The following is a 57,671-nucleotide window of genomic DNA, read 5'->3' as shown; positions in this document are numbered from 1 at the left end:
CACCGGGTCGCGGCCGCCGGGGTCGAGGTCGAAGGTCCAGCTGCGGGCGTCGTGGGTCGGGCCGCACAGCCCCATGGAGATCGCCGACTCCAGGCCGAGCAGCCGCCGCACGATGATCGTGCGGTTTGCCCACGGGCAGGCGCGGGCGGCGATCAGCCGGTAGCGGCCCGCCTCGACCGGCCAGCCGTCCCGCCCGTCGGCCGTGATCCGGTCGGAGATGTACTTGTCGTCCCGCGTGAACTCCGGCTCGACGTACCCGGATCCACTCCTGCTCGTGTCGCTCACCCCGCCAGCCTGCCCGGTCGCGGCCCCGCTCACACCCCCGCCACCGGTGACGCCCCGTACGTCCCGGGTGTGGGGGTGGTGTGGCGGTCGTGTGGGTGTCCCGGTCCACGGCCCGCCGACAGGCTCGACGGCATGACGCAGACCTCGAACCCGACCCTGACCGACGTCCACGACATGGTGGTCGTCCACCGCGTCTTCCGCCGCGAGCTGCGGCTCATCCCGCAGCTCGTCCGGGAGGTCGCCCCCGGCGACACCGCCCGCGCCCGCGTCCTGGCCGGGCACGCCCGGCTGGTGCTGCGCGGACTGGAAGGCCACCACACCAGCGAGGACGAGCTGCTCTGGCCCAAGCTGCTGGAGCGCTGTACCCCCGACGCCGAGCTGGTCCATCGCATGGAGGCACAGCACGAGCGGGTGCACGACGCGCTCGAGGACCTCGGTCCGGCGCTGGACCGCTGGGAGGCCGGGGCGCGGCCGGCGGTCTCGGAAGAGGTCGCCGCCGGCTTCGACGCCCTGCGGACGGCCCTGCTCGAGCACCTCGACGACGAGGAGCGGGAGATCCTGCCGCTCGCCGCCCGCCACATCGACCAGGCCGAGTGGAACGAGCTCGGCGAGCACGGGGCGAAGAAGACGACGTTCTCCGAGATGCCCATCCTGTTCGGCGCCGTGGCGGAGGAGGCGACGCCCGAGGAGATGGTGCACATCCTCAGCACCGTCCCCGCGCCGGTCCGGTTCCTGCTGCGCACGGTGTTCGCGAAGCAGTACGCGAGGTACATCAGCCGGGTGCGGACCGGTCGCTGATCAGCTCGGCGACCCTGGGGACGTCGGAGGGGCGCAGGCCCCGCCCGCGTTCCCAGGCCGCGGTGAAGTCCCGTTCTCCCAGCTCCGCGCGGACGGTGTGCAGCCACTGAGCGGCGACGGCGAGGTCCGGCGGGAACGTGACCGCCACCGAGTCCGCCTCGGCCGTGGCCGACCCGGCGGCGAACAGCTCGGCGGCGAGCTCCGGCAGGCCCCGTCGGGCGGCGACGATGGCCAGGCCGGGCAGCGTGTAGGCCAGCGTCCAGCTGGTGCCGACCTCGGCGGCCAGCGCGCCCGCCTCGGCCCAGCAGTCGAGCGCCGTGGCGTCGTCGTCGGCGGCGAGGGCCACGCTGGCCTGCACGTTGAGCGCCGTCGCCAGGCTGAACGGGCTGGCCAGCTCCCGGGCGAGCCGCTCGGCCTCGGCGAGCGCCGCGGTTCCGCCGGCGAGGTCTCCGGCCACGAACGCCAGCTGACCGTGGGTCATCGCCGAGTGGGCGTCGACCCACCGCCGTCCGGGGGAGCGGGGCAGGGCGTCGACCTCGGCCAGCCGGTTCCGCGCCGTGTCGAACGCGCCGGTGAACACCGCGGCCATGCCCGCGAACAGCAGCGCCTCGGCGAGGACGTCCTGGTCGCCGGCGGCCCGGGCGCCTGCCACGGCCGCCTCCGCGGCGCGGGCCGTGCCGGGCAGGTCGCCGGCAGCCAGGCCGAGGGCGGCGCCGGCCAGGTGCAGGGCCGCGCCCGTGCCGCCGGCGGCGGCGACGACGCGCACCCAGCCGAGGCCCTCGACGGTGTGACCGCGCAGCGCCCAGTACAGCCACGTGTCGGCGAGCAGGGTCGCCGCCGTGCGCGGGTCGCCGCGGTCGAGGAGCCGGCGCAGCGCGGCGCCGAGGTTGTCGTGGTCCCGCGAGAGCGCGTCGAGCCAGCCGGCCTGCTCCGCGGTGCGCAGGCCGGTGCGTGCCCGGGCGGCCAGACCGGCGAAGAAGTCGGCGGCCCGGTCGGCCACCGCGTCGGCCTCCCCGGCCTGCTGCAGGCGTGCGGCGGCGTACTGGCGGATCGGCTCGAGCACCCGGTAGCGGGGCGCGGCGTCCGGCTCCGGCAGCACCAGCGACTGCTCGACCAGACCCGCGAGCACCGGCAGCACGTCGTCGTCGGCGACCTGCTGGGCGGCCTCGAGGGAGAACCCGCCGGCGAACACCGACAGCCGGCGGAGCAGCCGCTGCTCCGCCGCCGTCAGCAGGTCGTGGCTCCAGTCGAGCGTCGCGCGCATCGTCCGCTGGCGCGGCGGCAGGTCGCGGGCGGACGGCGAGGCCAGGGAGGCGTCGAGGCGGTCGAGCAGCGCAGCCGGGGAGAGGTAGCGGGCGTGGGCGGCGGCGAGCTCGAGGGCCAGCGGGAGCCCGTCGAGCCGACGGCAGATGGCCGCGACGGCGGCGGCCGTGGCGTCGTCCAGGGGGAGCGGCCGGCCCACGGCGGCGGCCCGGTCGAGGAAGACCTGGGCCGCCGGTGATGCGGCGACGGCGGCGGCGCCCGGGCCGGCGGGCACCGCCAGCGGGGTCAGCGGTCGCTCCCGCTCGGCCCGGACCCGCAGTGCCGCCCGGCTCGTGGCCAGGACGACCAGACGGGGGCAGCGGGCGATCAGCTCGGCGACGTCGCCGGCGCAGGCGAGCACGTGCTCGACGTTGTCCAGGACGACGAGCTGCCTCCGGTTGCCCAGGTAGGCGGCCAGCGCGTCGACCAGCGGAGCAGGGAGCGCCTGGGCGCCGACGGCGCGGGCCACCGTGGGCAGCACGAGCGCCGGCTCCCCGACCGGTGCCAGCGCGGCGACGGCCACGCCGTCGGGGAAGTCGGGGGCGAGCGTGCGGGCGACGTCGAGCGCGAGGCTGGTCTTGCCCACGCCGCCGGGGCCGGTCAGCGTCAGCAGCCGGGTGGTCCCCGAGCGCAGCAGGGCGACGATCTCCTCGCGTTCGGCGTCGCGGCCCAGCAGCGGCGTCGTCCGGGCCGGCAGCCGGTGCACCCCCTCGCCGTCCGGCGTGGACGGCGGACGGGCGGCAGCGGCCAGCGCAGCCCGCTCGTCGTCGTCCAGGTCCAGGGCGTCGGCGAGGGCGCGGATGGTGTGCGGATAGGGGCGCCGCCGCTCCCCGCGCTCGAGCGCACCGACGGCCTTGCCCGTGAGGCCGGCCCGGGCGGCGAGCTCCTCCTGGGTGAGGGAGCGCCGCTCGCGCAGGCTGCGGAGCCCCTCGGCAAAGGCGCCGGGTCCGGGGCTGGCCGCGCTCACCGGCCGGAAACTAGCAGCGCGCAGGCGCCCGCGGAGCACCCTGCGACCCGTGCGGGGCGACGACGGACCACCGCCCCCCCGACCCGTCAGAAGCGCACGACCACCTTCCCGCGCTGGAAGGTCTGGACCACCTGCCGGCCGGTCGTCGTCGCGGCCCGCGTCGGGTACCCGAGGGCGCTCCGCTCCCAGCCCTGGGCGGCCCACCGGTCGCGGACGGCGCCGGTGACCGCGTGCGCTCCGGTCTTCGGCGACCAGTAGATGGAGCCCTTGGCGAAGTGCTGGCCGCAGCCGCGGTCGCGCAGTCCGCAGAAGGCGTCGGTGACGGGGTAGCCGAGGGCACCGCGTTCCCGGCCCTGCGCCGTCCACCGGTCGCGGATGGCCCCGGAGAGGATGTGGGCGCCGGTCCTGGACGACCAGTAGATCGAGCCCTTGGCGAAGTGCTGGCCGCAGCCGCCGTCGCGCAGTCCGCAGAAGGCGTCGGTGGTGGGGTAGCCGAGGGGGCCCCGTTCCCAGCCCTGGGTGGCCCAACTGCTCACCATCGCGCCGGTGACGGCGCGGGCGCCGGTCTTCGGCGACCAGTAGATGGAGCCCTTGGCGAAGTGCTGGCCGCAGCCGCCGTCGCGCAGTCCGCAGAAGGCGTCGGTGGTGGGGTAGCCGAGGGGGCCCCGTTCCCAGCCCTGGGTGGCCCAACTGCTCACCATCGCGCCGGTGACGGCGCGGGCGCCGGTCTTCGGCGACCAGTAGATGGAGCCCTTGGCGAAGTGCTGGCCGCAGCCGCCGTCGCGCAGTCCGCAGAAGGCGTCGGTGACGGGGTAGCCGAGGGCGCCCCGCTCCCGGCCGTGCTTGGTCCACCGGTCGCGGATGGTGCCGGAGACGATGTGGGTGCCGGTGGACGGCGAGAAGTACACCGAGCCCTTGGTGAAGTGCTGGGCGCAGCCGCGGTCCTTCAGGCCGCACACCTCGTTGCCCGCGGCGTAGCCCAGCGGGCCGCGTGCGCCTCCGCTCATCTCCCAGGTCCACCCGATGGGCCCGGTGACGGCGCGGGCGCCGGTGGCGGCGGACCAGCTGACGACGGCTCCCGAAGCGAACCGCTGCTGGCAACCGCCGCCGGGCAGGCCGCACTCGGGCATGTCGGCCGGGTAGCCCCACGGGCCGCGCTCGGAGCCGCGCTGCACCCAGGCGGTGCGGATGGCGCCGTACAGGGCCTGGGTGCCGTGGTCGCTGCTGTAGACGGAGCCGCGCTGGAAGTGCTGGCCGCAGCCGCGGTCCCGCAGGCCGCAGAATCGGTCGCCCGTCGGATAGCCGAGTCGGCCGGCGGCGCCGCCGGTCGACTCCCAGGCCCAGTGGGCGTCCGGGGTCAGCGCGTGCGCGCCGCCGGCCGCCGACCAGACGACCCGCTGACCGCTCTGGAACTCCTGGACGCAGCCGCCGCCGGGCAGGGTGCAGACCGGTCCGGACGACGGGTAACCCAGCGCGCCGTTCTCCGACCCGCGCGCGGCCCAGTACCTGCCGATGGCGTCGTCCAGGACGACCTGGGCGTCGCCGTAGCGGGCACGGAGGAGGGTGCCGTCCTCGAAGGCCTGGCGGCAGCCACCACCCGGGGCGCACGTCGCATCGCCGGCGGGGTAGCCCAGCGGCCCCGCGCCCGCCCCCGTCGCCGACCACGCACCGGCGAAGCCCGTCCAGGTGTCGCCCACCCAGTCGGACAGGGTGCGCGCGCCCGTCGCGCGGCTCCAGGTGACCGTGCGGTTGTCCACGAAGCGCTGCCAGCACCCGCCGGCGTCGCACTGGGCGTCGGCGCGGGGGTAGCCGAACGGCCCGCTCTCGGCGCCTGCGGCCAGCCAGAGGTCGGTGATCGGTCCCGGCGCCATGACCGTGGTGCCGTACCAGGAGTCGTAGATCGTCCCGCGCTCGAACGCCTGCTTGCAGCCACCGGACGGGAGGCCGCAGACGGCGTCGGCGGTCGGGTACCCGAGAGCACCGCCCTGGCCGTCGCCGGCCAGCCACCGGTCGGTGATCGCCGTCGTGTTCCGCCACGCGTTCGGGTCGGTGGACACCATGTGCGCGCCGGTCGCGGCCGTCCAGTACAGGGCGCCGTGCTCGAAGCTCTGGGTGCAGCCACCGCCGCTGAGGCCGCAGGTCGCATCGGTCGCCGGAGCGCCGAGCACCCCGTCGGCACCCCCGCGAGCCGCCCACGCGGCGTCGAACGGCGGGGCGACGGCGTAGGTCCCGGTCGAGCCCGTGACGATGCGGCCGCCCTGGAAGGTCTGCTCGCAGGTGGTGCCCCAGTAGTCGCACCGGGTGTCGGTGGTCGGGTAGCCGAGGACGCCGTCGACGCCACCGCCGGCGGTCCACCGGGTCGCGATCGCCGCGGCCGAGACGTGGTGTGCTCCCGTGCCCGGCGACCAGAAGATCGAGCCACCGGCGAAGGACTGGGAGCAGCCGCCGCCGGTCAGGCCACAGGTCTGCCCGGCGACGGCCAGGCCGAGCGGCCCGTTGATCGCGCCGGACGCCTCGTACGCGGCCTGGATCGGCGTCCTGGCCGGAGCGGCGGCGGTCGTCCGGGTGGCGATCCACAGCGTGGCTGCCGAGGCGGTGACGTCCTGCACGGTGACGGTGAAGTTCCCGCCGCCGAAACTCACGCCCGTACCGATCGGGAACGCGAAGTGGCGGTCGTAGCTGTCGCCCGCGGACGGCGTGGGGTCCAGGAGGACCGACGTGGCTCCGCCGGTGGACGTGCGGTGCAGCAGCACGCCGGGCTGCAGGCCGTACGGCGCGGCGCTGTTGCGCCCGCGGTCGGCCAGGTAGGCGTCGGCGCCGGACGGGGTGCGGTACTCGAGCCAGTAGACGGCACCGCCCGCGTCGGTCAGCTTGATGCCGCGGACGCCTGCGCTGCCGGAGTTGGGGGCCAGCGTGTACGCGCCGCCGGTGCCGGAGGACGCGAGGGTCTGCTGACGGGGAGCCGGCAGTAGACCGATGCGTGCCGCCTGCACGACGTTGAGGCTGCCGTCGTGCCAGTTGCCCATGACGTCGTAGACGTCGCCGTACTCCACGGTCGAGCAGGTGCCGGTCTCGACCGCGCCCGCGCACGCCGTGCTGGCGGAGTGGCCGAGACCGAAGTTGTGACCCAGCTCGTGCTCCGAGACCAGGGGGCTGAGGCCCTTGACCCAGAGCCTCCCGCCCGTGGTCGGAGCCGCGCCCAGGCTCCCCATCCCGGCGACGCTGCCGCAGCCGGGGGTGTTCGTGGAGAGGTACGTGAAGAGGTGCTTGCCCGCACCGGGGCTCCAGCCGGCCGCGGCGGCGGCGTCGGCCCACAGGCCGGACGCATCGGTGCACGGCTTGGTGGAGGTGACCCAGTCACGGGAGGCGGCCACGGCGATCCGGACCGTGCCGCCGCTCTCGGTCGCCCACCAGGGCGCCACCTGGTCGGTCACGTGTGCGACCACCTGCGCAACGGTGGTCGAGTCCGGCGTGGCCCCCGCGGGCGCGACCAGGACGACGGTGAGCGTGTTGGTGGGCGTTCCCGCCGCGGCCCCGTCCCCACCGGACGGCCGGGCGGGCGGCTCGGGTGCCGGGGCCACCACGGCGACGTCGAGCACCTCGTGCGTGGGCGGCGTCCCGGCGGGGGTGCCCGGCTCCACCGGCTCCTCGGTGCCCAGGGTGACCTCGACGGTGGCCAGCAGCGGGACATCGGCGACGTCGGCGGAGTCCACGCGCACGGCCTCGCCGCCGCCCGTCTCGATCCAGGTCTCGGTCTCCTCCCTCCCGTGGTCCCCGTTGCCGTGGTCCAGCGCTCCGGGGTCGCCGCTCCCGTGATCCCCGATCTCGTCGACGTAGACGCGGACGAGGGTGCCGGTGACGGTGTCGCCGGACTCGACGGGCTCCTCGGCCGGAGCCGGAGCCGGAGTCGGCTGCGGGGCCGGAGTGGGCTCGCTGCCCGGCTCCGGCGGGGCGGGCTCGGCGGTCGGGGTGGTCACCGGTGCCGGCGCCGTGGGCGCTGCCTGGGCGGTGGCCGGTGCGCCGGAGACCACCGCGAGGGCGACGACGGCGGTGGCCAGCACGCGCGAGGCGCCACGCAGACGGACGGATTGCGACACGGACGACTCCAGGGCAGGACGAAGGACCTCTCGTCATGCCGTCGGCACGGACCCACCGGTACCGGATTCCGCGGGCTCCGATTCACCCGATGGGAGGGGAGGGCCGCACACCCGGCGGGTCGGCCCCGTGGATGCCCGGCGAGGGGACGGCGCAGAATGCCGGGAGCGGGCGCCACGCGGGTGCCGGGAGTGGGGGAGCACGTGCGCGAGGTCGGGGAGAGCCCGTTCGACACCAGCGGCGTCGAGGTCGGGCCGGACGGCATCCGTCGCTACACGGCAGTCTCGGGCACCGTCGTGGACATGCTGCGCTCCACCGTCGAGCGGCACCCGGAGCGGACGGCGGTCGTCGAGCTCGGCGGCCCGTCCGCGACGTACGCCGAGCTGTGGGAGCGCGCGCTGCGGGTGGCCGGTGGGCTGCGCGACGCCGGGGTCCGGCCGGGGGACCGGGTCGCGATCCGCCTGGGCAACGGCCTGGACTGGGTGCTGTCGTTCTGGGGCGGGCACCTCGCCGGCGCGATCGTCGTCCCGATGAACACCCGGCTGGCCGAGCCCGAGGTCGAGTACATCCTCGCCGACTGCGGCGCCGCCTACGTCGTCCTCCCCGACACGCCGCTGCCCGACGGCGAGCCGGGCGAGGTGCCGGAGCGGGAGCACCGCGACGTCGCCGCGCTGTTCTACACGTCGGGCACGACCGGCCGCCCCAAGGGCGCGATGGTCACCCACGAGAACTTCCTGTCGTCGGTGGAGAGCGTCATCCGCTGCCGGACCATGGAGCGCGGGCCGGAGCACATCTCGCTGATCTCGGTGCCGCTGTTCCACGTCACCGGCTGCTGCTCGCAGTTCATGACGCAGTGCTCCCTGGGCGGGGTGTCGGTGGTGATGCCGGCGTTCACGCCGGCGGCGTTCCTCGCCGCGATCGAGCAGTACCGGGTCTCGCTGATCACCAGCGTGCCCACCATCTACGAGCTGGCCCTGCGGCACCCGGACTTCGCGACGACGGACGTCTCGTCGGTGCGCACGCTGAGCTACGGCGGGGCGCCGATGGCGCCGGAGCTGGTGCGCCGGCTGCAGGCCGCCTTCCCGCACGCGCGGCTGGGCAACGGCTTCGGCCTGTCGGAGACCTCGGCGCTCGCCACGTTCCTGCCGCACGAGTACGCCGTGGAGCACGCCGAGTCGGTCGGCTTCCCGACGCCGGTGTGCGACGTGCGCCTCGACCGGCCCGATCCCGTGAGCGGGGTGGGGGAGCTGCTGGTGCGCGGGCCGAACGTGGTGGCCGGCTACTGGGGCGACCCGGCGCGGACGGCGGAGACCTTCGTCGACGGCTGGCTGCACACCGGCGACGTCGCCGCGATCACCGACGGCATGGTGCGGATCGTCGACCGCGCCAAGGACATGATCAACCGCGGCGGCGAGAACGTGTACTCCGTCGAGGTGGAGAACGTGCTGGCGGAGCACCCGGACGTGCTCGAGGTGGCCGTCGTCGGGGTCGCGGACCCGGTGATGGGGGAGAAGGTGGGCGCCGTCGTCCTGCCGCGGGAAGGTGCGGAGGACCTGGTGCCCTCGCTCATCGCCTTCGCCCGCGAGCGGCTGGCCGACTACAAGGTGCCGCAGTTCGTGCGGGTCATCGAGGACGGCCTGCCGCGCAACGCCGGCGGCAAGGTGCTGAAGACGACGCTGCGCGACGCCGAGGGCTGGGTCGCCGTTCCCCGCCACTGACCGGGGCGGGTGGAACCATGTCGCCGTGGTGCTCCCGCAGGACGGTCACGTGCACAGCCAGTTCTCCTGGGACGCCATCGCGGGCGGCGACATGCACGCCACCTGTGCCCGCGCGGTGGCGATCGGGCTGAGGTCGCTGGCCTTCACCGAGCACGTCGACCTGACGCCTTGGGCCCTGCACGGTCGGGACCTGCCGGCGCACTACACCGGCCGCGTCGACGAGCACGGCCGGTTCCTGGCCCAGCCGCTGGCGATCGCCGCCTACCTCGAGGAGGTCGACCGCTGCCGCCGGGCGTTCCCGGCCCTGCGGATCCTGTCCGGGGTGGAGCTGAGCGAGCCCCACCGGCATCCCGGCGCCGTGCCGGGTCTGCTGGCGGCCGCCGGCCTGGCCGGCACCGGTGGCCTCGACCGGGTCATCGGCTCGGTGCACGCGCTGGACGACGTCCCCACCGGCGGCCGGCACACCGACGCTGCCGGCTTCGTCGAGGTCGTCGACGGCTACCTCCAGCGCGCCCCCGTGGACGTCGTGGTCGCCTACCTCGAGGAGGTCACCGCGCTGGCCGGATCCGACGCCGACTTCGCCGTCCTGGGGCACATCGACTACCCGCTGCGCTCCTGGCCGGAGGCGGCCGGGCCGGTCCCGTGGCCGGCGCTGGAGGAGGCCTTCCGGGTCGCGCTGGGAGCCCTGGCGTCCTCCGGGCGGGCACTGGAGGTCAACACCCGCCTGCCGCTGAGCCCCCGTGTGGTGACCTGGTGGCACGAGGCCGGCGGACAGGCGGTGGTCTTCGGCAGTGACGCGCACCGCCCGGACGACCTGGCGCACGACTTCGTCGAGACCGCCGCCATGGTGCAGGCGCACGGCTTCCGGCCGGGCGCCGTCCCCCACGAGTTCTGGGGTCGGGCCTGAGCTAGCGCGGGAGCCGGCTGGTCGTGGCGTCGTCCTCGGTGCCGTCGAAGTACCGGTCGAGGACGGCGCGGAAGAGCGGCTCGCCCGGGTCGGTGCGCGCGAACAGCGTCATCGAGGAGCGCAGCTTCTGCGCGTCGATCGATCCCAGGACGGCGACGGCGTCGGAGCCCGGCAGGTCCACCAGCGCCCGCGCGCACTCGAGCAGTCGGGGCCCGAGCACCGGGTGGGCCAGGTAGGCGCGCGCCTCGTCCAGGCCGCTGATCGCGAAGTGCTGGGCGGTCGCGCTGCGTCCGAGCCCGGCGAGCTGCGGGAGGACGAACCACATCCAGTGGCTGCGCTTGGCACCGGCGCGCAGCTCCGCGAGCGCGGTCCCGTAGGTGTCGCGCTGCGCATCGACGAACCGTTGCAGGTCGAAGGGGTCGCTCATGACCGGCCACGCTGCCACGCGGACGGGGGCCGGGCAGGGAGACTCGGGCCATGACCGTGTGCGACGCCCAGGACTGCCCCCGCCGCGCCACGCAGGTGGGCGTGGCCGAGCTCCCGATCAGGCCGCTCGAGCTGCGGCTGTGCGACGAGCACGTCGAGGCCCTGCGCGCCGGCAAGGTGCGTGGGCTGAGCCAGGGAACCGGGTGGCGGAACGACGGCGCCCGCCCCCAGGTGTCGTTCTCCGACTAGCGGCCGATGAGGAGCCGGCGGCTGCCCGGTCCTAGCTGCGTGGAGACGACGACGTTCGACCTGGCACCCGCGGCGGAGGAGCTCCGGCGGGTGCTGGCCGGGGTGCGCGACGCGCAGCTGTGCGACCCGACGCCCTGCGAGGCGACCGCGGTGGCCGGGCTGCTCGACCACGTGCTCGGGCTGACCCTGGCGTTCCGGATGGCTGCGGAGAAGGTGGTGCCCGGCGGAGCCCCCCAGGCGGATGCCGCCGCACTTCCCGCGGACTGGCGCGCCCGGCTCCCGGCGCAGCTGGACGACCTGGTCGAGGCCTGGCGGAAGCCGGACGCGTGGGAGGGCACGGCCGAGGCCGGGGGAGTGGAGATGCCCGCACCCGTCATGGCCGTCGTGGCGCTCGACGAGCTCGTGGTGCACGGCTGGGACCTCGCCGTCGCCACCGGCCAGGAGTACCGGCCCGACGAGGAGTCGGTGCGGCGCTGCCTGGAGTTCGCCGAGTCGGTCGGGGACGACCCGGAGGCGCGGGCCGGGCTCTACGGCCCCGTCGTCCCGGTGCCCGACGACGCCCCGGTGCTGGACCGGCTGCTCGGGCAGACCGGGCGCGACCCGGCGTGGACGGCGCGCTGAGGGTCAGGCCCGTCCCGTCCGTCGCTCGGTCAGTACCGGTGCACGCCCGGCCGCGACAGCGTGCTGGAAGCGCAGGGTGGCGGACAACCACAGCAGCACGTCGTGCAGTCGCAGCCGGGTGAGACCGACGCCCTCGGCGCGGACCGCGGCCTCGAGCTCCGCGAAGGCGTCGGCGGAGTTCAGCAGTTCGCGGTGCACCACGGCCGCCACCCCGCTGTCGCCCTCCCGGCTGTGGGGGAGCAGCGCCCATCGGGTGGTGGTGTGCAGCAGCGGGAAGAGCTCGGGGTGCCGGTGGTGCAGGGCGGCGGCGACGTGCCAGCGGCTCGCCCCGGCGGAGGCGCACAGCTCGCCGATCTCGCGGAGCAGGGCGCCGACGGTGCCGGGTTCGGCGAGGACGGAGAACTCGTCCTCGGGCAGCTCCCAGAACGCCCGCCCGGCGGCCTGCGCGACGACGTCGTCGGCCAGTGACTGGACGGCGGGCAGCGCGGCGGCCATCGCCGTCCACTCCTCGCGGCCGAGGCGGCCGTGCAGCCCCTCGGCGGTGAGGATGTCGGCCTCGCCGAGCGGAGCGTCGGGAACCGGCCGCCGGTCGAACCGCTCGTAGCCGAACGCCGGCACCTCGGCCCACCGGCCGGTGCGGACGTTGGGCGCCCGGTAGTACAGCGGCCGCCGCGCGGCGGCGTACCCCAGGACGGCGGCGACCGCGGCGTCGGCCGGGATCGGCTCGGGCCCGGCGCTGGGCAGATGCAGCGGTTCGGACACCTCGGGGTCCCCCTCCCGGTCGATCCCAGCATGCCCCGGTCGCCCGGGCATGGGGCGGTTGAGGCGCGGCTCACGGTCCCGACCTGCCCGGACGGTCCGCTCGGCGGCCGAGTCCGCCGATAGATGCAGGGAAGGTGGCGGAGCTCCTCGATCCCGCCACCCGAGGGGGCTGCTGCGGGATGGCACGACGACGTGCACGGTTGGGCGACGGACTGGCGGTGCTGTCCGGCGCCCGGCCCGACGTGCTGGAGGCGGTACCGGGTGCCCGGGCGAAGTTCGTCGCCCTGGGCGGGGTGCTGCTGTCCACCGGTGGGCTCGCGGTGCTGTCCGCCGCGTTCGCCGTGCACATGGCCCTCGGCGTCTGGTGGCCGTTCGCGCTGCTGCTCGGCGTCGGCTGGGGCTTCGTGATCGTGAACCTCGACCGCATGCTGCTGGTCGGGATGGCGCACGACTCCTCGCTCAAGCGCAACCTGCTCATGGCCGTGCCCCGCGTCGGGCTGGCCCTGGTGCTGGGCATCGTGATCTCCACGCCGCTGACGCTGCAGATCTTCCACAAGGAGATCGACACGCAGGTCGTCGCGCTGCAGGCCGAGGCCTCGGACGAGTTCAACCGGAACCTGGACGACGACGCGCGCTTCGCCGGCCTGCCCGAGCTGCGCGAGAAGGTCGCCACCGAGCAGGCCGTCGTCGCCAGTGGTGGCAGCTCGGCCGCGGACCTCGCGCCGTTGCAGGGCGAGCTCGCGGCCGCGCAGGCGGCGTACGACTCCGCACTCGCGACCCAGCGAGAGCTGTCGGCGCGGGCCCAGTGCGAGCTGGACGGCACCTGCGGCACCGGGGACGCCGGCACGGGGGAGGCATACCTGCAGGCGCGGGCCGCGGCCGACGCGCACGCCGCCGTCGTCGACACCGCGAAGGACGAGCTGGACGCCGCGACCGCCGCGATCACCGCCGGCGCCTCGCGCAGCATGCAGCAGGCGACCGCCGACCTGGAGACCGACAAGGCCGAGCTCGCCCGGCTGGCCGAGCAGCAGACGGCGCTGCAGGCGGCCTTCGACGAGACCAACGCCGACAACACCGGCATCCTCATCCGGCTCCAGGCGCTGTCGGCGCTCAGCGACTCCAACGCCACGATGGCGATCGCGCACTACATGCTCGCGCTGCTGTTCATCTGCGTGGAGCTGCTGCCGGTGCTGATGAAGATGCTGCTCAACTTCGGGCCGCGCAGCACCTACGACCGGCTCTCCGACCTGCGCGACGACGGCGACCTCGAGGTCGAGCAGTTGCAGCAGTCGGCGCGGGTGGAGGTCGAGCAGGCGGTGCAGGACCTGCTGGTGCTCGCGGAGAAGGAGCGCGTGGACAAGCAGAAGGAGCAGGTGCTGGCCCGTCGCCGTGCGCGGCTGGCGGCGGCCGTGGCCGCGCGGGAGTCCGGCGAGATCCCGGCGCCGCGCACCGAGTCGTCGGTGGAGGACACCGGACGGCGCATGTGGGACACCGGCCCGATCATCGGGCTGGCCCGCGAGGCGGCGTCCCGGACCGTGCGGACGATGCGCCGCCGTCCCGATGCCCGCGAGGTCGAGACCGTCTGACGGACGGTCACGTTTCGGACGCACTGAGTACTGGTCCGGCGCGGCGTCGACCTCTAGGTTCCGCGCCCATGGAGATCGAGCCGGTTGCCCGGAGGTCCGCGGCGATCCCGTTCCAGCGGACCGGCGCCACGGCGGAGCTCGCCGAGGCCCGGGCGCAGCTGCGCGCGCTGGCACCGCCCCACCGGCTGGACGACGTGCAGGCCGAGGTGCGCCGCCTCCAGGCGTACGAGGGGCTGGCCCCGCTGACCGCCGTGCAGGCGGTGCTCGCCAAGCTGGCCGCGGGGTGGCGGCCCGCCTGAGCCATGTGGCGAGGGCGACACGCTGTGCGTCTGCTGGGCAATCGGCGTGCAATGCGGCAAACGGCGGTTCCGCATGACAAGGTGCTCGCTCCGATACCGCACGACGTGAGGCCTGCACCCCATGAGCACCGACGACAGCCAGCCGACCGGCGCCGCTCCCGCCGTGACCCAGACGGTGCCCGGCGACCCAGGCGCTCCCTATTTCGGCGGCTCCTCCGCGCCGGCGGGGGACCCGCTGCCAGACTCCGACAACGAGTCCGAGCCCGGCTGGTTCGAGCGGAACGCCACCCTGGTCATCAGCGTCTCGGTGGCCGTCATCGCCGTCGCGGCCGCGCTGGTCACGCTGTTCTTCTACCGGGAGTCGGTGGACGAGCAGAACGCCGACACCGAGGATGCGGTGACCGACTTCATCGAGGAGCAGGGCCAGGAGGTGGAGAGCGTCCGGTGCGACGAGGGCTCGTGCTCGGCGATCGTCGAGGGCGCCGCCTACTCCGTCCTGGTCCACGAGGACGAGGACGGCGACCGGACCTTCGGCGTCTCTGCCTACGCCGGCAACTGACCCTCCGGGCGACGCGCGGCCGCCCCGTGCGCGGTGCGAGCGCGCGTCGTCGGCTAGACAGGGCACATGACTGAGGTGACGAACTCGGACGCGGGCTGGCTCTCCCGGGAGGACATGGACCTCGCCCGCGAGCGGCTGCCGATCCTCTACGTCGACGTCGTGCCCGTGCGCGTGGACGACCAGGGCACGGTCGTGGCCGTCGGCCTGCTGCTGCGGGCCGGCGAGGACGGGCAGATCAAGCGGGCCCTGGTGTCCGGGCGAGTGCTGTACCACGAGCGGATCCGCGCGGCCCTGCTCCGGCACATCGAGAAGGACCTCGGACCGCTGGCGCTGCCGCGGGTGCCACCTGCGCCGCAGCCGTTCACCGTGGCCGAGTACTTCCCGACTCCCGGGGTCACGCCGTTCCACGACTCACGGCAGCACGCCGTGTCGCTGGCCTACGTCGTGCCGGTCGAGGGCGACTGCGCCCCGCAGCAGGACGCTCTGGAGCTCACCTGGGTCACGCCCCTGGAGGCGCGGGACCCGGCCGTGCTGGCCGAGCTGATGAACGGGCAGAGCACCCTGCTGCTGCAGGCGCTGGCGCACCTCGGCGTCTGATGCTCTGATTCCCCGGGGCCGCCGTTCCCGGTGGCGTCCGTGAGTGATCCCACGCCGCCGATCTTGCGGTTCGTGGCTAACTAGGTGCGGTGTGGGTTGCGTCGCTGGCTCGAGCGGCGTTCTCGGATTGCAGGAAAGGCGCTCCTGTGAGTTGGGAAGTGACGCGCGACGTCTTGGAGCTTGTGGCAGCACTCTTGCTGCCAGTCGTGCTCGTAGTTCTGGGGCACCGCTTGAGTCGTCGGCTGAAGGAGTTGGACGACAGCCAGTGGCGTAACCAGGAGCTGGTAAAGGCGCGGCTCGACTATTACAAGGTTCTGGCCCCACCGCTCAATGACCTAGTGTGCTTCTTTACCTTCATCGGCGGCTGGAAAGAACTCACGCCGCCGCGAGTAATCGAGATCAAACGACAGTTGGACCGCGACTTTCACGTGGCACTACCACTTTTCAGCACTGAAGCTAACGAGGCCTATCGTCGCTTCATGAAGCAGTGCTTCTTGAGCTTCGGCAACTGGGGCGAGGACGCAAAGCTGCGGACAAGCTCCCAGCGACGGCGACAGGCGTTGGGCACCTCCTGGAATCACGAGTGGGATCCGCAGTTCGATGAGTCGTTCAGTCAGGGTCATACGGTGGCCGACCTCAGCGCGATCCGTGATGCATACGATCGCGTGCTCGCCAGCATGGTGCGAGACATCAAGCTGCTAGAGGCCCGGGAGCGGTATGCGACCGACGAGATCAGCATCAACGCCTAATGATCTTCTGATAGCCAACTCAGCAAGCTGATGAACGGGCAGAGCACCCCGCTGCTGCGGGCGCTGGCGCACCTCGGCGTCTGAGCGCCGTCCGTCAGACCAGCTCGGGCACCCGGAGGCTGTGCATGACGACGTCCAGCTCGGCCTCCTCGGTGACCATCACCCCCCGCTGCGCGACGAACTCGTCGCGCATGCCCGAGATGAGGTCGCGGCTGGCGTCCATGGCGGCGCGGTCGGTGTAGACGGTGGTGAGCGAGCCGATGCCGGTTCGGCGGTCGACGAGCAGGCTCAGGCTGCAGAAGCCGGCGACGTCGTCCATGCGCGGGATGATCTGGCTGCGGAAGGCGTCCAGCGTCTCGTCGAGCATGGTGGGGTCGGTGCGGCTCCACAGCACGCGGGCGCACGAGTCGTCGGTCGCGGAGTGCAGCCGGTGCATCATGGCGATCTCCCACTCCTGCACCTGGGTGTCGCGGCTGCGGAAGCGCTCCGCGGCGTGTTCGCGCATCGCCATCACCCGGTCGCGGCTGGCGGCCATGGAGTCCTCGTCGCGCCAGCCGGTCGTGACGATGCAGCGGCCGGAGTCGCGGTCGCAGAGCATCGACATGCCGGTGTAGCCGTCCATCTCCGCGACGGCGGGCAGAACGGTGTCGCGGACGTCGGCCATGCCGTCGTCCAGGCGCATCGGGTCAGCGGTGATCGTGGTGGTTCGGGCGTACATGACGCCCCCTTCCAGGAACGGGCGCGGCGCCCCGGCGGCGTCGCCGCACGGGCCATGCTGCTCCGCTCGTGGGGCTTGTCCACGGCCTTACGTCCCGGTCGTGGCTCGCCGGACCCCCGCTCGGGGTTGGAGTTGGCGGGAGTCGAAGCGGCTGGAGCGCTGGATCTGGTGATGCACTCGGGATTGCCCGCACGCCCGTATGACCCTTCGTCTCGAGAGGTTCGCCGGCACGCGGGCATGCCCCAGGCGACTCTCTGAACCCGCCGGTCCCGGGTGTCTCGCCTCGATCACCGGGGCCCGTGAATAGCGATACCGTCCCGTGCCACTACTGGGAACGGGGAGAGCTCTTGTCTGAGACCGCTGCTATGTCCGGTGCCACTGCGCCCTTTTTGGGGCAGCCCCAGAAGAAGCCGAAGCCGTGGCTCAAGTGGGCGATCCCCCTGCTGGCATTCGTCATCGGAGTGGGAGTGGGCAACAGCGGGACGGCGTCCGAAGCCGACTCCGAGGCCACGGTCGAATCGGCTCCTGCATTCGTGTCGCTCAAGAGCGAGCTGACGGAGAGCCAGGAAGAAGCAGCGCAGCTCGAGGACGAGGTGGCTGAGGCCGAGGAGAGGATCCGTCAGGCCGCCGCCGAGGGAGAGTCGCGCCTCGCCGCGCAAGCGGCCCAGCTCGATGAGCGGAGCGCGCTGCTGGACCAGCGCGAGAGCGAAGTCGCCGCTCGGGAGACCGGGGCACTGCGAGCCACCCCGCCGTCGCAGGCAGCGCCCCGGCCTGCGGCACCTGCACCTGCGCCTGCACCTGCACCTGCGCCGCGTGCGGTGCCGGTGGTCCCTCCGGCTCCCTCGACAGCGGAGTACTTCGACAACTGCACCGCCGCGCGAGCCGCAGGGGCTGCCCCTGTGCGCGTCGGTGACGCCGGCTACGGACGGCACCTCGACAGGGACGGTGACGGAGTCGGCTGCGAGTAGTCCTCGCCCTCACTGGAGGCGGTCGGCCTGCAGGGAGGTCAGGCGTGCAGGGCGTGGGCGTCGTCGGCGCGGTCGAGCTGCGCGGCGACGTCCGCCAGGGGAGCGGGACGACCGTAGAGCCAGCCCTGGCCGAAGCGGCAGCCGATCGCGCGCAGCTGGGCGTCCTGCTCCGCCGTCTCGACGCCCTCCGCGACGACGTCCAGACCCAGGACGTGGGCCATGCCGACGATGCTTCGCAGCATCGTCGCCCGCCGCGGTGAGGTGGTGATGGTCGCGATGAACGACGAGTCGAGTTTGAGGATCGCCACGGGAAGCGTGTCCAGGCGGCTCAGGGAGGAGTAGCCGGTGCCGAAGTCGTCGATGGCGATGCCCAGCCCGAGACCGCGCAGCTCGTGCAGCGTGGCCACGGCCGTCGAGCACTCGGCGTCCACGAGGCTCTCGGTCACCTCGAGCACGGTCTCGGTAGCGGGCCAGCCCGTCTCGGCGAGCACCGTCCGCACCCGCTGGGCGTAGGCAGGGTCGGACAGCTCGCGTCCGGAGACGTTGACGCCCAGGCGGAGGCGGCGTCCGGTGCCGGCGTGCAGGGCCGACATCTGGCCGCAGGCGGAGCGGAGCACGTGCTCGCCGAGGCGCGGCATCAGCCCGTGCCGCTCGGCGACGGCGACGAACTCGGCGGGGGAGACGAGGCCACGCTCGGGATGGGTCCAGCGGGCCAGCGCCTCGACGCCGACGACCTGGTCGGTGCGCAGGTCGCGGATCGGCTGGAAGTGCACGGTCACGTCGCCGGCATCGAGTGCCGCGGTGAGGTCGGCGACCAGGTCGGACGTGTCGGGCCCGGCGCCGAGCTCGCACCGGCCGCGGCCGGACGACTTGGCGGTGTAGAGGGCCAGGTCGGCGCGGCGCATGAGCTGCGCGGCGCTCTCGCCGGGCTGGTGCTCCGCCACACCGCAGGACATGCCGACGTCGGGGTGCCGGGCGCGGAGCTGTTGCACCAGGGTCAGCGCGGCCGGCCCGGGCAGCCCGGGGAGCAGCAGCGCGAACTCGTCGCCGCCGTGCCGGGCCAGCACCGCCGTCGGCGGGAGAGCGCGGCGCCAGGCCTTGGCCACCGAGCGCAGCACGCGGTCGCCGGCGTCGTGGCCCTGGGTGTCGTTGATGGCCTTGAAGTGGTCGAGGTCCAGCAGGGCGGCCGACATCGGCTCATCGGTGCGGGAGACCACGCGCATGAGCTCGTGCAGCGCCTGGTCGAAACCACGCCGGTTGGTCAGGCCGGTGAGCGGATCGCGGTTGGCGCTGGAGGCGCGCAGCACGAGCCCCCGGGTGACCACGCTCAAGCCGAGCACCATCGCGTCCAGCGACAGCGCGAGGGGCAGGGCGACGTCGCCTCGCACCGCCAGGCCGGCGGTGAGGCCGGCCAGGGCCAGCGCCGTGTGGCCGACGGCGAGGGGCAGGCTGAAGAAGAAGCAGGAGGCGATGGCCAGGAAGCTGGTCAGGGCGCCCACCGCCAGGGCTGTCGGTGCGTCGGGCGCGAGCACCACACCGGCCACGACGACGGCCGTGGCCTGCAGGACCGCGATGTGGAACGCCGGCCGCGGCCAGCGCGACCCCCAGCGCAACACGACGCCACCTGCGAGCAGCGCGGACACCGCGAGGCCGCTCAGCAGCGCCCGGTCGACCCAGGGCGTCTCGGCGCCCAGGACGGCGAGCAGGCTGGCGCTCCCACCGAAGACGTACAGGGTGGCGAGCGCCTGGCTCATGACGCGCGAGGTGGCCACCTCGGGCACGGCAGACCACTTCATAGGAACGGGATCGGCCGTTTCAACCGCTTCGTTGATGACGCCTCCCTCCCCGGGGGGTGGGCGGCGGGGGCTCAGGCTCCGCCGCGCAGGCCTCCAGGGTCTGCCTGCCGCGCGCGCTCCGCACCCGGAGGTGCGGAGCGCGGTGCCTCAGCTGCGGGCCAGTGCCGGCCGGGTCTTCGCCCAGGCGAGGAACTTCGCGGCCTGGTGCAGGTCGGGGATGTCGTTGCCCACCAGCGAGCGCAGCAGGTCGTTGCTCCACACGGCGAGGCGACCGATCGTCCACGCCACCTTCTCGGCGGCCGGCAGGTCGAGGTCGAAGACCAGCTTGGCGATCTCCTTCTTCCCGTCGGTCGGGGCCGTGTACCTGAGCACCGGGAGGAAGCGGTCGGGCTCGACGACGCAGAGCACCTTGGTGAGCAGCGGCTCCTTGTTGAACGAGGCCAGGCCGATCTTCTTGCCGTCGACGAGCTGGGTGAGCCGGTCCTCCAGGCGCAGGGTGGCCGGCCCGTGCAGCAGGAACTCGATCGTCTCGCGGACCTTCTGGGCCGCGACGTCGGCGCCCTGGGTCTTCCAGGCGCGGTTGACGCCGGACATGTTGCCGGCGCTGGCGAGGGTGTCCGACGTGGCGAAGTGCAGCAGCTGCTCCGGCGTCGCGTCGGCGAGCCCGTCCCGGGTGAAGAGCTGCTGGTAGCGCTCGCGGAAGCCGGCGACCTCGGGGTCGGGCTCCGGGCGGTCGAGCTGGAAGTCCGCCTTCAGCAGCTCCACCCGCTCGCGGACGTCGGGGCGCACGGCGGCGGCGGTCGGGAAGGCGGCGTGCAGTGAGTCGATCGTCTGCACCGCAGGGCGACCCGGGTCGCGGCGGGCCTCGCCGCGGAGCCACTCGTGGCCGCAGTCGGCGCAGTGGATGAGCAGCTGGCTGTCGGCCTGCTTGGTGCCGGTGATGTCCTCGCTGGAGCAGTTGGGGCAAGCGATCAGAGCCATGGGTTCCCGTTCGTTCGGTTGGTGCGTCTGCGTGCACCTGCGGGTCCCCGGCGCTCGGGTGGAGCGCGTCGGCCCGGGCGGCGAACCCTGCGGGTCGTGTCGCCGTCGGTCGGCTGGGTCCACGATCCCACGTCGGCCTCGCTGCGTCGCCGTCCCGAGGCGAATCCATGTCGGGTCAGCCGGCGGGGGTTCCCGCGGACCGCCACCGGGCGACCAGGCCGGGCACCACCTCGGCGCCGGCCGCTCCGGCGACGGCGCAGCCGAGGACGACCGCCCAGGAGACCGGGTCCAGCGGGGTGCAGCCGAAGAACCGGCTGAGCCCCGGGGTCTGCACGATGCCGAGCAGGACGGCGAACGAGCCGGCCACCGTGCCCAGCACCAGCGGGCTGTGCCGCCCGGACCACGCCGTCTGCACGAGCTGGGTGGCGATGAGCGCGGCCAGGCCCATGGTGCTCGCCCGGCCCCGGAACAGCGGGCCGGTGACCCGGCCGGCGACCCAGGCGGCGGTGGCACCGCTCGCCGTCGCGGCACCGCGTACCAGGACCATGCGCCGCACCTCGCGGGTGAACCCGGAATGCGGGCCGGCGAGCAGGACGGCCGCGAGCGGGTGGCCGGCGAGCGGGCCGTCGTCGTCACCGGTGCCGTTGGCCGACCGCGGTGCGGCGACCGCGACGGCCAGTGCCGGGAACATGTCGGTGAGCAGGTTGACCAGCAGCAGCTGCCGGGTGCCCACCGGCGCGCGACCGCCGACCGCGGTGCCGAGCACGGTGAACGCGACCTCGCCGGCATTGCCGCCGACCAGGATGGACACGGCGTCGCGGACGCGGGACCACATGGCCCGGCCCTCGGCGATCGCGTCGACCAGCCGGGTGAGGTCGGAGTCGGTGAGCACCAGGTCGGCCGCGGTGCGAGCGGCCGGCGACTCGGCGCCCTCGACGCCCACGCCGACGTCGGCCAGGCGGATGGCGGCGGCGTCGTTCACCCCGTCGCCGGTCATGGCCAGCGTCGCCCCTGCTCGGCGCAGCGCGCCGACCAGCAGCACCTTCTGCTCCGGGCTGAGCCGGGCGAAGACGGCGTGGTCGGCGACGAGGCGGGCGCGCTCGGACTCCGAGGCGCGGGCCAGCTGCGTGCCCGTGACGACCCGGTCGGCGTCGGGGATGCCGGCCTGGGCGGCGATGGCGGCGGCGGTCTCGGGGTGGTCGCCGGTGGCCACGACCACCCGGACGCCGGCGGCGCGCAGCTGCTCGACGGCGCGCACCGACGACTCCCGCAGCGTGTCCGCCAGTCCGACCAGACCGCGGAGGGTCAGCCCACGCGCGGCCTCGTCGAGGTCGTCGGGGACGCCGTCGACCGCCCGGTCGGCGACGGCGAGCACCCGCAGCCCCTCGGCGGCCAGCTCCTGGATGCGCTCGCGCAGGTCGGGGGCGTCGGCGCAGCGGCGGGCCACGACCTCGGGTGCGCCCTTGACCACCAGCCGGCCGTTCCGCACGCCGGCGGAGAACCCGCGCCCGGCGGCGAAGGGCAGGCTCGCGTCCGGTGGCCCGTCGTGGGCGTCGCCGGCGGCGTCGAGGACGGCGCGGTCGGTCTCGTGCGCCTCGCCGTCGCCGTCGCCCATGCCGGCGGCGGCCAGCCGGAGCTGGTCGTCGTCGGTGCCCTCGTCACCGGAGCCGCTGCCCAGCGGCACCAGCCGGGCGACCCGCAGCCGGTTCTCGGTGAGCGTGCCGGTCTTGTCGAAGCAGACGGTGTCGACGCGGCCGAGTGCCTCGAGCACCCGCGCGCTGCGCACCACCGCGCCGCGCCCCGAGAGCCGCCGCGCCGCCGCCTGCTGGGCGACGGTGGCGACCAGCGGCAGCCCCTCCGGGACCGCGGCGACCGCGATCGCCACTCCGGCGGCGACCGCCTCGCGCAACGGGCGGCCCCACAGCACGCCGAGGAGGGTGACCGCCCCGCCGCCGGCGAGGGTCAGCGGGAGGACGGCGCTGGTGAGCTCGGCCAGCCGGGCCTGGACGCCGGCGGGGGGAGCGGCGCCCCCGGCGGCGCGGGTGGCCCGGCCGGCTTGGGTGGACTGCCCGACGGCGACGACGACGGCGCGTCCGGTGCCGGCGACCACCGTGGTGCCGTCGAAGAGCATGCAGGTGCGGTCGGCGACCACGGCCCCCGGCGTCGCCGCGACCGACTTGCCCACCGACAGCGACTCACCGGTGAGCCCGGACTCGTCCACTTCGAGGTCCTCGGCCTCGAGCAGCCGGGCGTCGGCCGCGACGAGGTCCCCGGACCCGACCTGTACGACGTCGCCCACGCGCAATTCCGTCGCGGGGATCTCCTCCGTCCGCCCGTTCCCGACCTCCCGGCGGGCCGTGCGGTCCTGCTCGAGCAGCAACTGCTCCAGCGCCGTCTCCGCGCGGAGCCGCTGCAGGCCGCTGACGAAGGCGTTGACCACGGTGACGCCGCCGACCAGCACCGCGTCGGTGTACTCGCCGAGGACCGCGGTCGCGGCGGCTCCGGTCGCCAGCACCGGGGTGAGCGGGTCGGCGAGCTCGGCGGCGACGGTGCGGGCGAAGCGGGCCGGGGTGCTGACCGCCTTCGGCCTCCGGCGCTCGTCCGGCTCGGCCGGGACGTCGGCCACCCGGCGGAGGACCTCGTCGGCGTCCAGTGCGTGCCAGGGGTGTGCACGGTGGGCGCGGGCACGGGCCGGCGGGCGACCCGGACGGCGGTCGCGGCGCCGACCGTCATGGTGCTCACCGTGGCCCACTTGCCGGGGGTGGTGGCCCGCCGCTGGCCGACGCGGGGGCTCCCGACCGCGGCGAGCAGCCCGCCCAGCACGTTACCGGTCACCGCGGTGCGCACCGCCTGACTGCTGATGCGCCTGGCGTCCGCGGTGGCGGCGACGATGCGGCAGGCATCGGCCAGGCCGGGCGCGGTGACGAGGTCGGCACCCCAGGCGGGGGAGCGGCCCTCCAGGACGGGGGCGACGGCGACGTCGGCGGCCAGCAGCGCGGGCCCCTCGGTGGCCGAGACCAGCAGCACGCCGGCGCCGTCGGACTGCAGGCGTCGCACCGTGTCCACCAGCTGCTCGTCGGCGGGCGGGACCTCCTCGGCCGCGCCGGCCAGCTCGCCGGTGCTCACGTGCGGGGTGAGTACCAGCGTGCAGCCGGCCTCGACGGCGGCGGTCAGCAGAGCCTCGGCGTGCGGGTCGAGCCCGGGGGAGACGACCACCGTCCCTATGCGGCGGCGGCCCTGCAGCAGTGCGCGGACCTCGCCGCCGGGGTAGTCGGCCGAGGTGCGCGGCGGGCCGAGCCGGAGCTTGTCGCTGTCGCCGGTGCCGCCGAGCAGGCGGGTGGCGGCGGTCCAGACGTCCGCGTCGCTCCACCCGTCGGCCTGCCCGGTGGCCTCGACGACCTCCGGAGGGCCGGTGGCCAGTGCGCCGGCGTCGACGACGACGGTGTCGATCCGGTCGAGCCGGCGGTAGGCAGAGCCGTCCATCGGCAGCACGCCGCGGCGGGCGAGCAGCGTGTCGAGCCAGGCGGCGAAGGACTCCCGGCCCTGGACGGCGGCCTTCGGGGTGAGCGCCTTGAACAGGTCGGCGGAGCGGCCGGGGCGGCGGGTGAGCGGTAGCAGCGAGAGGGCCGCGACGAACTCGGTGGGGCCCAGCCGGTCGAGGTAGGTCTCGACGGGGCCGTTCGGCAGGGGCCTCGGCCGCGGTCCGGGCGGCTTCTGCGAATCGTCGGTGCCGTCGTCCGGCTCGGGCAGGCACAACTCCCGCTCGCGGTGCCGCCACACCTGGCGGCGAGCCCGCACCTCGAGGGCCCGCTGGATGGCGGCGGCGGCGTTGAGCGCCGGCACGGTCGGGCTCTGCGTGAGGGAGTGCAGCAGCGCGCTGGTGGCCTCGAACGCCAGGTCGGTGCCGACCGGTCCGATGCGGTCGGCGATGGCCTGCCGCACCCACCGCTGGGAGTCGATCAGCGCCAGGACGGCGGTGGCGTGCCGGCTCAGCGCTGGGACGGGCAGGTACTTGGCGGCGGTGGCCACGCCGAGTGCGGCGATGTCGATGGCGGCGGAGACGGTCGCCGCGAGGAGCGGTTCGAGGTCGGCCGGGTGGTCGGGGCGCTGGGGGAAGAGGTGCGTGCCGCCACGGGCCTGCTCGACCTCGGTGACGACGCCGATGAGGTCCTCGGGAGAGATCCGGCGGGAGTCGACGGCGACCAGGACCCGGCCGAGGACGTCGTTGACCGTCGCCCACTCGACGCCTTCGAGGCGCTCCAGGTGCTGCCGCAGGCTGTGGCGGGCCTCGGCCGGCTCGTCGTCGGCGGGGGCTTCGACCTCGATCTGGATGCGGTCGCGGTCGCCCCAGACCCGTCGGGTGTGCCGGGCCTCCGGTGGCTCGAGCATGCCTCGGGCGGTGCCGATCAGGTCGCGCAGATGACCGCCCGGGAGCGGGTCGGCGCCGGTGACGACCGTGCCGACCGCCCGGGTGCCGTGGACGACGGCGCGGCGGGTGAGCTCGACCGAGCCGCTGAGTCCGGCGCGGGCGACGTCGCGCGTGAGCCCGGCCGCCCCGCCCAGGAGTCCGGCGCCGACCGCCATCGGAACGGCGGCGAGCGCGGCGGTGGCGGTGACCAGACCCGCCGCCTCGCGCGCGGCGGTGCCGGCCGACGCGATCCGGCGGAGCAGGGCCATGGCACCCCCGTTGTGACGACGGTCACTCGGAACGGTACGTCCTCGACGGCGGAGCGGCAGCCTTCCGGGCGCCCGGGGCACAGCCGCGGCTCACACCACGGTGAGTGCGGCCCCGGCACCCGTCCGGGTGACGGCCTGGGTCCCGGCGCCGCGGACGCCGATTCGTGTCGGTGGCGTCCGCTACTCCTGCGGCACGGGTTCGTCGGGCAGGCTGCCGGACGACGGTTCTTCGGAGGCAGGGCGGCGATGCAGCGACTCGACGGGCGGCTGGTGCTCAGCCCGACCGACCTGACCGCCCACCAGGAGTGCCGGCACCTGACCCGCCTCGACCTCGGCGTGGCCGCGGGGGAGTGGACCGCGCCGGCCGAGGCGACCGCGCCCGAGGTGCAGTTCGTCTTCGACCGGGGGCTGGAGCACGAGCGGAAGTACCTGGCGTCGCTGGAGGCTCGCGGGCTGTCGGTCACCGAGATCGCGGGTGGTTCCGGGCTCGAGGGACGACGGCGTGCAGAGGCCGAGACGGTCGAGGCAATGCGCAGCGGCGTCGACGTCGTCTACCAGGGGACCTTCTTCGACGGCGCCTGGGGCGGGCAGGCCGACTTCCTGCAGCGGGTCGAGACGCCGTCGCTGCTCGGCGACTGGTCGTACGAGATCGCCGACACCAAGCTCGCCCGCAAGCTCAAGGTGGCTGCGCTGCTGCAGATGGCCACCTACGCCGAGCGGCTGACCGTGCTGCAGGGGGTCGAGCCGGCGCGCATCCACGTCGTCACCGGCGACGGCGAGTCGCGGCCGTGGCGGCTGGTCGACGTCGCCGCGTACGCCCGGCGGGCGCGGGCGCGGCTGGAGGACTTCGCCGCCGCGCCGCCGGAGACCGGACCGTCCCCGATCGGGCACTGCGAGCAGTGCCGCTGGGCGGACCGGTGCAACGCCGAGCTGCGGGAGGCCGACGACCTCGGCCTGGTCGCCGGCATGCGCGGCGACCACCGCGACGCACTGCGGGCGGTCGGCATCCCGACCATGGCCGCGCTCGCGGGTGCGTCACCGGAGCTGCTGAAGGCGTCGGGTATCGGCGTGGACGCGCGGGCACGGCTGCAGCAGCAGGCGACCGAGCAGCTCCGCGAGCGGCTGACGGGGGAGGCGTCACGGACGCTGCTCCCGCCGCTCGACGGCCTGGGCCTGCTGCGGCTGCCGCTCCCTTCGCCCGGTGACCTCTATCTCGACTTCGAGGGCGACCCGTGGTTCGAGGACGGCACGGGGCTGGAGTACCTCGCCGGGCTGGGCGACCGGTCGGGTGCGTTCACCGCGCTGTGGGCGCACGACCGGCCGGCGGAGAAGCAGATGGTCACCGAGCTGATCGACCGGCTGGTGGCCGCGGCGGCGAGCGAGCCGGGCATGCACGTCTACCACTACGCGCCCTACGAGGTGACGGCGCTCAAGAAGCTGGCCGGCGGCTACGGCGTGCGCGAGGCCGAGCTCGACCAGCTGCTGCGAGAGGAGCGGTTCGTCGACCTGTATCCCGTCGTCCGGCAGTCGATGCGGATCAGCAAGGAGTCGTACTCGATCAAGAAGGTAGAGGCGCTCTACGGCCGGGAGCACGGGGGAGAGGTGGCCAGCGCGCTGGGCAGCGTCCTGGAGTACGAGGCCTGGCTCGCCGACGGCGACGACGCCCGGCTGGCTGCCATCGAGTCCTACAACAAGGACGACGTGGACTCCACGCGCGAGCTGCACGACTGGCTGGAGACCCAGCGGGCGGAGCTGGAGGCGGTGCACGGCGCGCTGCCGAGGCCGTCGTGGGTGACCGCCGAGCCGGACCCGAAGGTGACCGATGCGCAGGCCGCGGAGGTGGAGCTGACCGATCGCCTGCACGACGCGGGGCACGGGCTGCTGGGCGACCTCGTGGGCTGGCACCGGCGCGAGGACAAGCCGTCCTGGTGGGAGGTCTTCCGGCTGCGGACGCTGGATCGCGAGGCGCTGATCGAGGACGGCTCGGCGCTGGGCGGGCTGACCTTCGAGCGGTACGTGGGCCCGGACAAGCGGAGCCACCTGTACGAGTACTCGTTCCCGGTGCAGGACACGAAGCTCTCGGTCGGCGACGACGCGCTCGACGTGGACACCGCGAAGAAGGCCGGGACGGTGTTCGGGCTCGACATCGCCACATGTCGACTTGTCCTCAAGACGACGGCCGCCGAGCCGCCTTCGCCGCGCGGGCTCGGTTCGGGCGGGCCGCTGAACACCCGCGGTCTCCGAGAGGCGATCGCCGCGACGGGCGAGGACGTGCTGGCCGGCCGGGACTGCCTGGGGCAGGCACTGGTCGAGCGGCGCGTTCCCGCGGGAACGCAGCTGCGCGAGGGCGAGACGACGACCGACGCGATCGTGCGGCTCGGCCTGGCGCTCGACGGCGAGGTGCTGGCCATCCAGGGCCCTCCGGGCAGCGGCAAGACGACGGCAGCGGCTGCGCTGATCCGGGCGCTGCTGGACGCCGGCAAGAAGGTCGGCGTGACGGCGACCTCCCACGCCGTCATCGGCAACCTGCTCAAGGCGGTCCGGCGGCCGGCGCTGCAGAAGTGCGAGGAGAGCCAGCACTGCGGTGCCGCCGGGGTGGCCTGGTCGGCGGACAACGGCTTCGTCGCGTCGGCGCTGGTGAGCGGTGACGTGAACCTGGTCGGCGGGACGGCGTGGTTCTGGACGCGCGCTGACGTCGCTGCCGCGGTCGACGTGCTGGTGGTGGACGAGGCGGGGCAGTTCTCGCTAGCCAACGCGGTGGCGGTGGCGCGGGGAGCGCGGTCGATGGTGCTGCTGGGCGACCCGCAGCAGCTGGCGCAGCCGTCTCAGGCGGTGCACCCGGGGGAGTCGGGCGCTTCGGCGCTGGAGCACCTGCTCGACGGGCACGCGACGATCCCGGCTGACCGGGGCGTCTTCCTGGACCGGTCGTACCGGATGCACCCGGACCTGACGGCGTTCGTGTCGGAGCTGGCGTACGAGGGCCGGCTGCGGTCGGCGGACGGCCGTGAGCGGGTTTCGGTGCTGGGGGAGGGGCCGCTGTCCGGGAGCGGGCTGCGGGTGCTGCCCGTGGCCCACGAGCGGACCTGTGCGGACAAGAGCCAGCAGGAGGCCGACGCCGTGGCGCGATTGTGGCACTCGGTGCAGGGCTCGACGTGGCGGAACCACGAGGGCGTCGAGGCGCCGATCGGGCCGGTCGACGTACTGGTGGTGGCGCCGTACAACGCCCAGGTGGCGCTGATCAAGGCGGCGCTGCCGGACGGTGCACGGGTGGGGACCGTGGACAAGTTCCAGGGCCAGGAGGCGCCGGTCGTCCTGTACTCGATGACCAGCACGAGCGCGGACGACGCACCGCGCGGGGTGTCGTTCCTGTACGACCTGAACCGGCTCAACGTGGCGGTGTCGCGGGCGCAAGCACTGGCAGGCGTAGTCCTCAGTCCGGAGTTGCTGGACGCGCCGGTGCGGACGCCGGACCAGCTGCGGAAGGTGAATGCGCTCTGCCGGCTGATCGCATTCGCCAGATTGGCTAGGCCAAGCTCACCGCCACGCGCGCCATCTCCGTGCACCTAGCCACCTAAAAGGACCGCTTGAGCGGTTGCACGCGGGACCTAGTTGTGCGTCGACAACGCTCAATAAATGATCGGACCTCAATTGTGACGGAACGAGGCGACGTAAAAGATCGGTCGAGCGCTGCTGCGATCGAGCGCGGGCAGCTGATGAGGGGGAGGCTTCCACTCTAGGTCTGCATAGCCGAACTGTCGGCACGAGCTCAAAGTTAGCCCCGCGGCCTCAGCTGCCGAAAGTACTTCAGATAGGGCGTGCTTGAAAGGGAAAATCGGTGAGCGAGGATTCTTTAGTCCGCGGAATGAGATTGATTGGTAGTCATGCTCCGAATCCAAATCAGCCACCAGTATGGTCGCTCCCCTTGTCGTTACTCGAAACGCCTCCGTAAAAAAATCCACAGGCGCGCTTAGATGAGACAGCACCCTTGCGCATAGCAAGGTGTCGAACCGTCCCTCGTGAAAGGGAAGCCGAGTTGCGTCACCTAGGACGGCGGGGACGCTCGGGTGTCTCATCTTCAGCTGCTCAAGCATTCCAGAGCTGATATCGAGTCCGCTTAGTTTATAGCCCAGTGAACGGTGAATGGGCACGTAAGCACCGTTGCCGATGCCGACGTCTAGACAGGTGTTTCTTGCGGCCTGCGCGAGCAGAGGGGCAAGGATTGGTTGCTCGTTGGCTCGCCAAAAGTTCTGCCATACCCAGTAATCGTAGGTGGCCGAAATCGCATCGTATGCTCGGGCCACCGTGGCGGAGTCTGACCCGCGTCCTGACAGTCGTTCGCCGTCCTGCGAGCCCAGGTTTGGGATCCATGTTTTCGTCATGGCGTTCCTTGGCCTGGCGCAGTGAGCTGTGAAAGACGCGCCTCTAATTCTCGAATTCGCTCCTCGAGCTCAACAGCGGTCCCTGAATTGCTAGAGCCCACGATGCGGTCGGTCAAGCTTTCGTCAACCTGCTTCTTAATCTCAGAGGAGAGGTTCGGCTGTAGTTCACTCTGAACCCAGGGCACGAAGGACATGGCCAGCACCAGCACTGCGAGGCCGATAGACGCCACGCCAAGGATCTTCCACAGGAGGCCGCGTGCGTCTTTGTCGGCACTGGCCTTCAAGTCTGTCTCTGCAGACGCCTTGGTGGCTTCAATCTGAGCAATAGCGGTGGTGGTGGCGGTGCCAACTCGGGACTCAATGTCGGCAGTGGTTGATTGCTTCATCGCCTCGATCGCTGCGACGGCTTCGTCCTTCTTCTGTCGCAGGTCAACTTCGAGCCGTCCACCGACGTCCAGGAACGTGGGAGGAGCGTCCTTCGCGTTCAGCAGCACTTTGCGGTCGTATTCGACTTGGTCAACCGAGTTACTGAATGGCGATGCAGCAACGGTCTCTAGTCGATTGAAGACTAGCTTGGCGATGACGGTTTCTCGATCGATAGTGATGGCCTTACGCCCAAAGTTGACAAATAGGCACGAAAGGTCTCCTTCGTAGCCCGGCTCGACCATGCTCATGTTCACCAGCATGAGACCTTGGCGCGAAAGTCGATTGGTTTGCCACCAGAAGGCGCAAACATCGTCCGGCATCACTACGGACTCGCGTGTCCTGATCCAGACCAATTCACCCGACTGGATCTCGTAGATGTCGCTGTAGGCGGCGTTGCCGGTCCAGTCCGTCACGTCGTCCAGACCAACCAGCTCGCCGGTCCGGAAGATGCGGCCGGCGTGAAACTCGTAAGCGCAGGCGTCAACATGGTCTGGATTGCCCAGCTTGATGAGCTGTCCCGCGGCGATCGAAGCTTCGATATCTGCGTCGCTGAGTACTGACATGACGGCCTCCTGCGGGCTGGCTGACGGTCGACACGAGGCTAGCCAACTCAGGGGCCCGGGCGAGCGAACTGCAAGCATCTAGTCGAAGTGGCAAGCGCGACACCAGCGCCTTCGCTCAGGGCTCTGGCTAGGAGCCTGTTGGCTTCGGTGCTCGATCGCAGGTGTCGAAGACGTCCCGCGGTCGGAGCCGCGACCGGGTGGCGGGCGGCGGGCCTGCCGCCGTCGTGATCTCATGCCTGTCGTGAAGGTGAGGCCGGCTGGAAGCTGGTCCACCCGGCAGAAAGGTGGTCCCGTGGTCGAATCTGGTGAAGTGCTGCTTAAGGTGGACGGCGGCGTCGCGATCGTGACGCTGAACGCTCCGGACAGGCGCAACGCGCTGACGCCTGGGATGGCCGACGAGCTGATTGCGACCTTCGATGAGGTGGACGCCAAGCCGGAGGTCGGGGCGCTGGTCATCCGCGGGGTCGGCAAGTCGTTCTGCGCGGGTGGCGACGTCGCGACCCTGACCTCGGCGGGCAAGGACCCGGCGGCGCCCGACGCCTACGAGGGCATGGGCAAGATCTACGACTCGTTCTACCGGCTGGGCCAGGTGCGCGTGCCCACGGTGGCCGCGGTGCGCGGCTCGGCCGTGGGCGCCGGCATGAACATGCTGCTGGCGGCGGACCTGCGGATCGTGGCGAAGGACGTTCGGCTGCTGGCCGGCTTCCTCCGGCGAGGAATGCACCCCGGCGGAGGGCATTTCGTGATCCTGTCGCGGCTGATCGGCCGAGAGGCCGCAGCGGCGATGGCGCTGTTCGGCGAGGAGATCAACGGCGACAAGGCCGTTGAGCTCGGCTTGGCGTGGGAATCGCTGGACGACGCCGCGGTCGAGGACCGGGCGATCGAGCTGGCGCAGCGCGTGGCGGCCGACCCCGAGCTGGCGCGGGTGGCGGTGGGCAACTTCCGCAAGGAGGTCGTCAACGGCGCCGTTGCTTGGGACGTCGCGATGCAGTCCGAGCGCCCGGCCCAGATGTGGAGCATGCGGCGATCTGCTGGAGGTTGACGGTTCGCTGCTTCGCAGCTTCGGGGCGGTCGAGCTCCCGGAGCGATTAAGCGGTCCCTTCGAAGTGTCGGATGGCGTCGATCAGCGGGGTAAGGCGCAGCGATCCCTGATCGGACCGCTCGTAGTGACGTTCGAGTGACTTGGCGTGCTCTTCGAAAGCCTTAGCTCTATCGAGAATCGCACCGTCGGTCACGAGAAGTCTCACCGCTGCTACGGCTTCCGTGAGTTGGTCGACTTCTCGCCCGAACGTTTCGTTGGCCTGCTCTACGTCCAAACCTCGCTCCAGATCCACGAGAGCCCGTTGCACCCGTCGACCGGTCTTCACGACGTCCACCAGCGCGGCGTGCTGTTCCTGCCGAATGCGCTCCCGTTGATCACGCTTGTGCTTGTGCTGCTCGCTCCTCCAGCTGAACGCCTGCTGCATTCCGACGCCGCCGAGCGCAGCGCCCCCACCTATCAGCGCATCGACCCATGACAAGGGGTAGTCCTCCCAGACGTTTGCAGTTCTCACGGACTCTCGTGGTCGGTCAGCGTCAGGTCGGCGGAAAGTACGAGGCATGGACGCGACACTCAAACGGTAAGGGTGGCCAGCGCGGGTGGCCCGAGCCAGACCTGGCACAGCGCATGTGCCAATTGTTCCGAGCGGTTCTTGATGTCCGTCTCGGTCCAGGTATCTGGGCGGTTCTCGACGACGCCCCTACTCAATGCGAGCAAGCTGAACTTGCTGACGAGTGAGCGCTTGCCCACGCCCTTGAGATCGCCGGCGGCCTTGACAAGAGCCGCCGTCTCTCCGTCGGTCCACGGTCGGTTGGACAGAGTGCCGTTCAACGTGGACGTGACCAGCGTCAGATTGCCGATCGTGTTCACCAGCCGATCCCTTTCGGCAGCCGCCGCTGGCGACAACTTGGGGTCGGTGTCCCAGTAGGTTCGCCAGCCCTGTGGCATGAGGTGTTCCACCTGGAGGCCAGAGGGCAACGAGACGTCTTCATTCAGCCCGCTGCGCAGCTGCTTCTCCAGAGCCTCCAGGACGACGCGCAAGCGCGACTGGCGAACGTTGCCGTAGAGCTTCACCTTCGGAAGCCCGGCCATGACCTCGGCATCCGTGGGCCAGGCCCGAGAGTCCGAGTCCTGCTTGGCCAGGTACGCCTCCACGACATCCCCGACCTGAGCCACCTCGGCGCCATCGAGCGCACCCAGGATCGCCACCATGAAGCGGTTGACGTCCTTCATCGTGCGACGCAGCAACGTTCGCCGCACCACCCAGCTCTCGAGGGCAGCCAGCGCTCTCCCGACTTGGTCAGACGGGATGGCGTGGTTCTCCGAGAGCATCCAAAGGAGAATCGGCGTGGTGGAAGCGAGCTCCAGTGCTTCACCACGCGCTTGTAGAAGCGCCCTCCGACGGAGTCCGGCGCTTGTTGCCCGAAGCTTCGGAAGGTATCCGCGTCCCGCCGCAGCTCGCCGAGCAGCTTCTCCGCCGATGCTGCGTCGGTCATGCGGGGTCGTGCGTGGCTGGTGAACGCGCGGAAGACCTGCTCTGTGACGACCTCGTCGCGGGTGCGCATCGTAAGCCAGTACTGCAGGAAGATGTCGATCCGCGATCGATTGTGCCGACCTTGCGAAATCTCTTCTCGCCACCACGGGTCGTCGAAGTCGGCCCAGAAACGCTCCGGCCACGTCTCCACGTCTGCCTGCACCCATTCGCCGACCTGAAAGATCCAGTTCTTGACCAGATCAGCCTTCAGGAGCGGCGTTCCGCGGTCGTTCAGCGTTTCGAAGATGACCTGGTCGTCGTCCTGAGCAGTTAGGTTGATCGCGACGAGGAAGAGGCGCGTCTGCATGACATCGGCGAGCGCGCGAACGCGTGCCTTCTCGTCGCGGACCTCCTCCGCGCCTTCGGGCACCTCGCCCGCCAGCCAGTCGTGGACCTCATCGCGGAAGAATTGATGTGCTTCGACTATGAGGTGGTCGTCGCCCCCCAGGCTGCGTGCTCATCTGACATCGCGTGTTCGAAGGCGTTGCGATCGGAGCGAGCTGGCCACAGCTTGAACCGCTCGGGCTTTCCCGCAAATCGCTTTGCCTTGTTCAGTATCAACTCCTCGAGCGCCTCAGCCTCGTCCTCGTGCCCACGGGCGGAGACCGCGGCATGCACGGCGTCGAGCAGGATCTGAAGCGTCGTCGTGCGCTGTTGGCCGTCGATGACCGAGTGGCGGGTGACGTCCCCCGCGATGGCGGACTTCGCCTTGAAGACCACTGCCCCGAGGAAGTGGCCTCCCGCCTCCTCGGCCGCTGCGTCGTCATCCGCCGCGCGAATCACCTTCTCCGCGACCCGACGGACATCTGCCCAGAGTGGTGCCCACTGGTCTTCTTCGGTCCAGACGTAGGGCCGCTGGAACACGGGGATTTCGTAGTGGACGGTGCCGCCGAACAGCTCGCGGGGGTTGAGGGCGTCAGCCTTCACGGTTTAGGACTCCAGGGGTCGTATGAATGAGGGCAGAGGTCAAGCAGCCTTGAATTGCGCGTAGCGCTGCATCAGGCGATCGGCGTCGGGTCGGTCGGCCCGACGCGCTGGGATCTGCAGCAGCGGCCGGCCGTGGTGCTCCTGGAGGCCGTACTTGAGCATGGGCCCGTCGATCTCGTCGAGCAGCCGGTGGTGGATCTCGACCGTGTAGTCGGGTCGGATACCGAGGATGTTCCGGTCGTAGGCGGCGTGGTGCAGCTTGCAGAGCGCGAGACCGTTGCTGGTGACTGCTGCTCCGCGCGGGTCGGAGTCCGGGGTGATGTGGGCGGCGTCCAGCAGCTCTCGGTGGTTGAGTGAGCAGACGGCACACCGCGTCTCGTAGGCCACCATCACCTGGCTGGCGAACACCGGCTGGTGCAGGCGCCGACGCGTCATGGTCAACAGGTACTTCCGCAAAGTTTCCTCCACGCGGCTACCTGGCTGGACTTGGCGCTGCTCCTCTGTGAGGGCCATGACGAACTGTAAGTGCTCCGGCTCCTCGCCGATCAGGTAGACCGGGAAGATCGCTTGGAAGATCCCGGGCCGGATGCCGTAGAACCACATCAGAGGCGCCTGCTCGAGCATGGCGCGACGCAGCCCTTCGTTCTCTGCCGCGCCTCGTTGGTCCCGGCGGAGCTTGTACCGGTGCAGACCGTCCGCGCCCTCGGAGTCGTCATAGGGCCGGGACGGAGCCCCTTCCGGCGCCGCGGTCAGGATGCTCAGCGCGGCCGACCATCCCTTCGGACGGCGGATCCCGCGGCCGGCGTCGACCAGCGGGAATCGGTCACCGCCGACGTGGAAGTCGTCTCGCAGCTGGGCGCGGGTGACCGGGATGGTCCCGTCGAGCGTCACGCTGCTCAACCACTCGAGGGCGGCTGCTCTGACGTACTGCTCCGAGGCAACTCCGGTCACGGGCGGAGCCTCTACTGATCTCGCCTGTTCAGCAACGGGGAACGCCGAGAGCGCGTCCGCGAAGACGGAGCCGAAGTCTTTGTTGCGTGTGCCGGAGCAGCGCGGGCCAGGTGGGCCGTGGGAGGCTGCTCGCCGTGGGGCACTCCATCCTCGGACTGTTCGCCGGGATCGGCGGGATGGAACTCGGGCTGCAGCAGGCAGGCATCGACGAGCCGTCCGAGCTGTACGAGTGGTGGCCATCCGCGAGGTCCGTCCTAGCTGACCACTTCGAGGACGCCGACCTGAACGGCGACGTCATCGGTCTGCGGGACCTACGAGACGCCTCGATCGTCACCGCCGGTTTCCCGTGCACCGATCTGTCGCAGGCGGGCCGCACGTCTGGTCTGGAAGGGCTCGCCTCCGGCCTCATCCGCCACGTGCTCCAGCTCCTCCGGACGTCGCAGCCCGAGTGGGTGCTGATCGAGAACGTGCCGAACATGCTCCGCCTCGGTCGAGGTGCGGCGATCCGGGAGATCACCGCGTCTCTGGAGTCCGCTGGCTACGCGTGGGCCTACCGCACCATCGACTCCCGTTCCTTCGGGCTGTCTCAGCGCCGCAAGCGCGTGTACTTGCTCGCATCCGCCGTCCACGACCCGGCAGCGGTCCTGTTCCGGGAGGACGCACCCTCGGAGGAGCCGGACGGCGCTGCCTCCGGAGCCGCACGGAACAGCGCCTACGGCTTCTACTGGACCGAGGGCAACCGCGGCGTCGGTTGGGCGATCGACGCCGTGCCCACCTTGAAGGGCTCCACGACCGTCAGCATCCCCAGCCCGCCGGCGGTGTGGATGTGCGACAACGATCCGGGGATGCGCATCGTGCGGCCGTCGATCGAAGCGGCGGAGGTGCTCCAGGGGTTTCCTGCCGGGTGGACTGCGAACGCGCCGACGCGCGACCGGTGGAAGCTGGTGGGCAACGCCGTAAGCGTCCCCGTGGCGCAGTGGATCGGGGAAGGGCTGCTCGCCGCCGGTGATCCGGCGGCCGCCCTCGACACGACCCCGCACGTCGACGGCAGCGTCTGGCCGAAGGCCGCATGTCACCTCGGAGGCCAGAGGTGGGGCGTCCGGGTGTCCGAGTGGCCACGATCTCCGGCACCTGACTACCAACACCTGGCTGACGTCCTTGGGACACACGGCCAGGAGCCCCTGTCGCACAGAGCGACAAAGGGCTTCCGTGACCGACTCCGGCGGAGCAACCTTCGGTACTCGGGGGACTTCATGTCGGCACTCGACGAGCACGTGGCGCTGTCAGCGCCCTGATCTCGAGGCGCTATCAGATGACGTGAGCCGGTTGACGATGACCGAGACGACGTCCTCCGGCTTCTCGTGCTCCCAGAAGCGCAGCACCGTCCAGCCCATGTTCTTGAGCTGCGCTGTCACGTCCGCGTCACGCGCCTGGTTGGTCGAGATCTTGTCGACCCACCAGGCTGCGTTGGCTTTCGGCGACGTCGCGTGGAGAGGGCACCCGTGCCAGAAGCATCCGTCGACGAAGACAGCGAGACGTGCGCGCGTGAAGGCGATGTCGATCGTCCGCCGGCGTTGACTCGGGACCGGCCAGGCCACTCGGTAGCGGAGACCGGCGGCGTGCAGCAGTCGGCGCACGGCCATCTCGGGTCCGTTGTCGCGCTTCTTGACGGCGCCCATGCGTCGGGACATCTCGGCGCTGGAGGACCCGGGATGCGGGCCGGGCTGCGGGGTCCTCGCCATCACGTCCTGAGGGTTCCACGGCGTCGGCCGCCCGACGCAGCGTCCACAGTCTGGATCAGGCCGAGTAGTCCACCAAGAACTGGCTGTCACGCAACTGGTCGAGGTGTGCCTTGATCGAAGAAGCCACCGCGGCGTCGCGCAGCAGGACGCCGCACTCGAGGTTCGCCTCGGCCGCTGCGGAGGAGAAGTTCGCGCTGGTCACCAGCGCCGCGAGCCCGTCGATCATCACGATCTTGGCGTGCTGCACGGCGTACTCGCCCACCTCGGGCGGGCTCATCGTCCAGATGCGCGCGCCGGCCAGCTTCCCGGCGAGTGCCGTGGCTGTCTTCGCCTGCCGCGCCCGGTCCACGACGAGGGTGACTGCGACGCCGCGGCCGACCGCCTCCCGGAGCGCCGCCACGTACGACGACCCCATGGTCGCCGAGTAGGTGGCGGCGTAGACGTACGACTGCGCCTCGTTGATCAACTGCGACGCGGCCAGGGTCGTGCGCCCTTCGCTGTGCGGCAGGCTCGGTGACGTCCACACCAACTGCGGTCGGGCGGCGCGAGGAACGCCGCTCAGGGCCGACAGCACGACGGTCAGGGCGCGGACGTCGCCCGCGAGATCTTCGAGCGCGGCGTGGAGGAGCTCCAGCACGCGCTCCCGACGGTCCGCATGGACGCTCTTGACGGCCTGGTGGAGCAGTCCGTGCCCGAGATCGAGAGATCCGCCGATTCGTCTAGCCTCGTCCTTGGTCAGGAACGCGCCGAGCTCGGCGGCGGACGTCATGCGGCGTCCTCCTCGCACAGCTCGGTGAACAGTCCGGGCGTCCAGGTGCTCGGGTCGGCGACCAGGTCGAGGACCATCCGGCGGTCCAGGAAGCGGTTCGTCCGCTCGCAGCTGGTCTCGCTGACGAACAGGCAGAAGTGGCAGGCCGCCCCGTGCAGGAAGTCCTCCTTGCCGCGCGGTGCTCGGTGCGAGCAGATCGGGTCGGACGAACAGCGGGTGCCGCGGCGGAGGGCGTCCAGGATGACCTTCTGCAGCTTCCCCGGCTTGGCCAGCTCGACGAGACCACCGAGCGTGCCTTCGCTGTCCGAGGACGTCGTGCTGACGAGCAGTCCAGCCGCCGGCGGGATGTCGTCGTTGCCGGGCCAGGCGAAGATGCGTTCGGTCAGGCTGGCCGAGCCGTAGCCGCTGGACATCGCCATCTCGCGGATCAGCAGGTGCGAGAGCGTGTGGATCGCCCAGTAGCGCGGGGACGGGAAGCGGCCGTCCGGATCGATCTCCGCTGCGGTCTTGCTGGTGCGGCGCAGGAAGTTGAGCCGGTGCGCTTCCCTGTAGCGCTGCCAGACCGGACGGTCCAGCACGTCGGCTTCCCAAGCGGCGACGCGGGCCTCGTCGAACTGGATGAACACGCCCTCCCCGCGGTCCTCGGTGGCCGGCACCCACGACGGCAGGCCGTTGCGGGTGAGGGGGGCGACGCGGTCGGAGGCGTCGTCGATCCGGTCGAAGGCGTCGATACGGGTGAACCCGATGAAGGCGTTGACCTTCTTGAGCCGCTCGACGGCGACCACCCCGGTGACGAGCGGTTTCAACGCCGCGGCCACGTCGCGCGACTCGGCCTTGAAGTCGGGAGAGCCGCTGTACTTGGTGAACTTCGACGGGTCGCTGAGCACGGCCCACTCCGGCGCCAGCAGCGTCCGTGGGTCGCGTCGGGCAGCCGCGTACTCGCCGTCGTCCGCGGTCGTCGATTGCCCGGTGGCGAGCTGGAAGGCCTCCCAGAGAAGGTCGTCGTCGACGTCTTCCAGGCCGGCCAGACCATTGATGGCCGCCAGCTGCCTGAACAGGTCCAGGCTCTCGGGGCCATGGACGCCGGCCAGCAGCTTCCTGGGCAGGGAGGCGATGGCCGGGGCCAGCTCGGACGCCGACGCCTCGTCCTCGCGCGGCAGGGCCAGGGCGCTCACGGTGTTCGAGAACCACTGGTTGGCGGCGCCGAGCAGCATGAGCCGGCCCTGCTCCTTGCAGGTGAAGAATGCGTCGAGGTGCGGGTGTCGTCCGCGACAGCGAGGCAGATTCGCGGCGGCTGCACGAGTGGTCGCATCCAGCATGCCGCGGTAGGCCTTGCACGCTTGGCAGGTGATCCGGACATCGGGACCGAGGTTGCTCTTCCACTCCTGCATGCGGAGCCGCGGTCGAGGAGCGGACGGGCATGCCGCTCCCCGGTGCACCCAGGCGACATAGGGGAACTCGTCGAGGTGTCCCTTCTGGCATGCGATGAGATAGCGGGCAGGCACTGCGGTGCGGTCTCGCGGCTTGCGCTTCACCGTGCCGCCCTCGGACCAGCCAGTGCACTTCAAGTGCAGGAACTCCGCCTGGTCCGGCCGAAAGGGGTTGGTGTTGCGGTACTCGAAGCTGGCGCCGTCCGACACCTGGCCGAGCAGGCCGCAACCGGTGCACCGCAACCACTGGGGGAAAACGCGCCCAGGGATGCCCAGGTCGGTCGCCGAGTCCTTCTGGCCGATCTCGGCGGACGCCCACGGGGGCTTGCGCAACTCGTGCACGGTCTTGCCCAGGTGTGCCTGGACGACCTGGAGCAGGCGTGGCTCGACGATCGTCTCCGGCGGTGTGGGCCTGCGCCGGTAGATGCGCTCCCAGTCATCGAGCCCGTGCGGCATGACCGACAGGTGCGGCAGGTCGACCGTCGAGCCGATGCCCTGCGTGTAGAGCAGCGCGGAGGGCCGGACAGCGCCGACCTTCGCCCGGTTCTTCGGCTTGTTGGTCTCGACGTCGGTGAGCGGGTCGAGCTCCTGCTCGACGGTGGCCACCGCCGCCTCGGGTACGTCGGGGGAGGGTGGGGCGACGTCGGTCGGGTCGTCCGACACGGCGGTCATGCGTCCTCCTTGGCGGGGGCGTGGAAGGTCCATCCCGGAGCGTCGATGGGCTCCTTGGCGGCGAGATGACTCGGGCTGGGGCTGACCAGGAGGTTGATCTCCGGCTGCACCTCGCGCATCGAGTTGGCCACCACGAAGACCTTCTCGGCGGCTGTGGTGGTCCGGACCTCGGGGCTGATCAGCAGCGGGCTGGTGATCTGGGTCTTGTCGGTCGACCGCTCGTAGACGAGGCCGCCGCCCTCCTCGATCGCGCGTCCGAGCCAGCGGTCCTTGCGCTGGATCAGCTTGGCCCGGACCCGCTCGTCGAAGTCGGGCTCGGGATAGGCACGCGCCGCCCGTTCAGCGAGCCGCTCGATGATCTCGTCCAGGCGCTGTGAGCCCTCGATGATCCGGCCGGCGCCGAGCTCGGGGGACAGGGACTGAGGCCGGCCGACGTCCATCACCCGGGCCGCGCTCACGAGCACCCCCATGAGTCCCCGCTCGAGAGCGGCCTCGGAGAACGGGGTGACGCTGAGCGCTTCCACCTGCGCGTAGAACGTCTCGTGGTAGTGCCGGAACTGCTCGAAGTGCGCCATGTCCCGCGGTCTCGACCAGTTGGCCAGGGAAACGACCAGCCCCGGGCGGGACGGATCTCGACCGACGCGGGACGAGGCCTGGATGTACTCGGCGGTGTTCTTCGGTTGGCCGACGACGAGCATCAATCCCAGGCGGGGGACGTCGACACCGACCTGCAGCATCGACGTCGCCAGGACGAAGTCGTACGGCCGCTGGTCGTAGCCGCCCTTCACCTTGCCGTCCTGCATCGCCTTGGCGAACGCAGCCTTTCCGTTCGTGCTCCACCGGTCCGGATCGAACTCCAGGGAGAGCTTGTCCAGCGTGGCCCCGATCTCCGATGACGAGATCCGCGAGGTCAGTTCTCCGATCGCCAGGCGGGAGAAGTCCGTGGTGCGGCGCGGGAACGGCTCGGTCCTGCCGGACACACGGGTGGTGACGTCGTCGTCGACGTAGCGCCGCATGCCGGCGAGCTCCCGCGTCGCGCTGAAGTAGGCGACCGAGGTCAGGTACGGGTCGGCCGCCTTGCCGTGCTCGTCGAGCAGCTTCTGCCCGGCGAGCAGGAGCACCTCGGCGATGCGGATCTCGGCGAGGGTCAGCCGGATGCCGTGCGCGCAGACGCCGAGGTACTTCCGTCCCGGGTCCTCCTCGGTGACCTCCAGCTCCCTCGAGAAGAACGTCTGCCGGACGTCGAGCACCTGCGGCGGGAACACGTCGACGCCTCGCCCGTACAGGTTGCGGACCTGGTCCTCGGCTTTCCGGACCGTCGCCGTGGAGGCGACGATCAGCGGACGGACGGCGTCGCCGTCCCGGGACCAGGAGCAGAGCACGTCGACGACGTTCTCGAAGACGCCGACGGCGGTGCCGAGCGCTCCGGTGATGAGGTGCAGCTCGTCCTGGATGATCAGGTCCGGCGGGCGGAGGCGTGACACGGGCTCCACGTCGACGGCGGGGTAGGTGACGCCGCCCTTCGAGACGGTGATGTGCTTCTGGCCCTTGCAGGAGTCGCCGCGCGCGTCGGGGTGCCGGTAGCCGTGGCGGGGGCAGCGCTCGGCGACGTAGCCGAAGAGGCTCGCCGCCTCGCCCTCACGCGCCAGCCGGGCGAACTTGTCGACGGTGGCGAGCAGGAACGTCGGCGGATGCCGGTAGATCTCCTCGTCGACGGTGAGGATGGGCAGACCCTCGTCGTCGGGGCCCCGCGTGGAGAAGGGGCACTCCTCGTCGCGGTCGCCGCAGTGGACGTGGATCCGCTGGGTCGTGGCCACGGCGTCGACGTCGCGCTTCGGGTCGATCGGCGTTCCGCACCACGGGCAGCGCTTGATCTGCAGCACGGTGAGGCCGTGAGCTCGGCCGTCCTCGGACTTGGCCAGCTTCACCTGCGCCTCGGCCTCGGCGTAGCGCTTGGGGCTGACGCTGCTGCCGACCCAGAGCCCGATGCGGAAGGGCTCGGTGCCCCAGGTCGCTTCGTCCTCGCGGCGGATCAGTTCCGCCGCGCACACGAGCGCGGCGGCGCGCTGGAACTGCTGGGAGGTCAGCAGGCGGAGGGTGTAGCGCATGAGGACGGCGACCCCGTCGCCCCCGTCGACCTCACCGTCCTCGCCCTGGACGGTCCCCTGGAGACGCCGGATCGCGAAGGTGAAGGCTGCCAGGCCGAGGTAGGCCTCGGTCTTGCCGCCACCGGTGGGGAAGAAGAGCAGCTCGACGCGGGAGTCCTCGCCGCTCCGGTAGGGATCGGTCGGGTCCACGAGCGCGGGAAGCTGCATGAGGATGAAGGCGAGCTGGAAGGGCCGCCAGGAAGCCGCCTTGTCGCCCTTGGCCTCGACCTCGGTCAGCGCCGTCTCGACGGTGACGCCGGCCTTGGCGGCTCGTGCAGCGGCGACCTGGGAGCGGATGCGCTGGTCGCGCATGGCCCGGTTCATGAACCGGAAGGCCGTCAGCGTGTCCGGGTCGCTCTCCAAGAGCCGCAACCCAGCCTCCAGCCGGGAGGCCGCAACTCGTGCCTCGCCGATCGCCTCGGAGGCGGTCTTCTCCAGGTGGTCGGGGAGTGCGTCGGCAGCCTCCTTTTGGTCCACGTCGAGCCATGACGCGTAGCCGGCGATCATCGGCTCGAGCGCCCGGCGGACGTCGCCGGCGTCGATCTCGGCGAGGACACGCATCGAGGTGACAGTGTCACCGGCATCGCCGGCGACGGTCTGCGGGACGTCGGCCGTCGGCAGCCAGGTCGTCGTGACCTCACGGGCGCGGCGGGACTCAGGGACCTCGTCCCAGTCGACGGAGCAGGTGCGCCCGACGGCGTACTCGAGCTTGTGCTTGTACTGGAGGTCCAGTCGGCGCCGCTCCTCGTCGGGCTCCCTATATCCGGGTTCGAGGACGTCGCGGCTCGGCAGGAAGCACGCCGACCCGTCCTTCGCGGTGACGGTCAGCGTCGTCTGGAACAGCCAGTCCCCGGGCGGGGCATCGGTCCCGGTGACGCGATCGTTGCTGAGCGCCAGTTCGACGATCAGTCGATCACCGAGCGGGAAGACCTCGACGCGGAGGCTGACGTCGGTGTCGAGGTCGAGGACGTCCGCTCGTCGGGCCGTGGTGCCTCCTAGGACGAGCTCCTTCGGGAACTCGAAGGGGGTGCGTCGGAACCACGTGCGCTTCTTGCCGGTCTCCTCGTTCAGGCGCTGGAAGCTCTTGTAGCGGCCCCAGGCGGCTGTCACGGCGAGCGTGCCGACATCGGCGGGCACCTGGAACCGAAGTCCCATCGACGAGGGATGCGTCAGCGCACCCTTGGGGCCGGTGTCCTCCTCGTCATCGGAGTCCGCTGTCCTAATGTCCTCGTCGGTCGGCACGGGGACACCTGGTTGGCCCGGATGGTCCGGATCGCTGATCGCCTGCACGGGAGCGCCATCGATCCCCTGGCTCTCAGCTTCATCCGGGTCGACATGTATGCGGGCAAGCGCGGGGTCGATGGTGACCGGTGCGAGTCCCCCGACGGCGTACATGGCTCGGGGACTCGCAGGAATCTCCTCGTCGGCATCGCCTCGCGGGCCGAGCAGCTCTTGCCGGATTAGGGACACAAGCTCCCCGCGTACGACTGTTGACGGTCCGCCGGTCATCGTAGAAGCCCTAATTGCGTCATGACGGTCTTGCCCTCTGCTGCCGCGCGACGGTGGTTCTCTTCGAGCAGGCGAGCGAGCATCTCCGCTCGTGCGGCAGGGCTCACTGTGAACTTATCCAATCCTCTGTATGAATGAAATCCGTGCTCCAGCTCAATGTCGTGCCAGCCGTACCCCGCCATGGTGGCCTCGTCGACCTCGACGTGGAGATCCCGCAGTTCCTGAATCTCTTCATCGACGATATTGACCGAACTGACGAGCCAGTAAAGTGTCGTCAGTCCCACCTTTCGTGCCGCCATAATGTCTCGGCGTCGTCCGTCGAGGTTAAGGCCAGCAGTTTCAAGTCGGTCCGTGATTGGGGGGCGCGGGAAGGTCTCAAATACGTCAGATGGTGTATATCTGGGGTCATTTCTCATGCCGGAGCCATAAGTGATTGCCCATAGCTGATGCATCGATGAGGAAAGAACTGCGAGATCGCCGAAGCCTGGTAACGCGAAGGCGTTGAGTGAATCGCTAATGACCTGCGTAGTCGGCACGCGAACCGGCATGACAGTCCTGCTCACCCGCGTGATCACTGGAATCTCGGGGTGCGGCGCTATTGCACCATAGAGTCCCGGCCGAACCTCTCCGTAGCGCCACCAGCGTTCGCGCACGGCCTCGCGATTCACCTTCTCGCGCTCCGGTTTGACCTGGGCGAGCACGCGAGCGAAGGGAAGCTCATACTTCGACGCCTTCTGCTGATCCCAATCGAAGAAATTGATTACCCAACGCGATGCCGAGCAGTCGGGGCGCGAATTGACATCCTTGCCGCCGAGGTATCGCTGGATAACTTCCGAGTTGCGAGGATCAGCCTCGATCATTTCCAGGGCCTCCGCCTCGGTAAGCAGGAAGCCCTCGCCGTAGATCTTGGAGCCTTCGAAAGCCAGTCCACGATTCTCTGAAAGTCGAAGCGGAACACCACGGCCTTGGCTGAGCTCGCCTTCCAGCATTGTTGAAACATAAGGGACTGGAATCCGGTCCGCGTATCTAAGGACTCCCTCGACCGACAAACTCATACTCAAACAGACGATGGAGTACGCGAGGTTGGCCGATCGGCTCGGCCACGCCTCGCTCTTTACTGCCCAGCGAATCGTTGCACCGGCTGCCACCATCTGGTCGAGTCCCACGCGCTTGGTCTGATTCTGGGCGATGGAGTTCGTGGCTATAAGTCCGATCTGCCCAACCTTAACTCGCGCGAGCTGCTGAGCCCTCAGGAAAAAGTATGCGACAAGATCTGCCATTCCGCGGTTTCCGCGGGCGATCTGGTGCACCATCCATTCTCGAACATTCTCGCCGAAGGCGCTTGTCTGGGAAGAGGCGCCAAGGAAGGGCGGGTTCCCGATGATGGCGTCGAAGCCGCCGTGTTCGAGGATGACGTCGGGGGCTTCGATGATCCAGTGGAGGGGGTGCCAGCGCGCGTAGTCGTTGGGAACGCTGGGTGTGAGGCCATGGTCGAGGATGCGGTGCAGGTGGGACTGATCGCCGGCGGAGCCGTCGGCGGGGAAGGCCCGGATGAGGGCTCCTTCGAGGGCCGTGTGGCTGTCGTCGAGGGCGGTACCGGGCTTGCCTCCGAGGCGGAGTGCGGTGGCGACAATGCCGTCGGCGATCAGACGCAGCTTCTCGGTGACCTGCTCGGACTGCTCGAGCAGGCGACGTTTGCCGTTGCGTGTCCGTTGGGGATCGTCCTCGTCGACGGTCGTCGCGAGCTGGTGCCGGATGCGGATGACCTCGTCGAGCACGGCTTCGGCGTCGACGAAGGCGTTGAGCTGACCCTTGGACTTCTTGGTCTCCGGGGCGATGTGCATATGGCGAAGCTGGTCGAGGGTGGTGAGGCCGAGCAGCGAGTTGCCATGGAAGACCTTGTCGTCCACGAACGAGAACGGCCTCGTGGGATCGAGCGAGACGAGCCAGAGGGAGAGCTTGCACATCTCGACGGCCATGCCGTTGATGTCGGCGCCGTAGAGGCAGTGGGCGATGACCTCGCGGATGGCGCGGGTGCGCAGGCCGGTGTCGACATGATCGCCGTCGACGATGGCTTCGGCGGTCCAGGCCTCGACGAGTCGGTCGGCGAGGTAGCGGGCGGCGGCGACGAGGAAGGCCCCGGAGCCGGCCGCGATGTCGGCGACCTTGAGGTCGAGGATCGCCGAGCTGGACTTGAGCCGCCAGGCGTTCTCGTCGTTGGTCTGCAGCGGGCCGGGCTCGTAGACCAGTGGCTGCAAAGCGTGGAGCACCACTTCTTCGGCCAGGGAACGGGGCGTGTAGTGAGCGCCGGCGTTCTTGCGTGACGGGGTCTCCGAGACGACGAGCCCGCCGCGCGGGACGACGTAGGGCAGGTCGCGCAGGTCGCGGCGGATGAGGTTGCCCCACGACACCAGCGCGGGCAGCAGGTCGGGGTCGTCGCCGGCGATCGGCTTGAGGAGGCGGTTCATCTCCGCCTCGTCGACGTCTGCGTCGTGCAGCTTGGCCAGCTTCGCTACGGAGACGAGCTTCGCGGCCGGTTGGGTCTGCTTGACCCAGTCGGTCAGCCTCGCGGCGAAGTCCTTGGCGCCCCGCGACTCCTCGTAGATCTCGTTCAGGGTGTCGAGGTCGATCTCGGGTTCCTCGCCGTCCTTGCCGACGAGCCCGAGCACGACCTCGGCGTCGACCTCGCGGCAGGTGTAGCCGAGCAGGCCCTCGTAGATGTAGCCGATCTGTTCGACGTCGACGTCCCGGAAGGAGATCCGCCGCGCCTGACCTCCGACCTTGGCCACCTGGACCGACTCGAGCACGTGCAGCATCACCCGGTCGGACACCCGCAGGCGCAGTCCGCCGTCGGAACGCTCAGCGGTCAGCCACGGGAATCGCTGTGGGGCGAACAGCGATCCGCCGTAGGCCGGCATCCGGACCTCGTCGAAGTTCGCCCCGCCGTAGAGCGCGGTGCTGACCGCGAGCAGTCGGTGCCACACGTCGGTGGCGTGGTCGAGGTTCTCCTCGCCCTCCCGCTGCGCCCTGCCCTGCAGGTCGTCGAGCAGGTCGCTTATCCCGTAGGCGGCCCGGTAGAGCTCCGGCGTCGGCAGCATCCCGCGCTCCTCGGCGAAGAGCAGGAACACCACCCGCATCATCACCGTGACCGCGGCCTGGTAGATCTCGTCCGGGTCCTCGCACAGCGGGTCGTCGAGCCCCTTGCCCTGCGCGGACAGCCGCGCCTCGGAGAACGCCTGGACCAGCAGCTCGACGGACTTGCGCACCTGAACGCCGAGCGCCTCGGTGATCTCCTCGGCCTCGAGCACGCTGCGCTCGAACAGACGCGGGAGGCGGCGCTCGGGGTTCGCGTGTCGCAGCGTCGACCCGCTGACCAGCGTCAGGAACGCGTCGCGCAGCCGGGGCTCCTCGCGCCAGCTCAGCGCGTCGACCACCCCTGACCCGGTAGTGGTGCCCTCGCCGGCCCAGACCAGCGCCCACCAGCGGCCGTCGGTCACCACCCCGACCGCGACGTCGGCCTTGCGCAGCAGCGCGGCCATCCGGTCGGTCTCGCTCGCCGACCAACCGTCCAGTCCCGCAGCGTGCAGGCTGTCCGTCGGCGGCACGACCCGCAGGAGGCACCCGAGCTCGCCGTCCCGCCCCCGCAGGGCGCCGTCCGGATGCACCGCGATCGTCTCGCCCGGCGACCGGACCACCAGGTCCGCCGGCAGCTCGCCCCGTGCGACCCGATACCCCTCCCACTCGGCGAGGACGTCGAGCACCACGTCCACCCAGGAGTGCGCCACGTCGGCGTACTGCTCGGCCGATCCATTCCGGGAGCGGTCGAAGGCCTGCTCCCAGGCGGCGTGGCTCTCCTTGAACGTGACCAGCCGGTCGTCGACGTCGCTGAGCGGCTCCATCCCGTTCGGCCACATGTCCTTCAGAACCGGCAGCGACAGGAATGGGCCGTCGGTCTCGACCTGCGCCAACCAGTCCTGGTGCAGCTGCGTCGTGCTCGGCGGACGACGCCTCATCGGACCGCCACCCCCTTCTCGGCGTCGGCCGGGCTGATCGCGAAGAGCACCGCGGCGGGGAACGGCCACGGCTTCACGTCCTGGTACCGGGTCTCCACCGCCTCTCGTTCGCGGCGGCGCTCGTCGTCGAGCGCGTCGAGCCTGGCGCGCATCTGCCGCAGGTCCCGCTCCGACTGGTGCTGCTCGACGTCGAACAACATCGCCTCTGCTTCCTGTTCGAGCTTCTCCGCCGCAGCGATCGACTCGCGGAGCGTGCCGGCGAAGCGGGTGAAGATGGCGTCCACCCGGGCGAGGTCCTCCTCGCGCCGCTTCGCCAGTCGGTCCTCGACCTCCCGCGTCCGTCGCTCGACCCGGGCTCGGATGGCGTCCTCGACGCGGGACCGGAGTCCTGCGGCGTCGTCGTCCCAGGCCGCAGCGAGGTCGCGTGCGACCTCGTCTGGCGCGGCGGTCAGCTCGACGCCGTCCAGCGCTCGGGCCAGCAGCTCCTCGGCTCGCTCGACACCGACCTGCTGCCGCCGGGCGAGCCGCGTGCCGGCCAGGAAGACTTCCTCGTGCAACCGGATGCCGCCGCGACCGACCAGGACGAGCCGGACGACCGCGGCGGCGAAGGACTCGTCGAGCGCGGGGACCACGACGGCGCTGACCCGGTTCAGGTCGGTCTCGCCGCCCCAGAGGGCCGACCGCAGCAGTCGGGTGGACCGCTGGAGCAGCGGGTGGCCCAGGTGGGCGTGGACGAAGTCCGTGGTGGCGCGGGCGACGTCCTGGTCGAACGTGATCGGGCGCAGACGGTCCGGTTCCAGTCGGCTGGCCAGGCCCCGGGTGACCGGCTCCCAGGAGCGGGCGAGGGACGGCAGCTCGAAGACCTCGCCGCCGTCCTCCAGCTGACTGGGGATGAGTCGAGGCTGCATGTCGAGGTCCAGGGCGGTCTCGACCACGCGCCGGAGGTTCATCGGCCGCAGGTGCAGGCTCTCCCGGTCCGCCGCCAGCTGGGTCTCGAGGGCGGTCAGCTCGGCGTTCACCTGCCGCTGTCCGAGCAGCATCTCGTTGATCGCGCGGTCGCCCTCGGGGGCCTGCGCGGCTGACCTCGGTGTGAGAGCGGCGCCGGTGAGCTGACGCTGGATGTCGGGCGCGATGATCTCGTTCGCCGACCCGAGGTCCAGCTCGACCCGGGCGATCTTCGTGGCGACCCGGGCGAGGAGGTCGACGTCCGACGCCAGGCCGGAACGGCCCGCCGTCGGCGTGAAGTGCCGGATGTCCGGCTGGTGGTCCTGGCCGTACCGGTCGACCCGGCCGATCCGCTGCTCCAGCCGGTTCGGGTTGAACGGGATGTCATAGTTGAACAACCGGTGGCAGTTGGCCTGCAGGTCGATGCCCTCGCCGGCGGCATCGGTGGCGAGCAGGATGCGGACCATCGTCTTGCTCGGCGGCTCGTTGAACTGCGCGCGCGTGATCTCGCGCTGCTCGGGGTCGGTGCCGCCGTCGATGACCGCGATCCGGTCGGCGGCGTAGCCGTGCTGGAGCAGGTTGTCCCGGACCCAGTAGAGCGTGTCGACGTACTCGGTGAAGACGACGATCCGCTCGTCGAGCCAGCGGTCGCCGGCGAGCAGCACGCCGTCGAGGTGGCGGACCAGGGCCGCCAGGCGGGAGTCGACGGTGCCATCGAACTCGTGGCCCCACCGGCTGAGCCACCGCAGGTCCACGACGTCCTCGTCGGTCAGGGGCGGGAGCTTCCGCCGGGTGCCGGCGAGGGTCAGCATCTCCGTCTGGTCGGACTTCCCCTCTTCGAGGTCGTCGGCGTCGACGCCGAGCACGTCGTCGTAGTCGCCGGTCAGCTCCGCGTCCACACCGCGCAGCCGCGTCTCCAGGTAGACGTCGACCGTGCGGGCGAAGGCGACGGGGGAGGAGAAGAAGCGCTTCTTCAGGAGGAGCGTCGCCATGTCGCGGGCCTGCTTGGCCGCGCCATCGCCCGTGGCCACCGCCTTGTCGCGTCGGTTGGTGAAGGCGAGAAGGCGCTCGTAGGCCTCTTCCTCGGCGGGCGTGGGCTCGAACGGCAGGGCGGTGACCTGGCGCTCCTGGAAGCCCTTGGCCTCCTTCAGGTCGCGCTTCAGCCGGCGGACCGCTACCTCGCGGAGCGCGGATCGGTCGATGTGCGAGCCGCGGACGAAGCGCTGCGGATCGACCATCTCAAGCAGGGCGGTGAACGACTCGACGTAGCCGTTGTGCGGGGTGGCGCTGAGGAACAGGCGGTGCTCGCACTTCTCGGCCAGCTCCCGGACGGCATGCGTGCGCTGCGAGTCGACGGCGTAGCCGCGGCGGGTGATGTTGAGCTTGTCGACGCGCTGCGGGCTCGACGGGGCGACGTGGTGCGCCTCGTCGACGATGAGGATGTCGTAGGCGAACCGGCGGGCGCCCTCGCGCTTCGCCGTCTGCGCGTAAACGTCGCGGAGGAGGCGCTGCGCGCGCTGCCCGGGCAGCCAGGACATCGAGACGATGATGCGCGGGAAGAGCGTGAACGGGTTGGCGTGCAGCCCGTGGCTGCGCCGGACCTCGCGCATCGTCTCCGAATTGATGATCGTGAAGTCGAGCCCGAACTTCTCGAGCATCTCGTCCTGCCACTTCAGGGCCAGGCCGGCGGGGCAGACGATGATCGCGGTGCGGGCGCGGTGGCGGAGGAAGAGCTCCTGGGCGACGAGCCCGGCCTCGATGGTTTTGCCGAGACCGACGTCGTCGGCGAGCAGGAGGTTGGCGCGGGTCTCGCGGAGCGCCCGACGCAGCGGCTCGAGCTGGTAGGCCTCGACGTTGGCGCCACTGCGGAAGGGCGCCTGGACGACCTGGGAGTCGGCCGAGGTGATTGCGCCCCAGCGGAGCGCGTCGATGAAGGCGGCGAGCCGGCCCGGGTCGTCGAAGCGGTCGGGGTCGATCGAGGTCGGCAGGCCGAGCTCCGGTCGCAATGAGCGCCCCTGCTCCAGCTCCCAGACGACCTGCAGCTCCTGGCCCAGTCGGTCCTCCTCGAGCGACTGGAGGGTGACGGCGTGCTGCAGTCCGGTGGTGGCGTCGTCAGCACCGCTCCGGGGGAGGCCCTGTACCCGGACGTCGGTGACAGCCCACGTTGCCCCCCGGACCATGGCGATCTGGCCGGGTTCGGGGACGGATCGGGTGTCCGGGCTGGACGCCACGCTTTCGTGGATGGGGCTGAGCTCGCTCTGCTGCGCCACTGACACGAGCCGGACACTAGTTCCGAGACGGGAAAGCGTCGCCCCTCCTGGGTGGTACGTGTGTCGCAGGGGTGCGGGTTGCGCATGGGACGGGTGTTGCCTCGTCGTGTCGCTCGGCCAGGAGGGATGCCCCTCCCGAGGGTCGGTCGGCGGGGCCTGCCCTTGCGATGTCGACGACTCCCTCTAGGCTCCGCCGCTGAAGACGACCTGCCCCGAGGAGTTCCGATATGCCTGCACGCCCGGAAGCGTCGAACGACGAGAATCCTGGACTCGTCAAGGCGGGGGAGAAGCTCGTCGAGCAGCTGCTGACGCTCGGGATCAACGGATTCGGCCCCTTCAAGAGCGCAGCGGAGTCGGCGGCGGAAGCGCTCCAGGGGCGCACTCCGCAGCAGGCAGTGAAGGCGCTCATCCGCAATCACGTGGCGGTTGCAGGAGCTCAGGGCTTCGTGACGAATATCGGTGGTTTCGTGACCCTGCCCGTCGCGCTGCCTGCCAACATCGGCGCCTCCTACCTCGTCCAGACGCACCTGGCCGGCGCCATCGCGGCCGTCCACGGGCACGACCTCGAGGGCGAAGAAGTCCGTTCGACCATCCTCCTGTGCCTCGTCGGCAACGCAGGATCGGAAGTGCTGAAGCGATTCGGCGTCACCGTCGGAACCAGGCTGAGCCACAGTCTGATCAAGAAGATCCCCCTCGCCGTCCTCAGGGACATCAACAGGCGGGTCGGCTTCATGCTCGTGGCCAAGTACGGCACCAAGAGGGCGGTCGTCACTCTCGCGAAGGGCGTGCCCCTGGTCGGTGGCGTCATCGGCGGCGGTGTCGACGCAGTGGTCACCCGAACCGTCGGCGCCTTCGCTGACAGGACGTTCTCGCGCGATGCGGAAGGCGCGGTGGCCGCTCCGCCTGCCGCCGGCGAGTCGGCGGCGGATGCGAGCGCCGTCATCGTTGCGGATGCCGTCATGGATCCGGACGGTGGCCTGGCTGTCTCGTAAGACCCCCGAGCGGTTGTGGCCCGCGTGCAGCTCGAGGCCACTGATCAGTTCGGCACCCGAAGCGGTGACGCCGCTCTGCACTTGCTCGAATCTGTCGTTACGAGATGGCAGGGTTCCGATCGGCCCCGGCAGTCGCGGCCGAGTAGGACGGGGAGATGCGCAGCGATGACGTCGACCACCCTCTTCGGGGTCTCAGTCCCAGGTGACAAGGTGACGGGCATCGCCGCGGCGGTGGCCGAGCTCAACCCGCGACCTCGGGGACAGCGGTGGTCGAGCCTCTCCGCATGCGTGCTCGATGCGGTGTGGAGCATCGGTGCTCGGTATAACGCCGTGGTGGGGCCGCTCGTGCACCGGGTGCTGTCCGAGGGGGCCAGTGGCCCACTCCTGACGCCCGGCCCTCCCGTCGAAGATGTGTATCCGTTGGATCGCTTCGCGGACCGGTTTCCGGACGAGGAAGCCCTGCTGGCGGTGGCGCAGAACCGCCAGCGGACCTCGACGCGCAATGGGATCACCAAGGCTCAGGCTGTGCTCGGGTACGTCCGCGTGCTCCGGGATCACGGAGTCGACGACATCGCTGCCGCCAACGTCGCGATGTCCTCGCCGCCTCTGCTGGCGTCGCTGGACAAGGGGCTGTACCGCATCCGGGGCGAAGGAAAGTACGGCATCCGTCGGGGCTACTTCTGGATGCTGTGCGGCGACGACGCCCGGGTGAAGCCTGACCGGATGGTTCTGCGGTGGCTGGAACCCCATGGCGTTCGCGATCCGCACGTCGCCCAACAGCTGCTCATCGACGTCGCGGCTTTCATGACCCGTGAGGGATCGACGCCGGTGACGCCGTGGGAGGTCGACCACGCCATCTGGCTGGCTGCACGCAACGGGACGTCCGCGTGACGGCCGCCGAGCGCCCAAGGCTCCAGCGAGAGCAGGTCTAGGTGGCCACGGCCCATCACATGCTTGACGACGTAATGGCCAGCGTCGACAACACGTACCAAAGCGACGCAGCAAGCAACCAAGCGACCGCCGCAGCCCCGAGCCTGCGCTGGAGATCCGCAGAAGTTGATGGGGGGCCAGGGCTCCCGTCGTCTACAGCTTGGGGTGGGCCGCGGCGACATCCACGACGTGTCGAGCGTGGAAGGGCGATGACGGGCTCGGCGTCGGGGGAATGGCTATGAGCCGGCTCGACCATGGCCGTCCGATGTTCAAGGCCATCGACGCAGGAGGAGGGGAGCGCATCCGCACGATCGCCGAGGAACTGCGCGGATCGACTGGCTCACGTACGAGTGCGAAGGCGCTTCCCTGTCGATCCTGTCGTGCGGTTCGACAGCTAGTGGATGGGGCGTGTCGCGCATGCCGCGTGGACAGACAGCTGATTGCCTCCGCCAACAGGCAGCTGCGGCCGAGGAGAACACACAGGGCAAACGCGCAAGGACGACTCAAGTCCGTCGAGGTAGTCCCGAGCACGATCGACAAGGCTGCGTTGAGAAGGCAGATCGACGAAGCGCGCGCTCGCATTCAGGCACGGCGGGCTAAGAACGTAGGAGCGCAGACCTCAAGTATTGCCGGAAAGATGAGCCCGACTGCGAGCCGTCCGACTGGGCGGGCAGAGAATCGACCCCATATCGGGCAGTCCAAGACCGGTTCGGCGAAGCCACCCACACGGCGGGGGGTCGTCTGCCCTTCCTGCTTCACGGAGATGCCCCTCACCAGTGAGTGCGCCTTTTGCTCCTGAACATCTCGAGCGCGGTTGACTGCGACTGCACCGCCCTGGGCGCCACCTCCGGTGGCGGCTCCGGATCAGCGAGATCGCTCTAGGGCGGCGGTGAAACTGGCGTTCCACAGGCCTAGGTGGGGCCAGCGTGCTGCGACGTGCGCGGTCGCCTCATCGGCCGTCATGCCCTCGGTGCGCATCAGCCAGGCCCGCAGCACCAGGCCGGTGCGGGACGCGCCGCCGTGGCAGTGCACCAATAGCCGGTAACCCTCGGCCTGCAGCGCCGCCATGTCGTCGAGAACGTCCGCCAGTACGACGTCCAGGTCGCTGTTGTGCTCGTTGTCGGCGACGTATGCCATCCGCTGCAACTCGTGCTCGAACGGCTCGCCCAGCCGGCACAGCGAGATCACGGCGAAGTCCTTCTCGCTGTACCGGGCCCCGTCGAGGTTGGCTGCCCAGATGCCCGGCAGCACCTCTGCCGGCCCGATCCGCGGGATCACGCCCGGGTCGTAGCTCTGCTGTACGCCGCCGTCCAGCGCCGCAGCCAGCTGCTGCAGGTTGGCCAGCCGCCACACCTTGTCGCCGTGCCCAGGCACCCGGCCGTGCACCACCGACGCCCACCGGCTCGGGATACCGCCCATCCCGTACGCCGCGCCGGCCAACCCGCCGGCCACGCACGCGACTGTGTCCGTGTCCCCGCCCAGATCGACGACCAGCCGCAGCACCTCGGCGAAGTCGCGCCCGTTCCGCAGCGCCCACACCGCGGAACCGAGCGTCGGCCACACCGCGCCGTTCAACTCCGTCGCCTGATCAGGCGTCCAGTCCTCGGCCAGTACGAAGGCCCACCGCTCGCGGTGCTCCTCGGGCACCCAATCCAGCGCAGCAGCAACCGCCGCCAGGGGGTCGCCGCCGTCCAGCGCCACGCGCATCAGCTCGTGGAAGATTGCGCAGCCCTCGCCGGCCGAAGGGTCGCCGTGCGTCAGCGCCGAGATCCGCCGCGCCGCGTCCATCGACGCCGCCCTTTCGAACCGGGAGAACCAGATCGCGGCCGGCGTCGTCCGCATCAGCGAGCCATTGCCCGCCGCGTGGCCGGACGACGCGAAGTGCGCGGCCGCCGCCTCGTCCCACGGCAACCCTGAGCCCAGCACCGCCCGCGTCTGGTTGCCGATGTCCGGCGGTCCGGCCGCTGCCCACTGCGTGAACCGGTCGAACACGTCCGCCAGGTCCAACCCGCCGGCAGAGACCAGCGACCCGGCCAGCATCAGCGCCATCTGGGTGTCGTCGGTGAACTCGCCCGGCTCCCGGTCCAGCGACCCGCCGCCGCACATCTCCGTCCTCGACCCGCGCGCGGGCACCGGGAAACGCCGGGAGAACTCGCCAGCGGGGCCGAACTCGAACGGCGCCCCCAGCGCATCGCCGACGGCCGAGCCGACCAGCGCACCGGCCACCCGGTGCGAGCGGTGCATGGAGGTGGAGGGAAAAGTCAAGGCACGACCACCGCGCGGCCGCGGATCGTGCCCTCGTGCAGCTTCCGGTAGGCCTCCGGCGCCTCGTCGAGCGTGTACTGCTCCACCTCGACGTGGATCGCCCCCGACCGCGCCAGCTCCAGCACTTCGAGCAGCTCCGACCGCGTGCCCCAGTACGGCGCCCGCACGCTCGCGCCCATCGGCGTCGAGAAGAAGCCGGCCGCCAGAGTCCCGCCGCCGATGCCGACGATCTCGATGCGGCCGGCCTGGGCCACCGACTGCCGCGCGATCTCCAGCGTCGGGGGAGCCCCCACGAAGTCGAACACCACCTGCGCACCCACCCCTCCGGTGAGCTGCCGGATCGCCGCCACCGCCGAGTCGTCCGAGTGCAGCGCCCGGTGCGCCCCCACCTCGCGGGCCAGCTTCTGCTTCTCCTCGTCCACGTCCAGCGCGATCACGGTCGCCCCGGTGATGGCCCGCAGGATCTGGATGGCCACGTGCCCGAGCCCGCCCACGCCGATCACCACCGCCGTCGACCCCGCCGGCAACGACCCCAGCGACGAGACGATTGCGTGGTACGGCGTCAGCCCGGCGTCGGTCAGCGACACCGCGGCCACCGGGTCCAGGTCACCGAGCGGCACCAGGTGCCGGACGTCGTCGACGATCAGGTACTCGGCCAGCGCCCCGGGCGCGCCCAGCCCCGGCGGCTGGATGCCCAGCGCCGACGCCCGCGGGCAGTAGTTCTCCGCCCCGCGCGCACACGCGTGGCAGGTCCCGCAGCCCCACGCCCCGTACACGGCCACCGAGTCACCGACCGAGACCCCGGTCGCCCCCGGACCGAGCGCGTCGACCACCCCGACACCCTCGTGGCCCAGCGTCATCGGCAGCGGGAACGAGCCCTCCGGCAGGCTCATCACGAACTCGTCGGAGTGGCACAGCCCCGCGGCTGTCACCTTCAGCCGCACCTGCCCCGGGCCCGGCTCCGGCGTCGGGATCTCGACGACCTCGGGCTCGCTTCCGACCGACCGGTACTGCACCGCGCGCATGCCAGCTCCTCCGCAGGACGACGTCGTCCCGACCCTAGGGCCCCGCGCCGACGGGCGAACCGTCGCAGCCCGCCGTTAGGGTCCCGAACGCTCGCCGTCCCGAGCGCTCGCGACCTGGAGGAACCGTGCCCGACCCCACGCCGCTCTCGCGTCCGGCTCGCCTGGCCGCCGCCGCCATGAGCCGCCGGTGGAAGCTGCCCGCCCCGCTCACCCCGGTGCAGGTGCTGCGCGACCAGGACGTCCCCATGCGCGACGGCGCCACCCTCCGCGCCGACGTCTACCTGCCGACCAGCACCGGCCCGCACCCCACCGTGCTGCTGCGCTCGCCGTACGGCCGCGGCCCGGGCTTCGCGCTCACCATGGCCGTGCCCTTCGCCGCCCGCGGCTACGCCGTGGTCATGCAGAGCGTCCGCGGCACGTTCGGCTCGGGCGGGGAGTTCACGCCGGTCGTCAACGAGGAGCACGACGGGCACGACACCGTCGTCTGGCTCCGCGAGCAGCCCTGGTTCGACGGCCGGCTCGCCACCCTCGGTCCCAGCTACCTCGCCTACACACAGTGGGCGCTGGCTCTGGACCCGCCGCCCGAGCTCAAGGCGATGGTGCTGCACATCGGCCCGCACGACCTCGCCCAGGCCGGGATGATCGACGGCGCCTTCCAGCTCACCAATCTGGCCATCTGGACCGAGCTGCTCGCCCACCAGGAGCGGGTCGGCTGGCTGCGCGGCATCGTCCGGCTGACGACGGCGGAGCGGCGGCTGGCCCCGCACTTCGGCGTGCTGCCCCTGCAGGGCCTGGCCGAGCGCTTCGGCGGGAACCCCGCGCCCTGGTTCGACGAGTGGCTGGCCCACCCCGACCTGGACGACCCCTACTGGGACCGGTACCGCGCCACCCCCGCCGTGCACTCGAGCACGGTGCCGGCACTGCTCATCGGCGGCTGGCAGGACTGGTTCGTCGAGCAGACGCTCTACCAGTACGCCGTCCTGCGCGACCGCGGCGTCGATGTCGCCATGACCCTCGGCCTGTGGACGCACCTCACCATCGACGCCGCCGTGACGGCGCCGGAGAGCTTGGCCTGGCTGAACACCCACCTGCCCGTGGACGGCGCCCCGCCGGCCGAGCCACGGCCCGACCGGGTGCGGGTGCACGTCGGCGGCGCGCGGACGTGGCGCTCGATGCCCGACTGGGAGCCGGCCACCGACGAGCGCACCTGGTACCTCGGTCCGGACGGGCGGCTGGCGGAGGACGCACCCGCGACCGGCGAGACCACGTTCACCTACGACCCGATGGACCCCACGCCCTCGGTCGGCGGCCGGATGCTGGCCAACAGCGCCGGCCAGCGCGACAACCGGGAGCTCGAGGCGCGCGACGACGTCCGCACCTTCACCACCGGACCGCTGCGCAAGCCGGTCGAGGTGCAGGGCGGGGTGCGCGTGCGGCTCGTCGTCGAATCGGACAACCCCTACGCCGATCTCTTCGTCCGGCTCTGCGACGTCGAGCCGAGCGGGAGGTCGCTGAACATCACCGACCGGCTCGTCCGGCTCGACCCGGCGCCGGGGGAGGAGCCGGTGACGGGGCAGCGGACGGTCGAGCTCGCCCTGGTCGAGACGGCGCACCGGTTCCGCGCCGGGCACCGCATCCGGCTGCAGGTCTCCGGCGGCGCGCACCCGCGCTACGCCCGCAACCTCGGCACCGGCGAGCCGCTCGGTGAGGCCACCCGCGGCGTCCCCACCACCCACCGGATCTGCCTCGGCGGCGCGACGCCGTCCTCGGTCACCCTGCCGACCGCCTGACGGCCGTGGGGGCGGGCGACCTGTCGAGATGTCGACTCCTCGACACCACCGGCCCCGTCCGCCCCACCTGGCCGTGACGCCTCACCGAGGTCCGACGCCGAGGCGTCCGGGCTCCTTACCGTGGGCGCGTGGCCAAGCACTACGTCGATGAGACCGCTGAGTTCAAGATGCCTTCCCTGGGGCGGCACGCCGGCCCGGACACCGGTGAGCTGGAGCTGACCCAGCGGTTCGACCCCGGGTTCGCACCCCGCCGTCCTGCCGTCCCGAACCCTGCGCGCCGGGACGACGACGCG

At 71.4% G+C, this 57,671-nt stretch carries 42 protein-coding genes (2 of these 42 cut by a window edge); 19 read left to right on the top strand and 23 right to left on the bottom strand.

Annotated features, from left to right (window positions below; translation table 11 throughout):
* Positions 1 to 285: the beginning of a glutathione S-transferase family protein gene (locus BLS70_RS02640; protein WP_091764207.1), read on the bottom strand. It extends 753 nt beyond the left edge of the window; only the first 285 of its 1,038 coding nucleotides appear in the window; it begins with the start codon at positions 283 to 285; its stop codon lies beyond the left edge, outside the window.
* Between the two features lie 132 nt (positions 286 to 417).
* Here BLS70_RS02640 and BLS70_RS02635 point away from each other — a divergent pair, with 132 nt between their 5' ends.
* Positions 418 to 1,083: a hemerythrin domain-containing protein gene (locus BLS70_RS02635; RefSeq protein ID WP_091763921.1), complete on the top strand. Its 666-nt coding sequence runs from the start codon at positions 418 to 420 to the stop codon at positions 1,081 to 1,083.
* On the opposite strand, the gene BLS70_RS02630 is transcribed toward BLS70_RS02635, so the two are convergent.
* Together BLS70_RS02630 and BLS70_RS02625 are read right to left on the bottom strand one after the other, a co-directional pair.
* Entirely contained in the window at positions 1,058 to 3,352 is a 2,295-nt protein-coding gene (locus BLS70_RS02630) for an ATP-binding protein (protein ID WP_176946250.1), read from the bottom strand. The genes BLS70_RS02635 and BLS70_RS02630 overlap by 26 nt on opposite strands.
* Positions 3,353 to 3,438: 86 nt before the next feature.
* Positions 3,439 to 7,449 (bottom strand): hypothetical protein, encoded by a 4,011-nt coding sequence (locus BLS70_RS02625; RefSeq protein ID WP_091763919.1) that lies wholly within the window; start codon positions 7,447 to 7,449, stop codon positions 3,439 to 3,441.
* A gap of 156 nt (positions 7,450 to 7,605) precedes the next feature.
* Here BLS70_RS02625 and BLS70_RS02620 point away from each other — a divergent pair, with 156 nt between their 5' ends.
* Both BLS70_RS02620 and BLS70_RS02615 read left to right on the top strand, forming a co-directional pair.
* On the top strand, positions 7,606 to 9,165 hold the full coding sequence (locus BLS70_RS02620) for a class I adenylate-forming enzyme family protein (protein ID WP_091763918.1): 1,560 nt from the start codon (positions 7,606 to 7,608) through the stop codon (positions 9,163 to 9,165).
* Positions 9,166 to 9,190: 25 nt separating this feature from the next.
* Positions 9,191 to 10,072 (top strand): PHP domain-containing protein, encoded by an 882-nt coding sequence (locus BLS70_RS02615; protein ID WP_091763917.1) that lies wholly within the window; start codon positions 9,191 to 9,193, stop codon positions 10,070 to 10,072.
* A 1-nt stretch (position 10,073) separates the two neighbouring features.
* Here BLS70_RS02615 and BLS70_RS02610 read toward each other — a convergent pair whose 3' ends face one another.
* A complete protein-coding gene (locus BLS70_RS02610) occupies positions 10,074 to 10,499 on the bottom strand; it encodes a DUF1810 domain-containing protein (RefSeq protein ID WP_091764205.1) in 426 nt (141 codons plus the stop codon).
* A 50-nt stretch (positions 10,500 to 10,549) separates the two neighbouring features.
* Between BLS70_RS02610 and BLS70_RS02605 the strand changes: the two genes are divergently transcribed.
* Both BLS70_RS02605 and BLS70_RS02600 read left to right on the top strand, forming a co-directional pair.
* Positions 10,550 to 10,747: a hypothetical protein gene (locus BLS70_RS02605; protein WP_091763916.1), complete on the top strand. Its 198-nt coding sequence runs from the start codon at positions 10,550 to 10,552 to the stop codon at positions 10,745 to 10,747.
* 39 nt (positions 10,748 to 10,786) lie between these two features.
* Positions 10,787 to 11,368, top strand: a complete 582-nt coding sequence (locus tag BLS70_RS02600) for a TIGR03086 family metal-binding protein (RefSeq protein ID WP_255362185.1) — start codon at positions 10,787 to 10,789, stop codon at positions 11,366 to 11,368.
* Between the two features lie 3 nt (positions 11,369 to 11,371).
* On the opposite strand, the gene BLS70_RS02595 is transcribed toward BLS70_RS02600, so the two are convergent.
* On the bottom strand, positions 11,372 to 12,130 hold the full coding sequence (locus BLS70_RS02595; RefSeq protein WP_176946249.1) for a hypothetical protein: 759 nt from the start codon (positions 12,128 to 12,130) through the stop codon (positions 11,372 to 11,374).
* A 200-nt stretch (positions 12,131 to 12,330) separates the two neighbouring features.
* Here BLS70_RS02595 and BLS70_RS02590 point away from each other — a divergent pair, with 200 nt between their 5' ends.
* The 5 genes from BLS70_RS02590 to BLS70_RS02570 all read left to right on the top strand — a co-directional run bounded on the left by BLS70_RS02590 (position 12,331) and on the right by BLS70_RS02570 (position 15,920).
* Entirely contained in the window at positions 12,331 to 13,716 is a 1,386-nt protein-coding gene (locus BLS70_RS02590; protein ID WP_255362184.1) for a DUF4407 domain-containing protein, read from the top strand.
* 68 nt (positions 13,717 to 13,784) lie between these two features.
* Complete coding sequence (locus BLS70_RS02585) at positions 13,785 to 14,015, top strand: hypothetical protein (RefSeq protein WP_091763912.1); 231 nt, start codon at positions 13,785 to 13,787, stop codon at positions 14,013 to 14,015.
* A gap of 121 nt (positions 14,016 to 14,136) precedes the next feature.
* Positions 14,137 to 14,574 (top strand): hypothetical protein, encoded by a 438-nt coding sequence (locus BLS70_RS02580; protein ID WP_091763911.1) that lies wholly within the window; start codon positions 14,137 to 14,139, stop codon positions 14,572 to 14,574.
* 66 nt (positions 14,575 to 14,640) lie between these two features.
* On the top strand, positions 14,641 to 15,171 hold the full coding sequence (locus tag BLS70_RS02575) for an NUDIX hydrolase family protein (RefSeq protein WP_091763910.1): 531 nt from the start codon (positions 14,641 to 14,643) through the stop codon (positions 15,169 to 15,171).
* A 146-nt stretch (positions 15,172 to 15,317) separates the two neighbouring features.
* Positions 15,318 to 15,920 (top strand): hypothetical protein, encoded by a 603-nt coding sequence (locus BLS70_RS02570; RefSeq protein WP_176946248.1) that lies wholly within the window; start codon positions 15,318 to 15,320, stop codon positions 15,918 to 15,920.
* Positions 15,921 to 16,014: 94 nt separating this feature from the next.
* Here BLS70_RS02570 and BLS70_RS02565 read toward each other — a convergent pair whose 3' ends face one another.
* On the bottom strand, positions 16,015 to 16,638 hold the full coding sequence (locus BLS70_RS02565; RefSeq protein ID WP_091763908.1) for a hypothetical protein: 624 nt from the start codon (positions 16,636 to 16,638) through the stop codon (positions 16,015 to 16,017).
* A 347-nt stretch (positions 16,639 to 16,985) separates the two neighbouring features.
* On the opposite strand from BLS70_RS02565, the gene BLS70_RS20980 reads away from it, so the two are divergent.
* Positions 16,986 to 17,606 carry an excalibur calcium-binding domain-containing protein gene (locus BLS70_RS20980; RefSeq protein ID WP_255362183.1) on the top strand — a complete coding sequence of 207 codons (621 nt, stop codon included), beginning with the start codon at positions 16,986 to 16,988 and terminating at the stop codon, positions 17,604 to 17,606.
* A gap of 38 nt (positions 17,607 to 17,644) precedes the next feature.
* Here the strand turns inward: BLS70_RS20980 and BLS70_RS02555 are convergent, their stop codons facing one another.
* The 3 genes from BLS70_RS02555 to BLS70_RS21170 all read right to left on the bottom strand — a co-directional run bounded on the left by BLS70_RS02555 (position 17,645) and on the right by BLS70_RS21170 (position 22,823).
* Complete coding sequence (locus BLS70_RS02555) at positions 17,645 to 19,402, bottom strand: putative bifunctional diguanylate cyclase/phosphodiesterase (protein WP_091763907.1); 1,758 nt, start codon at positions 19,400 to 19,402, stop codon at positions 17,645 to 17,647.
* A gap of 147 nt (positions 19,403 to 19,549) precedes the next feature.
* Positions 19,550 to 20,383 (bottom strand): hypothetical protein, encoded by an 834-nt coding sequence (locus BLS70_RS02550; protein ID WP_091763906.1) that lies wholly within the window; start codon positions 20,381 to 20,383, stop codon positions 19,550 to 19,552.
* A gap of 175 nt (positions 20,384 to 20,558) precedes the next feature.
* Positions 20,559 to 22,823 carry a cation-translocating P-type ATPase gene (locus BLS70_RS21170; protein WP_255362182.1) on the bottom strand — a complete coding sequence of 755 codons (2,265 nt, stop codon included), beginning with the start codon at positions 22,821 to 22,823 and terminating at the stop codon, positions 20,559 to 20,561.
* 2,483 nt (positions 22,824 to 25,306) lie between these two features.
* Here BLS70_RS21170 and BLS70_RS02540 point away from each other — a divergent pair.
* The gene (locus BLS70_RS02540) at positions 25,307 to 28,627 is read left to right on the top strand and encodes a TM0106 family RecB-like putative nuclease (RefSeq protein WP_091763905.1); all 3,321 of its coding nucleotides are present in this window, start codon (positions 25,307 to 25,309) and stop codon (positions 28,625 to 28,627) included.
* Between the two features lie 77 nt (positions 28,628 to 28,704).
* Here the strand turns inward: BLS70_RS02540 and BLS70_RS21575 are convergent, their stop codons facing one another.
* Positions 28,705 to 29,439, bottom strand: a complete 735-nt coding sequence (locus BLS70_RS21575) for a class I SAM-dependent DNA methyltransferase (protein WP_091763904.1) — start codon at positions 29,437 to 29,439, stop codon at positions 28,705 to 28,707.
* The gene (locus BLS70_RS02530) at positions 29,436 to 30,428 is read right to left on the bottom strand and encodes a dCTP deaminase (protein ID WP_176946246.1); all 993 of its coding nucleotides are present in this window, start codon (positions 30,426 to 30,428) and stop codon (positions 29,436 to 29,438) included. Before BLS70_RS02530 ends, BLS70_RS21575 begins: the two co-directional genes overlap by 4 nt.
* A gap of 232 nt (positions 30,429 to 30,660) precedes the next feature.
* Here BLS70_RS02530 and BLS70_RS02525 point away from each other — a divergent pair, with 232 nt between their 5' ends.
* Both BLS70_RS02525 and BLS70_RS02520 read left to right on the top strand, forming a co-directional pair.
* Entirely contained in the window at positions 30,661 to 31,470 is an 810-nt protein-coding gene (locus BLS70_RS02525) for an enoyl-CoA hydratase/isomerase family protein (protein WP_091763902.1), read from the top strand.
* A gap of 145 nt (positions 31,471 to 31,615) precedes the next feature.
* Positions 31,616 to 31,945, top strand: coding sequence for a hypothetical protein (locus BLS70_RS02520; protein ID WP_091763901.1), 330 nt, complete (start codon positions 31,616 to 31,618; stop codon positions 31,943 to 31,945).
* A 95-nt stretch (positions 31,946 to 32,040) separates the two neighbouring features.
* Here the strand turns inward: BLS70_RS02520 and BLS70_RS20650 are convergent, their stop codons facing one another.
* From BLS70_RS20650 to BLS70_RS20975, 4 genes are read right to left on the bottom strand one after another with little or no spacing between them, the layout of a single operon-like run.
* Positions 32,041 to 32,700 carry an HNH endonuclease family protein gene (locus BLS70_RS20650; protein ID WP_176946245.1) on the bottom strand — a complete coding sequence of 220 codons (660 nt, stop codon included), beginning with the start codon at positions 32,698 to 32,700 and terminating at the stop codon, positions 32,041 to 32,043.
* Complete coding sequence (locus BLS70_RS02510) at positions 32,697 to 33,371, bottom strand: DUF262 domain-containing protein (RefSeq protein ID WP_369406203.1); 675 nt, start codon at positions 33,369 to 33,371, stop codon at positions 32,697 to 32,699. Before BLS70_RS02510 ends, BLS70_RS20650 begins: the two co-directional genes overlap by 4 nt.
* A gap of 53 nt (positions 33,372 to 33,424) precedes the next feature.
* Entirely contained in the window at positions 33,425 to 33,928 is a 504-nt protein-coding gene (locus BLS70_RS02505) for a DUF262 domain-containing protein (protein WP_091763899.1), read from the bottom strand.
* Positions 33,929 to 33,967: 39 nt separating this feature from the next.
* On the bottom strand, positions 33,968 to 34,879 hold the full coding sequence (locus BLS70_RS20975) for an HNH endonuclease (RefSeq protein WP_218122241.1): 912 nt from the start codon (positions 34,877 to 34,879) through the stop codon (positions 33,968 to 33,970).
* An 86-nt stretch (positions 34,880 to 34,965) separates the two neighbouring features.
* Here BLS70_RS20975 and BLS70_RS02495 point away from each other — a divergent pair, with 86 nt between their 5' ends.
* The gene (locus tag BLS70_RS02495) at positions 34,966 to 36,174 is read left to right on the top strand and encodes a DNA cytosine methyltransferase (protein ID WP_369406202.1); all 1,209 of its coding nucleotides are present in this window, start codon (positions 34,966 to 34,968) and stop codon (positions 36,172 to 36,174) included.
* Here the strand turns inward: BLS70_RS02495 and BLS70_RS02490 are convergent.
* The 6 genes from BLS70_RS02490 to drmD all read right to left on the bottom strand — a co-directional run bounded on the left by BLS70_RS02490 (position 36,163) and on the right by drmD (position 50,382).
* The gene (locus tag BLS70_RS02490; RefSeq protein ID WP_091764197.1) at positions 36,163 to 36,570 is read right to left on the bottom strand and encodes a very short patch repair endonuclease; all 408 of its coding nucleotides are present in this window, start codon (positions 36,568 to 36,570) and stop codon (positions 36,163 to 36,165) included. The genes BLS70_RS02495 and BLS70_RS02490 overlap by 12 nt on opposite strands.
* Before the next feature lie 106 nt (positions 36,571 to 36,676).
* Positions 36,677 to 37,390 (bottom strand): DISARM system phospholipase D-like protein DrmC, encoded by a 714-nt coding sequence (drmC, locus tag BLS70_RS02485; protein WP_091763898.1) that lies wholly within the window; start codon positions 37,388 to 37,390, stop codon positions 36,677 to 36,679.
* Complete coding sequence (gene drmB / locus BLS70_RS02480; RefSeq protein ID WP_176946243.1) at positions 37,387 to 39,492, bottom strand: DUF1998 domain-containing protein; 2,106 nt, start codon at positions 39,490 to 39,492, stop codon at positions 37,387 to 37,389. The genes drmC and drmB overlap by 4 nt, the downstream gene beginning before the upstream one ends.
* Positions 39,489 to 43,148: a DISARM system helicase DrmA gene (gene drmA, locus BLS70_RS02475; protein ID WP_091763897.1), complete on the bottom strand. Its 3,660-nt coding sequence runs from the start codon at positions 43,146 to 43,148 to the stop codon at positions 39,489 to 39,491. The genes drmB and drmA overlap by 4 nt, the downstream gene beginning before the upstream one ends.
* Complete coding sequence (locus tag BLS70_RS02470; protein ID WP_091763896.1) at positions 43,145 to 47,161, bottom strand: DNA methyltransferase; 4,017 nt, start codon at positions 47,159 to 47,161, stop codon at positions 43,145 to 43,147. The genes drmA and BLS70_RS02470 overlap by 4 nt, the downstream gene beginning before the upstream one ends.
* On the bottom strand, positions 47,158 to 50,382 hold the full coding sequence (gene drmD / locus BLS70_RS02465) for a DISARM system SNF2-like helicase DrmD (RefSeq protein ID WP_218122238.1): 3,225 nt from the start codon (positions 50,380 to 50,382) through the stop codon (positions 47,158 to 47,160). The genes BLS70_RS02470 and drmD overlap by 4 nt, the downstream gene beginning before the upstream one ends.
* A 221-nt stretch (positions 50,383 to 50,603) precedes the next feature.
* Here drmD and BLS70_RS02460 point away from each other — a divergent pair, with 221 nt between their 5' ends.
* Together BLS70_RS02460 and BLS70_RS02455 are read left to right on the top strand one after the other, a co-directional pair.
* A complete protein-coding gene (locus BLS70_RS02460) occupies positions 50,604 to 51,368 on the top strand; it encodes an EcsC family protein (protein WP_091763895.1) in 765 nt (254 codons plus the stop codon).
* Positions 51,369 to 51,578: 210 nt separating this feature from the next.
* Entirely contained in the window at positions 51,579 to 52,259 is a 681-nt protein-coding gene (locus BLS70_RS02455; protein ID WP_218122237.1) for a DUF8548 family protein, read from the top strand.
* A 903-nt stretch (positions 52,260 to 53,162) separates the two neighbouring features.
* On the opposite strand, the gene BLS70_RS02450 is transcribed toward BLS70_RS02455, so the two are convergent.
* Positions 53,163 to 54,542 (bottom strand): ADP-ribosylglycohydrolase family protein, encoded by a 1,380-nt coding sequence (locus tag BLS70_RS02450; RefSeq protein ID WP_091763893.1) that lies wholly within the window; start codon positions 54,540 to 54,542, stop codon positions 53,163 to 53,165.
* A 17-nt stretch (positions 54,543 to 54,559) separates the two neighbouring features.
* Positions 54,560 to 55,588: an NAD(P)-dependent alcohol dehydrogenase gene (locus tag BLS70_RS02445; RefSeq protein WP_091763892.1), complete on the bottom strand. Its 1,029-nt coding sequence runs from the start codon at positions 55,586 to 55,588 to the stop codon at positions 54,560 to 54,562.
* A 125-nt stretch (positions 55,589 to 55,713) separates the two neighbouring features.
* Here BLS70_RS02445 and BLS70_RS02440 point away from each other — a divergent pair, with 125 nt between their 5' ends.
* Positions 55,714 to 57,378 (top strand): CocE/NonD family hydrolase, encoded by a 1,665-nt coding sequence (locus BLS70_RS02440; RefSeq protein WP_091763891.1) that lies wholly within the window; start codon positions 55,714 to 55,716, stop codon positions 57,376 to 57,378.
* A 128-nt stretch (positions 57,379 to 57,506) separates the two neighbouring features.
* Positions 57,507 to 57,671 carry the 5' portion of a hypothetical protein gene (locus BLS70_RS20645; protein ID WP_176946242.1) on the top strand. Its footprint extends 6 nt past the window's final position, so only the first 165 of its 171 coding nucleotides appear in the window; it begins with the start codon at positions 57,507 to 57,509; its stop codon lies off the right edge, out of view.

This window comes from Blastococcus aurantiacus (assembly GCF_900102425.1).
Taxonomy (GTDB): Bacteria; Actinomycetota; Actinomycetes; order Mycobacteriales; family Geodermatophilaceae; genus Blastococcus; species Blastococcus aurantiacus.
This window is presented reverse-complemented; position numbering and strand designations above follow the sequence as displayed.

Coding starts and splice junctions, on each gene's coding strand:
- BLS70_RS02530 (WP_176946246.1), bottom strand. CDS start 30,428: ATGTCAGTACTCAGCGACGCAGATATCGAAGCTTCGATCGCCGCGGGA.
- BLS70_RS02565 (WP_091763908.1), bottom strand. CDS start 16,638: ATGTACGCCCGAACCACCACGATCACCGCTGACCCGATGCGCCTGGAC.
- BLS70_RS02555 (WP_091763907.1), bottom strand. CDS start 19,402: ATGAAGTGGTCTGCCGTGCCCGAGGTGGCCACCTCGCGCGTCATGAGC.
- BLS70_RS02460 (WP_091763895.1), top strand. CDS start 50,604: ATGCCTGCACGCCCGGAAGCGTCGAACGACGAGAATCCTGGACTCGTC.
- BLS70_RS02540 (WP_091763905.1), top strand. CDS start 25,307: ATGCAGCGACTCGACGGGCGGCTGGTGCTCAGCCCGACCGACCTGACC.
- BLS70_RS02490 (WP_091764197.1), bottom strand. CDS start 36,570: ATGTCCCGACGCATGGGCGCCGTCAAGAAGCGCGACAACGGACCCGAG.
- BLS70_RS02580 (WP_091763911.1), top strand. CDS start 14,137: ATGAGCACCGACGACAGCCAGCCGACCGGCGCCGCTCCCGCCGTGACC.
- BLS70_RS02605 (WP_091763916.1), top strand. CDS start 10,550: ATGACCGTGTGCGACGCCCAGGACTGCCCCCGCCGCGCCACGCAGGTG.
- BLS70_RS02525 (WP_091763902.1), top strand. CDS start 30,661: ATGCCTGTCGTGAAGGTGAGGCCGGCTGGAAGCTGGTCCACCCGGCAG.
- BLS70_RS02620 (WP_091763918.1), top strand. CDS start 7,606: ATGCCGGGAGCGGGCGCCACGCGGGTGCCGGGAGTGGGGGAGCACGTG.
- BLS70_RS02585 (WP_091763912.1), top strand. CDS start 13,785: ATGGAGATCGAGCCGGTTGCCCGGAGGTCCGCGGCGATCCCGTTCCAG.
- BLS70_RS20650 (WP_176946245.1), bottom strand. CDS start 32,700: ATGAAGGACGTCAACCGCTTCATGGTGGCGATCCTGGGTGCGCTCGAT.
- BLS70_RS02445 (WP_091763892.1), bottom strand. CDS start 55,588: ATGCGCGCGGTGCAGTACCGGTCGGTCGGAAGCGAGCCCGAGGTCGTC.
- BLS70_RS02550 (WP_091763906.1), bottom strand. CDS start 20,383: ATGGCTCTGATCGCTTGCCCCAACTGCTCCAGCGAGGACATCACCGGC.
- BLS70_RS02635 (WP_091763921.1), top strand. CDS start 418: ATGACGCAGACCTCGAACCCGACCCTGACCGACGTCCACGACATGGTG.
- drmC (WP_091763898.1), bottom strand. CDS start 37,390: ATGACGTCCGCCGCCGAGCTCGGCGCGTTCCTGACCAAGGACGAGGCT.
- BLS70_RS21575 (WP_091763904.1), bottom strand. CDS start 29,439: ATGACGAAAACATGGATCCCAAACCTGGGCTCGCAGGACGGCGAACGA.
- BLS70_RS02575 (WP_091763910.1), top strand. CDS start 14,641: ATGACTGAGGTGACGAACTCGGACGCGGGCTGGCTCTCCCGGGAGGAC.
- BLS70_RS02610 (WP_091764205.1), bottom strand. CDS start 10,499: ATGAGCGACCCCTTCGACCTGCAACGGTTCGTCGATGCGCAGCGCGAC.
- BLS70_RS02470 (WP_091763896.1), bottom strand. CDS start 47,161: ATGAGGCGTCGTCCGCCGAGCACGACGCAGCTGCACCAGGACTGGTTG.
- drmB (WP_176946243.1), bottom strand. CDS start 39,492: ATGACCGCCGTGTCGGACGACCCGACCGACGTCGCCCCACCCTCCCCC.
- BLS70_RS02450 (WP_091763893.1), bottom strand. CDS start 54,542: ATGCACCGCTCGCACCGGGTGGCCGGTGCGCTGGTCGGCTCGGCCGTC.
- drmA (WP_091763897.1), bottom strand. CDS start 43,148: ATGACCGGCGGACCGTCAACAGTCGTACGCGGGGAGCTTGTGTCCCTA.